The sequence below is a fragment of the Rhodococcus oryzae genome (assembly GCF_005049235.1).
Classification (GTDB): Bacteria; Actinomycetota; Actinomycetes; order Mycobacteriales; family Mycobacteriaceae; genus Rhodococcus_G; species Rhodococcus_G oryzae.
In genome coordinates this window covers 451,096-506,660 of sequence record NZ_SUMD01000003.1, presented here as the reverse complement: position 1 = coordinate 506,660, position 55,565 = coordinate 451,096, and the positions used below count along the sequence as shown (strand labels likewise).

Annotated in this window: 57 protein-coding genes (2 of these 57 only partly in view); 20 read left to right on the top strand and 37 right to left on the bottom strand. The window is 68.6% G+C overall.

Annotated elements, in window-relative coordinates; translation table 11 throughout:
- Together mftR and FCG67_RS08710 are read left to right on the top strand one after the other, a co-directional pair.
- Positions 1–156: the end of a mycofactocin system transcriptional regulator gene (gene mftR / locus FCG67_RS08715; protein WP_246044942.1), read on the top strand. Its footprint begins 465 nt before the window's first position; 156 of the gene's 621 nt are visible here — the last part of the coding sequence; its start codon lies off the left edge, out of view; the stop codon is at positions 154–156.
- 169 nt (positions 157–325) lie between these two features.
- Entirely contained in the window at positions 326–1,381 is a 1,056-nt protein-coding gene (locus FCG67_RS08710) for a ferredoxin--NADP reductase (RefSeq protein ID WP_136908918.1), read from the top strand.
- Between the two features lie 51 nt (positions 1,382–1,432).
- On the opposite strand, the gene FCG67_RS08705 is transcribed toward FCG67_RS08710, so the two are convergent.
- Positions 1,433–2,170, bottom strand: coding sequence for a DNA alkylation repair protein (locus tag FCG67_RS08705; protein ID WP_136908916.1), 738 nt, complete (start codon positions 2,168–2,170; stop codon positions 1,433–1,435).
- Positions 2,171–2,292: 122 nt separating this feature from the next.
- On the opposite strand from FCG67_RS08705, the gene FCG67_RS08700 reads away from it, so the two are divergent.
- Both FCG67_RS08700 and FCG67_RS08695 read left to right on the top strand, forming a co-directional pair.
- On the top strand, positions 2,293–2,664 hold the full coding sequence (locus tag FCG67_RS08700) for an SPW repeat protein (RefSeq protein ID WP_027500601.1): 372 nt from the start codon (positions 2,293–2,295) through the stop codon (positions 2,662–2,664).
- A 135-nt stretch (positions 2,665–2,799) separates the two neighbouring features.
- Positions 2,800–3,423 (top strand): TetR/AcrR family transcriptional regulator, encoded by a 624-nt coding sequence (locus FCG67_RS08695; RefSeq protein WP_136908914.1) that lies wholly within the window; start codon positions 2,800–2,802, stop codon positions 3,421–3,423.
- A 9-nt stretch (positions 3,424–3,432) separates the two neighbouring features.
- Here the strand turns inward: FCG67_RS08695 and FCG67_RS08690 are convergent, their stop codons facing one another.
- From FCG67_RS08690 to FCG67_RS08680, 3 genes are read right to left on the bottom strand one after another with little or no spacing between them, the layout of a single operon-like run.
- Positions 3,433–4,185, bottom strand: a complete 753-nt coding sequence (locus FCG67_RS08690) for a glutamate racemase (RefSeq protein WP_136908912.1) — start codon at positions 4,183–4,185, stop codon at positions 3,433–3,435.
- Positions 4,186–4,241: 56 nt separating this feature from the next.
- On the bottom strand, positions 4,242–5,072 hold the full coding sequence (locus FCG67_RS08685) for an SDR family NAD(P)-dependent oxidoreductase (protein ID WP_136908910.1): 831 nt from the start codon (positions 5,070–5,072) through the stop codon (positions 4,242–4,244).
- Between the two features lie 33 nt (positions 5,073–5,105).
- Positions 5,106–5,585 (bottom strand): MarR family winged helix-turn-helix transcriptional regulator, encoded by a 480-nt coding sequence (locus tag FCG67_RS08680; protein WP_136908908.1) that lies wholly within the window; start codon positions 5,583–5,585, stop codon positions 5,106–5,108.
- A gap of 99 nt (positions 5,586–5,684) precedes the next feature.
- Here FCG67_RS08680 and FCG67_RS08675 point away from each other — a divergent pair, with 99 nt between their 5' ends.
- Positions 5,685–6,542, top strand: coding sequence for an alpha/beta fold hydrolase (locus FCG67_RS08675; RefSeq protein ID WP_136908906.1), 858 nt, complete (start codon positions 5,685–5,687; stop codon positions 6,540–6,542).
- A gap of 14 nt (positions 6,543–6,556) precedes the next feature.
- Here FCG67_RS08675 and FCG67_RS08670 read toward each other — a convergent pair whose 3' ends face one another.
- The 6 genes from FCG67_RS08670 to FCG67_RS08645 form a co-directional block, all read right to left on the bottom strand.
- A complete protein-coding gene (locus FCG67_RS08670; protein ID WP_136908904.1) occupies positions 6,557–7,660 on the bottom strand; it encodes a thiolase C-terminal domain-containing protein in 1,104 nt (367 codons plus the stop codon).
- Positions 7,657–8,079: a Zn-ribbon domain-containing OB-fold protein gene (locus FCG67_RS08665; RefSeq protein ID WP_136908902.1), complete on the bottom strand. Its 423-nt coding sequence runs from the start codon at positions 8,077–8,079 to the stop codon at positions 7,657–7,659. The genes FCG67_RS08670 and FCG67_RS08665 overlap by 4 nt, the downstream gene beginning before the upstream one ends.
- A 9-nt stretch (positions 8,080–8,088) precedes the next feature.
- The gene (locus FCG67_RS08660) at positions 8,089–9,288 is read right to left on the bottom strand and encodes an NAD(P)/FAD-dependent oxidoreductase (protein WP_136908901.1); all 1,200 of its coding nucleotides are present in this window, start codon (positions 9,286–9,288) and stop codon (positions 8,089–8,091) included.
- A 156-nt stretch (positions 9,289–9,444) separates the two neighbouring features.
- Complete coding sequence (locus FCG67_RS08655; protein ID WP_136908899.1) at positions 9,445–10,146, bottom strand: SDR family NAD(P)-dependent oxidoreductase; 702 nt, start codon at positions 10,144–10,146, stop codon at positions 9,445–9,447.
- Between the two features lie 55 nt (positions 10,147–10,201).
- Positions 10,202–10,690 (bottom strand): twin-arginine translocation pathway signal, encoded by a 489-nt coding sequence (locus tag FCG67_RS08650; RefSeq protein WP_136908898.1) that lies wholly within the window; start codon positions 10,688–10,690, stop codon positions 10,202–10,204.
- On the bottom strand, positions 10,687–11,232 hold the full coding sequence (locus FCG67_RS08645) for a hypothetical protein (protein ID WP_136908896.1): 546 nt from the start codon (positions 11,230–11,232) through the stop codon (positions 10,687–10,689). Before FCG67_RS08645 ends, FCG67_RS08650 begins: the two co-directional genes overlap by 4 nt.
- 99 nt (positions 11,233–11,331) lie before the next feature.
- Between FCG67_RS08645 and FCG67_RS08640 the strand changes: the two genes are divergently transcribed.
- The 5 genes from FCG67_RS08640 to FCG67_RS08620 are packed head-to-tail and all read left to right on the top strand — an operon-like array spanning position 11,332 to position 13,816.
- Complete coding sequence (locus FCG67_RS08640) at positions 11,332–11,793, top strand: Asp23/Gls24 family envelope stress response protein (protein ID WP_027500612.1); 462 nt, start codon at positions 11,332–11,334, stop codon at positions 11,791–11,793.
- Positions 11,790–12,104, top strand: coding sequence for an Asp23/Gls24 family envelope stress response protein (locus FCG67_RS08635; protein WP_246044941.1), 315 nt, complete (start codon positions 11,790–11,792; stop codon positions 12,102–12,104). Before FCG67_RS08640 ends, FCG67_RS08635 begins: the two co-directional genes overlap by 4 nt.
- Entirely contained in the window at positions 12,101–12,280 is a 180-nt protein-coding gene (locus FCG67_RS08630; RefSeq protein WP_072750969.1) for a DUF2273 domain-containing protein, read from the top strand. The genes FCG67_RS08635 and FCG67_RS08630 overlap by 4 nt, the downstream gene beginning before the upstream one ends.
- Positions 12,273–13,256, top strand: a complete 984-nt coding sequence (locus FCG67_RS08625; RefSeq protein ID WP_136908894.1) for a DUF6286 domain-containing Asp23/Gls24 family envelope stress response protein — start codon at positions 12,273–12,275, stop codon at positions 13,254–13,256. The genes FCG67_RS08630 and FCG67_RS08625 overlap by 8 nt, the downstream gene beginning before the upstream one ends.
- Positions 13,253–13,816 (top strand): hypothetical protein, encoded by a 564-nt coding sequence (locus FCG67_RS08620; protein WP_136908892.1) that lies wholly within the window; start codon positions 13,253–13,255, stop codon positions 13,814–13,816. The genes FCG67_RS08625 and FCG67_RS08620 overlap by 4 nt, the downstream gene beginning before the upstream one ends.
- A gap of 304 nt (positions 13,817–14,120) precedes the next feature.
- On the opposite strand, the gene tuf is transcribed toward FCG67_RS08620, so the two are convergent.
- The 5 genes from tuf to FCG67_RS08595 all read right to left on the bottom strand — a co-directional run bounded on the left by tuf (position 14,121) and on the right by FCG67_RS08595 (position 19,430).
- Positions 14,121–15,314, bottom strand: coding sequence for an elongation factor Tu (gene tuf, locus FCG67_RS08615; protein WP_077040759.1), 1,194 nt, complete (start codon positions 15,312–15,314; stop codon positions 14,121–14,123).
- A 107-nt stretch (positions 15,315–15,421) separates the two neighbouring features.
- Positions 15,422–17,524 carry an elongation factor G gene (gene fusA / locus FCG67_RS08610; protein ID WP_136908890.1) on the bottom strand — a complete coding sequence of 701 codons (2,103 nt, stop codon included), beginning with the start codon at positions 17,522–17,524 and terminating at the stop codon, positions 15,422–15,424.
- A gap of 134 nt (positions 17,525–17,658) precedes the next feature.
- Positions 17,659–18,129: a 30S ribosomal protein S7 gene (gene rpsG / locus FCG67_RS08605; RefSeq protein WP_027500619.1), complete on the bottom strand. Its 471-nt coding sequence runs from the start codon at positions 18,127–18,129 to the stop codon at positions 17,659–17,661.
- Complete coding sequence (gene rpsL, locus FCG67_RS08600; protein ID WP_027500620.1) at positions 18,129–18,503, bottom strand: 30S ribosomal protein S12; 375 nt, start codon at positions 18,501–18,503, stop codon at positions 18,129–18,131. The genes rpsG and rpsL overlap by 1 nt, the downstream gene beginning before the upstream one ends.
- 300 nt (positions 18,504–18,803) lie before the next feature.
- Entirely contained in the window at positions 18,804–19,430 is a 627-nt protein-coding gene (locus FCG67_RS08595) for a TetR/AcrR family transcriptional regulator (RefSeq protein WP_136908888.1), read from the bottom strand.
- Between the two features lie 153 nt (positions 19,431–19,583).
- Between FCG67_RS08595 and FCG67_RS25555 the strand changes: the two genes are divergently transcribed.
- A complete protein-coding gene (locus tag FCG67_RS25555; protein WP_257017258.1) occupies positions 19,584–19,712 on the top strand; it encodes a hypothetical protein in 129 nt (42 codons plus the stop codon).
- A gap of 93 nt (positions 19,713–19,805) precedes the next feature.
- Here FCG67_RS25555 and FCG67_RS08590 read toward each other — a convergent pair whose 3' ends face one another.
- From FCG67_RS08590 to FCG67_RS08560, 7 genes are read right to left on the bottom strand one after another with little or no spacing between them, the layout of a single operon-like run.
- Complete coding sequence (locus FCG67_RS08590) at positions 19,806–20,606, bottom strand: enoyl-CoA hydratase family protein (RefSeq protein ID WP_136908886.1); 801 nt, start codon at positions 20,604–20,606, stop codon at positions 19,806–19,808.
- A 2-nt stretch (positions 20,607–20,608) separates the two neighbouring features.
- Entirely contained in the window at positions 20,609–21,769 is a 1,161-nt protein-coding gene (locus FCG67_RS08585; protein WP_136908883.1) for an acyl-CoA dehydrogenase family protein, read from the bottom strand.
- Complete coding sequence (locus FCG67_RS08580; protein ID WP_136908882.1) at positions 21,766–23,778, bottom strand: acetyl/propionyl/methylcrotonyl-CoA carboxylase subunit alpha; 2,013 nt, start codon at positions 23,776–23,778, stop codon at positions 21,766–21,768. The genes FCG67_RS08585 and FCG67_RS08580 overlap by 4 nt, the downstream gene beginning before the upstream one ends.
- Positions 23,779–23,789: 11 nt before the next feature.
- Entirely contained in the window at positions 23,790–25,388 is a 1,599-nt protein-coding gene (locus FCG67_RS08575) for an acyl-CoA carboxylase subunit beta (protein WP_097210982.1), read from the bottom strand.
- Positions 25,385–26,533, bottom strand: a complete 1,149-nt coding sequence (locus FCG67_RS08570; protein ID WP_136908880.1) for an acyl-CoA dehydrogenase family protein — start codon at positions 26,531–26,533, stop codon at positions 25,385–25,387. The genes FCG67_RS08575 and FCG67_RS08570 overlap by 4 nt, the downstream gene beginning before the upstream one ends.
- Positions 26,530–28,272 (bottom strand): acyclic terpene utilization AtuA family protein, encoded by a 1,743-nt coding sequence (locus tag FCG67_RS08565; RefSeq protein ID WP_136908878.1) that lies wholly within the window; start codon positions 28,270–28,272, stop codon positions 26,530–26,532. The genes FCG67_RS08570 and FCG67_RS08565 overlap by 4 nt, the downstream gene beginning before the upstream one ends.
- Entirely contained in the window at positions 28,269–29,063 is a 795-nt protein-coding gene (locus tag FCG67_RS08560) for a TIGR03084 family metal-binding protein (protein WP_136908876.1), read from the bottom strand. Before FCG67_RS08560 ends, FCG67_RS08565 begins: the two co-directional genes overlap by 4 nt.
- Positions 29,064–30,089: 1,026 nt before the next feature.
- Between FCG67_RS08560 and FCG67_RS25550 the strand changes: the two genes are divergently transcribed.
- Positions 30,090–30,212, top strand: coding sequence for a hypothetical protein (locus tag FCG67_RS25550; protein WP_281282325.1), 123 nt, complete (start codon positions 30,090–30,092; stop codon positions 30,210–30,212).
- Positions 30,213–30,272: 60 nt separating this feature from the next.
- Here the strand turns inward: FCG67_RS25550 and FCG67_RS08555 are convergent, their stop codons facing one another.
- Positions 30,273–30,755, bottom strand: coding sequence for a DUF309 domain-containing protein (locus FCG67_RS08555; RefSeq protein ID WP_136908874.1), 483 nt, complete (start codon positions 30,753–30,755; stop codon positions 30,273–30,275).
- Positions 30,756–30,871: 116 nt separating this feature from the next.
- Between FCG67_RS08555 and FCG67_RS08550 the strand changes: the two genes are divergently transcribed.
- A complete protein-coding gene (locus FCG67_RS08550) occupies positions 30,872–31,333 on the top strand; it encodes an SRPBCC family protein (protein WP_136908872.1) in 462 nt (153 codons plus the stop codon).
- 115 nt (positions 31,334–31,448) lie between these two features.
- A complete protein-coding gene (locus tag FCG67_RS08545) occupies positions 31,449–32,525 on the top strand; it encodes a class I SAM-dependent methyltransferase (protein WP_136908870.1) in 1,077 nt (358 codons plus the stop codon).
- A gap of 76 nt (positions 32,526–32,601) precedes the next feature.
- Here FCG67_RS08545 and FCG67_RS08540 read toward each other — a convergent pair whose 3' ends face one another.
- Positions 32,602–33,846, bottom strand: coding sequence for an acyl-CoA dehydrogenase family protein (locus tag FCG67_RS08540; RefSeq protein ID WP_136908868.1), 1,245 nt, complete (start codon positions 33,844–33,846; stop codon positions 32,602–32,604).
- Positions 33,847–34,111: 265 nt separating this feature from the next.
- Between FCG67_RS08540 and FCG67_RS08535 the strand changes: the two genes are divergently transcribed.
- Positions 34,112–34,735: a class I SAM-dependent methyltransferase gene (locus FCG67_RS08535; protein ID WP_246044940.1), complete on the top strand. Its 624-nt coding sequence runs from the start codon at positions 34,112–34,114 to the stop codon at positions 34,733–34,735.
- A gap of 23 nt (positions 34,736–34,758) precedes the next feature.
- Here the strand turns inward: FCG67_RS08535 and FCG67_RS08530 are convergent, their stop codons facing one another.
- Entirely contained in the window at positions 34,759–35,106 is a 348-nt protein-coding gene (locus FCG67_RS08530) for a hypothetical protein (RefSeq protein ID WP_246044939.1), read from the bottom strand.
- A 233-nt stretch (positions 35,107–35,339) separates the two neighbouring features.
- On the opposite strand from FCG67_RS08530, the gene FCG67_RS08525 reads away from it, so the two are divergent.
- Positions 35,340–35,777 carry a PaaI family thioesterase gene (locus FCG67_RS08525; RefSeq protein ID WP_136908866.1) on the top strand — a complete coding sequence of 146 codons (438 nt, stop codon included), beginning with the start codon at positions 35,340–35,342 and terminating at the stop codon, positions 35,775–35,777.
- Positions 35,774–36,712: an FAD-dependent oxidoreductase gene (locus FCG67_RS08520; RefSeq protein ID WP_136908864.1), complete on the top strand. Its 939-nt coding sequence runs from the start codon at positions 35,774–35,776 to the stop codon at positions 36,710–36,712. The genes FCG67_RS08525 and FCG67_RS08520 overlap by 4 nt, the downstream gene beginning before the upstream one ends.
- Here FCG67_RS08520 and FCG67_RS08515 read toward each other — a convergent pair whose 3' ends face one another.
- Together FCG67_RS08515 and FCG67_RS08510 are read right to left on the bottom strand one after the other, a co-directional pair.
- A complete protein-coding gene (locus FCG67_RS08515) occupies positions 36,713–37,186 on the bottom strand; it encodes a MarR family winged helix-turn-helix transcriptional regulator (protein WP_136908862.1) in 474 nt (157 codons plus the stop codon).
- Positions 37,173–38,291: an LLM class flavin-dependent oxidoreductase gene (locus tag FCG67_RS08510; RefSeq protein ID WP_136908860.1), complete on the bottom strand. Its 1,119-nt coding sequence runs from the start codon at positions 38,289–38,291 to the stop codon at positions 37,173–37,175. The genes FCG67_RS08515 and FCG67_RS08510 overlap by 14 nt, the downstream gene beginning before the upstream one ends.
- A gap of 279 nt (positions 38,292–38,570) precedes the next feature.
- Between FCG67_RS08510 and FCG67_RS25545 the strand changes: the two genes are divergently transcribed.
- On the top strand, positions 38,571–38,705 hold the full coding sequence (locus tag FCG67_RS25545; RefSeq protein WP_281282324.1) for a hypothetical protein: 135 nt from the start codon (positions 38,571–38,573) through the stop codon (positions 38,703–38,705).
- Between the two features lie 103 nt (positions 38,706–38,808).
- On the opposite strand, the gene FCG67_RS08505 is transcribed toward FCG67_RS25545, so the two are convergent.
- Positions 38,809–40,332 (bottom strand): DHA2 family efflux MFS transporter permease subunit, encoded by a 1,524-nt coding sequence (locus FCG67_RS08505; RefSeq protein WP_136908859.1) that lies wholly within the window; start codon positions 40,330–40,332, stop codon positions 38,809–38,811.
- A complete protein-coding gene (locus FCG67_RS08500; protein ID WP_136909097.1) occupies positions 40,329–40,745 on the bottom strand; it encodes a MarR family winged helix-turn-helix transcriptional regulator in 417 nt (138 codons plus the stop codon). The genes FCG67_RS08505 and FCG67_RS08500 overlap by 4 nt, the downstream gene beginning before the upstream one ends.
- A 211-nt stretch (positions 40,746–40,956) precedes the next feature.
- On the opposite strand from FCG67_RS08500, the gene FCG67_RS08495 reads away from it, so the two are divergent.
- Entirely contained in the window at positions 40,957–41,445 is a 489-nt protein-coding gene (locus FCG67_RS08495; protein ID WP_136908857.1) for a SixA phosphatase family protein, read from the top strand.
- A gap of 19 nt (positions 41,446–41,464) precedes the next feature.
- Here FCG67_RS08495 and FCG67_RS08490 read toward each other — a convergent pair whose 3' ends face one another.
- Positions 41,465–42,430, bottom strand: coding sequence for an NADPH:quinone oxidoreductase family protein (locus FCG67_RS08490; RefSeq protein ID WP_136908855.1), 966 nt, complete (start codon positions 42,428–42,430; stop codon positions 41,465–41,467).
- A gap of 134 nt (positions 42,431–42,564) precedes the next feature.
- On the opposite strand from FCG67_RS08490, the gene FCG67_RS08485 reads away from it, so the two are divergent.
- Complete coding sequence (locus FCG67_RS08485; protein ID WP_136908853.1) at positions 42,565–43,323, top strand: acyl-[acyl-carrier-protein] thioesterase; 759 nt, start codon at positions 42,565–42,567, stop codon at positions 43,321–43,323.
- Positions 43,324–43,342: 19 nt separating this feature from the next.
- Here the strand turns inward: FCG67_RS08485 and FCG67_RS08480 are convergent, their stop codons facing one another.
- The 7 genes from FCG67_RS08480 to FCG67_RS08450 form a co-directional block, all read right to left on the bottom strand.
- A complete protein-coding gene (locus FCG67_RS08480) occupies positions 43,343–45,013 on the bottom strand; it encodes a 4Fe-4S binding protein (RefSeq protein ID WP_136908851.1) in 1,671 nt (556 codons plus the stop codon).
- A 147-nt stretch (positions 45,014–45,160) separates the two neighbouring features.
- Complete coding sequence (locus FCG67_RS08475) at positions 45,161–45,364, bottom strand: DUF8064 family membrane protein (protein WP_136908849.1); 204 nt, start codon at positions 45,362–45,364, stop codon at positions 45,161–45,163.
- 120 nt (positions 45,365–45,484) lie between these two features.
- On the bottom strand, positions 45,485–49,444 hold the full coding sequence (locus tag FCG67_RS08470; protein WP_136908848.1) for a DNA-directed RNA polymerase subunit beta': 3,960 nt from the start codon (positions 49,442–49,444) through the stop codon (positions 45,485–45,487).
- Between the two features lie 119 nt (positions 49,445–49,563).
- Positions 49,564–53,070, bottom strand: coding sequence for a DNA-directed RNA polymerase subunit beta (rpoB, locus tag FCG67_RS08465; RefSeq protein WP_136909095.1), 3,507 nt, complete (start codon positions 53,068–53,070; stop codon positions 49,564–49,566).
- 418 nt (positions 53,071–53,488) lie between these two features.
- Positions 53,489–54,403 (bottom strand): hypothetical protein, encoded by a 915-nt coding sequence (locus FCG67_RS08460; RefSeq protein WP_246044938.1) that lies wholly within the window; start codon positions 54,401–54,403, stop codon positions 53,489–53,491.
- A gap of 58 nt (positions 54,404–54,461) precedes the next feature.
- On the bottom strand, positions 54,462–55,070 hold the full coding sequence (locus FCG67_RS08455) for a hypothetical protein (protein ID WP_211243154.1): 609 nt from the start codon (positions 55,068–55,070) through the stop codon (positions 54,462–54,464).
- A gap of 54 nt (positions 55,071–55,124) precedes the next feature.
- A protein-coding gene (locus tag FCG67_RS08450) for an MCE family protein (protein WP_136908846.1) crosses the window boundary here: on the bottom strand, positions 55,125–55,565 show its 3' end. Its footprint extends 807 nt past the window's final position; the window shows 441 of its 1,248 coding nt (coding positions 808–1,248); the start codon falls outside the window, past its right edge; it ends in the stop codon at positions 55,125–55,127.

Sequence of the window (55,565 nt, the reverse complement as noted above, 5' to 3'; positions counted from 1 at the left end):
CTGCCCCGCACGATCGGCTGGATGGTCCTCGGCATCGCCCTCTCGGCCTATGAGCAGTGGCTCACCGACGACTCCCTCGAGCTGCCCGATCTGCTCCGCGCGGGGAGCGAGGTCCTCTCACACGGGCTCGGCACCTCCGCTGCCGGACGCGGCTGACCAGCCCGATCGCCGCCGCCGGGTGGCGCGGCCGACCATCCCTGAGCTGCCGCATCCCGATTATCGGGATCGCCACTCTGCAATTTACGATCCACCTGGTTGCATGTTTTCCTGCTACATTTGAAAACTAGAACACGTTCCAGATTCACCCCCGAGAGGATCCGCCGCGATGACCACCGTTGACATGCCGCACAGCTCCAGGTCGGTTGTCCTCACCGTCTCCGGGGTCGTCGAGGAGACCTCCGACGCCAGGTCGCTGGTCTTCACCGTCCCGGACGAGCATCGCGGCAAGTTCGACTACAAGCCCGGCCAGTTCCTCACCCTGCGCATTCCCAGCGATCAGACCGGTTCCGTGGCCCGCTGCTACTCCCTCGCCAGCTCGCCCTTCAGCGACTCCGAGCCGAAGGTCACCGTGAAGCGGACCGTCGACGGATACGGCTCCAACTGGCTGTGCGACAACGTCAAGGCCGGCGACACCATCGAGGTGCTGCCCCCGTCCGGTGTGTTCACGCCCAAGTCGCTCGACCACGACTTCCTGCTCTGGGGCGCGGGCAGCGGGATCACCCCGGTGATCTCGATCCTCAAGTCCGCGCTCACCGAGGGCACCGGCAAGGTGGTGCTGATCTACGCCAACCGCGACGAGAAGTCGGTCATCTTCGCCGACGAGCTGCGCGGCCTCGCGGCCCAGTACCCGACCCGCCTGACCGTCGTGCACTGGCTCGAGTCCCTGCAGGGGCTGCCGACGCCCGACCAGTTCGCCACCCTCGCCAAGCCGTTCGGCGGCTTCGAGTCCTTCATGTGCGGCCCCGGCCCGTTCATGGACACGGTGCACAAGGCGCTCGCCGAAGCAGGCGTGCCGCGCACCTCCGTGCACGCCGAGGTGTTCAACTCGCTCGCGGGTGACCCGTTCCAGGACGTGGCGCGCGAAGAGGTCACCGAGGAGGAGGCCGCGGACGCCGCCACCGTCGAGGTGCAGCTCGACGGTGAGACCCACACGATGAGCTGGCCGCGCAAGCAGACCCTCGTCGACATCATGCTGTCGAAGGGTCTCGACGTGCCGTACTCCTGCCAGGAGGGCGAGTGCGGCTCCTGCGCCTGCACCGTGCTCGAGGGCAAGGTCGAGATGGAGAACAGCGAGATCCTCGACCCCGAGGACATCGCAGCCGGCTACATCCTCGGCTGCCAGGCCCGCCCGGTCACCGACCACCTCAAGATCGAGTTCTAGGCGGCTTCGCCGCCCGTGCGCGGTTACCGAGTCCCCACACTCGTCGAGCGCTCACGGGCGGCGTAGCCGCCTGTACCGCGCGCGGGTGTCCGTGTCCAGGTGCTCGGTGGCGTAGCTGAGCGCGGTCGCCCCCATCGCGGCGGCGTGTTCGTCGAGGAAACCCGTGAGCAGCTGCCTGTCCACCCGTTTGCCGACCTCGCGCAGCATCCAGCCGAGCGCCTTCTGGGTGAGGTCGCGCCGGTCCCCGAGTAGCGGTGGCGCCAACTCCAGCGTGGTGGTCGCGTCGCCTCGTCGGATGAACCCGAACGTGGTCAGCAGTGCCACCCGGCGCCGCCACAGGTCGGGATCGGCGCCGAGCTCGTGGACCAGGTCTCGCGGCCGGTCGAACAACCAACCGCCGAGCACCGTCACCGCCGAGGTGTCGACCAGGTCCCAGTTGTTCACCCGACCCCGGAGCACGGCTGCCAGATAGAAATCGGCGATCCGCTCGCGCTCGGCCTCGTCGCGTGTCCGCGCCCCTGAGGCCCGCGTGAACCGGCCGTTCAGGATCACCAGAGCGGCCAGGCGGTGCTCGTGCACCTCGCTGTCGAGCAGCACGTCGACCTCGGCCAACGGCAGGTCCGCGAACCGCTTCGCCACCGTTCGGGTGGCGGGCACCCGAACACCGATGAAGACGTCACCCTCGCCGTACTCGCCAGGGCCGGTCTTGAAGAACCGCTGCAGCTCGACGGCGTCGGCCGGGCTCGACACCTGCGCCAACGCCCTGGTCACTGCCTCCGCATCGTCCATGCCCCGACCTTGCCAGACTGCCGGGCCGGGCGAATCCGAACCGAGGCCGCGCAGCTATTGATCGGCCGGTCAATCAGGGTTATACCTGAGGTAGCGGGGTTCCCTCGTCGAGGAGGCAGGAAATGAAGGCAGCAATGGCTCGGTGGCAGGATTGGGCCGCCGTGGTGATCGGCGTGGTCGTGGCGCTGTCCCCGCTGTGGATGGACACGAACGACGCCGCGATGTGGTCGATGATCGTGCTGGGTGCACTGGTGGCGGTCGCCGGGTTGGCGCACATGATGTCGGCAGAGATGCCGGCGCTCCCGTGGGCTATGGGCGTTCTCGGCGTGCTGATGTTCCTCTCTCCGTGGGTGATGGGCTTCGCCGACATGGCAGGCGCCGCCTGGACCTCATGGATCGGTGGAGTGCTGACGGTGCTCACGGCGATGGCCGCGATGCCGGAGGGCTCGAGGCTGCACATCGGACACGGTGGCGGATTGGCGACGCATCACTGACGGAACGTCGATCCCTGACAGAATCAAACAACAGTCCCGGGCTGGAGCGAAGGCCGTCCGCCTCGCTCCAGCCGGTCGGATATCCGGGCTCGGTCAGACGGTCGCGCCTGACGAAACACGTGTGGAGGCAACCGAATGCCAGGTCCGCGCCAACGCCGGACCGCCAGCGTGGACGGTGACGCGAGGGAGTTGATCCTCGACGCCGCCGAGGAGCTGATCGCCGAGTCGGGCTTCGACGCGACCTCGACCGCAGCCATCGCGAAGCAGGCGGGCGTGCCGAAGGGCCTGGTCTTCTACTATTTCCCGACCAAGTCGGCGATCCTCACCACGCTCATCGCCGAGCGACTGCCCGCGGAACCGCTGGCGGACGTCGCCGGGCTGGTGGTCACCGGCGAACCGGAGTCCACCCTGGTCAACCTCGAGGCCGCGCTCAACCTCAGGGACCACCACTCCTCGGTGATGCGGGTGATCATCTGGCGCGAGGCGGAGACCCACCCCGCGGTCCGCGCGCACCTGCGGCGATTCCGCACCTACCTGCACGATGCGACCGTGGAGGTCCTGCGCGCGAGCTCACCGGTTGCGGTGTCCGCGCGGGTACTCGATTCCTGCGCGACCACCTGGGTGGCCGCGATGTTCTCCGTCGCCAGCGTCGACCGGCTCCGCGATCTCGACGGCACCCGTGAGCACCGCGAGGATCTGGGTGGTGTCGCTCGGGTGGTGGCCGCCGGCCTCGAACAACTCGGCACCGCCGGGGCGTAGCGACGCGAGCTAGCCGAGCAGGCGGCCGGCCTCGAACGCCGCGGCGCCTGCGGGCAGCTCCCCAGGCCTGCCACTGAGCAGGACCTTCACCGAGCCGCTTCCGCTCGCGTCCCGGCCGAGCGCGTCGATGCGCCGCAGCGTCTGGGCCGCGACGGCCTCCGCGCTGTCGAAGAGGGTGACCCCCGCGGGCAACTGGTCCGCGATCTCCTCGGCCATCAGCGGGTAGTGCGTGCAGCCGAGGACCACCCCGTCACAGTCGGCCGGGGTGCGTGTCACGGCGTCCGCGATCGCCTGCTTCGCCAGATCGGTGTCGCCCAGGTCGATCGCCTCGGCCAGCCCGTGACACGCCACCCCGACCACGGCAGTGCCGTTGGCGAACCGCTCGATCAGATCGGCCTGGTACCGGCTGGCGGTGGTGGCCGCGGTGGCCCAGATCGCGACCGAGCGACTGGCCGCGGCCGCCGGCTTGATCGCGGGCACGGTCCCGATCACGGGGATCGCGTCGCCAAGCCGGTCCCGGACGTGGTCGAGGGCGGTCACGCTGGCGGTGTTGCAGGGCAGCACGACGACCTCGGCGCCCAGGTCAACCGCACGCTCGGCCGCCCCGACCACACGGTCGATCACCCACTGCTCGGGCTTGGGCCCCCAGTGCGCGCCGTCCGGGTCGAGTGAGAGCAGCAGGTCCAGTTCTGGGCGGAGACGCCGCAGCCAGGCCGACGTCGGCAGCAGCCCCAGGCCGGAGTCGATGAGCGCAACAATCACCCGACAAATCTATCCCGACGCCGCGGCCGGGCCGTCCCCCGTCCCACCGACCCGCGCTACCCGGTCCTCCCACGCTCCTCGCTCAGGCGCCGGAACATCTCGTTGACGCCGACCTTTCCGGCGATCCGCTCCGCGAGACGGGGGGCCAGCGCGGCGAACGCCAGCAGCGGGCGGATCGGGGCGCCACTCTCGATGACCTCGGGCAGGTCACGTCGGATGGCCGTCACCACCTTGTCCGCCACCTTCGACGTGGTGGTCTCGCCGATCACCCGGTTGGACCGGAAACCGCGCTCGACCATCCGCTGGTACATGCCGTCGCCGCCGATGAATCCAGGGCACACCACGGAGAATCCGACCGGCGACCGCCCGTACTCGGCACGCAGTGACTGGGTGAGCCCGATCAGGGCCGCCTTGGTCGCGGCGTACGGCTCGGAGAAGGCCGGCCCGTACTTGCCCGCCGTCGAGCTGATGAACACGACGTGGCCGCGCCCGCGCGCCAGCATGCCCGGCAGCACGTGCCTGGTGAGCAACATCGGCGCCGAGAGGTTGACGTCGACCATCGCCGTCAGCTCCTCGGGAGTGAGCGCGGTGAACGCCGCGACATTCTCGACACCGGCATTGTTGACCAGGACGTCGATCGGGCCGAAGGATCGCTCGGCGCGTTCGAGCAGGGCCCCCGTCGCATCCAGGTCCGCGAGATCGGCAGGTACCGAGTCCGCCCGCGCCCCGGTCGCCCGCAGGGCCGCCGCCGTGGCGTCGAGGGCGTCCACCCGCCTGCCGGTGACCACCAGGTCCATGCCCTCACGTGCGAGCGCGCGGGCGATGACGGGGCCTAGCCCACCGGTCGCCCCGGTCACCAGCGCGACGCGGCCACGCAGTGATTCCATGGACTCGAGCCTTCTCCGGCCACGGACCGGATGTCAACGACCCCCGTCGGTGCCGCCCGCCGCGGATCCGACCGCCTCGTTCATCGCCCCGAGGAAGCGGGTCACCGCGGTCAGCTCGGCCTGGTCGAACTCCCCGATCGAGGCGATCATGCGCCCGATCAGCGGTCCGAAGAACGACCAGCCCAGGTACTTCGCCTGTTCCTGCACGCGCAGCAGCACCCGGCGGCGGTCGCCGGGGTCCGGTGTCCTGCCGATGTGGCCGGCCCGCTCCAACCGGTCGAGCAGGGCGGTGGTCGCCGCCGAGCCGAGGCCCAGCTGCCCGCCCAGCCAGCCCGGCGTCGCGGCGATCCCCGCCCGGTCGGCATCGAGCAGCGCGATGAGCGCGCGGAGGTCGGTCGCGTGCAGGCCGTTGCGGCTCGCGAACGCGGCACCGAACCGGTCCAGCTCGACGGTCAGCCTGCGGAGCTCGTGCACGAGTTGCAGTGCCGCGCCTGGGTCGTCGGTCGCACTCACTGCCCTGTTCCCACGATCACTCCTTGAATCACATCTCTCGATGAGCAATTATCTCTATCATCGAGATTATCTGATAACGAGAGAAACCGGGGGCGGTCCATGGACGACGACACGCAGATCCGCACGAAAGGCCGGTTCGACGCCGCCTACGACGCGGTTCTCGCCCGCTGGGACGGGGTGACGGTCCTGGAGACCACCTCCGAATTCGGCGTCACCCGCGTCCACGCCTGCGGACCGACAGGGGCGCCGCCGGTGGTCCTGCTCCACGGCGGGGGCGCCACCTCTACCGCCTGGTCCGCTGTCGCGACCGCGCTCGGCCGGACGCATCGGGTGTACGCCCCGGATCTGATCGGGGATGTCGGACGCAGCGTGCCCGGCGACCGGCGGCCCCGCACCCCCACGGACCTGATGACGTGGCTCGATGCCGTGCGCGCCGAACTCGGCCTGCCGCGGGCCACGCTGATCGGACACTCCTACGGCGCGTGGCTGGCCCTCGCGTACACGCTCGGCCACCCGGATCGGGTGGACCGGCTCGCCCTGCTCGACCCGTCGGACTGCTTCTCCGGATTTCGGGCCGGATATCTGCTACGAGCGCTCCCGATGTTGCTGCGCCCCAACGAGAGCCGGGTCCGCCGATTCATCGAGTGGGAGACAGCCGGACGGTCCGTCGACCCAGACTGGCTGACCGTGTACGCGCTCGGCGCCGCGGGGTCCCCGCGGCCACGGATCGTGCTACCGAAGCGGCCGTCCAGGACCGCGCTCGGCGAGCTGCAGGTCCCGACCCTCGTTGCGCTCGCCCAGGATTCGCGGGCGATCGATATCGATCGGGTGGCCGCGGCAGCGCGCGGAACCCTCCCGGGCGTCCGGATCGAGGTCCTGCCGGACAGCAGTCACCACAGCCTGCCCGGCCACGAGCCAGGCGAGCTGACCACAATCCTCGCGGATTTCCTTTCCTAGCAGCTCTTCTCGCGTCAGCGCACCAGCAGCATGCAGCCGGCGACGGTCGCGCCGCCGATGCCGACGACGGCCACCTCGGGCGGGCCGTCGAGCTGTGCAGTCGACTCGCCCCGCAGCTGGGACACCGCCTCCGCGACGAGCTCCAGCGCGGCCGATCGCCCCAGCCCCAGTTGGCCGCCGTGCGGGTTGAGCGGCAGCGTGCCCGCTCGCGAGATCCGCTGCCCCCCGGCGACGAACGCGCCCGCCGTCCCCGGCGCACAGAACCCGAGCGCCTCCAGCCACATCAGCGCCAGAAAGCTGAACTCGTCCTCGAACAGCGCGACATCCACGTTCTCGGGCACGAGTTCGGTACCCTCCCAGAGCCTTTCGCCCGCATCGTGGATCGCCATTCCCGTCAGGTCGGCGCGCTGTTCCCACAGCGGGCTCACGTTGCGCGCCGCCGCGACGGCCTCGACGGCGACCGCAGGGCCGGGCAGATCCTCCGCCAGGTCGCCGGGGCTGATCAGCACGGCCGTCGCCCCTCCCGCAGGGAGGGCGCGGTCGTACTCGCAGAGCGGGTCGGCCAGCATCGGAGCGTCCAGGTACTCCCGAAGACCGAGGCCCCGCCCGCCGTTTCGGGCCGCGGTCAGTGCGATCTGGGCCAACTCGACCCGGCTGAGCCCGAACGCCTCGATGTAACTGCGTGCCGCGAGGGCGGTCGTGACCAGTTCCGTCCCGGCCCCATATGGGGCGTGCCACTGTGCCCACCCGGACACCGACGGTCGCCCGGCGAAGCGCCGTGCGGCGACCCGCGGTGGCGACGGCGGGTCGCACGCCTCGATGCACAGCACGTGGGTGGCCAGGCCGGAGATCACCGCCGAAACCGCGGCCGAAACCGCGGCCAGCACGCCGAGCCGATCAGATTCCGCTGTGCGCCAGGCGAGTTCGAGACCGAGGGCGTCCGCGACATCGACCACGTCCGGCAGCCCGCAGGTGACGAGCCCGTCGACAGCGCCACCGGTCAGGCCCGCATCTGCCAGCGCGCCGCGGGCGGCCATGGCTGCGACTCGAACATCGGCGGATCCGGGTCCGCGCGGCACCCGGCCGATCCCGCTGACCACGGCCCCCCGGGTGATCACGACACGGCCTCCAGCCGGTCCTCCGGCAGCTCCAGCTCCTCGATCTCGGCGAACGGAAGCCAGAAGTCGCCGCCGAGGTGCTCGAAATACAACCGGATCGGCGTGTCCACGCGCAGGGCGCTCGGCTCGGTACCGGTCAGGCCGAGCAACAGCCGGATCCCCTCCTCGAGCTCGACCACGGCGACGAGGTAGCCGCTCGGGTCGTTTACCTCGGTCCAGGTGAGCAGCACGCCCTTTCCCGTGACCGGCTCGACGGTGAAGTCGGCCGACCAGCAGTGCCGACAGCATCGCGACGGCGGGAACGACCAACGCAGGCAGTGCACGCACCGCCGCACCGACAAGCGTCCGGACGCGCCCGACGTCCAGTGCGCGGCGGTCAGATCCGTCAGCTCAGGCAGCGCCCGCTGGTCATGGACCATATATTCACGTTAGACGCCCGCGGCCTCGATCACCTCGGTGATCGGCACGCCACTCGCGATCTTCGCCCTGGTCTTCATCACCGCTCCCGCGAGGCCGCCGCCGACCACGGCGACGAGAACGCCGTCGCGCTCGTAGTACGCGAGGAACTTGCGGCCGTCGTCGCGGACCAGGTGCACGGTGTCCGTGGCGGACGGCTCGCCGAGCGCCTGGATCTTGATGTCGTACTGGTCGCTCCAGAAGTACGGGACCTGCCCGGGTCCTGCGGGCGCGTCGGCGCCGACCAACGCAAGGGCCAGCGCCTTTGCCTGGTCGCCCGCGCTGGTCCAGTGTTCGACCCGCCGATGGCCCTCGGGATGGCGCCAGGCGGCGACGTCACCGACCGCCCACACGTTCGGGTCGCTGGTCCTGCCGCACTCGTCGGCGAGCACGCCACCACCCGCGCGCGGCTCGGCGACCTGCACGCCCGAGCCGTCCAGCAGCTCGGTGACCGGGACGGACCCGATGCCGATGACCACCAGGTCGGCCGCGACCTCGGTGCCGTCGGAGAGCACGGCGCCGGTGACCCTGCCCTCGCCGAGCAGAGCGGTGAGGCCGACCCCGGTGCGCAGGTCGACGCCCTCCTCGCGGTGCAGTCGGGCCACGAGGCCACCGATCCGCTCGCCGAGCACGGAGGCCAGCGGGGTGGGCTGGGGCTCGATCAGGATGACATTCATGCCGCGTGCGCGCATGCTCGCGGCGAGTTCGCACCCGATGAACCCGGCCCCGACGATGAGGGCGGTCCGGTCGGCGGCGAGCTCGGAGCGCAGCGCCATCGCATCCTCGAGCGAACGCAGTACGTGCACGCCACCCAGCTCGGCCAGCCCGGGGATCCGGCGCGGGACGAGCCCGGTGGCCACCACCAGGTGGTCGTAGTCGACGGTCGAACCGTCGGCGAGGGTCACCGTGCGGGCGCCGGTGTCGACGCCGGTCGCGGCCGCGCCGAGCCGCAGCTCGATGCGCTGCTCCTCGAAGAACTCGGCCGGCTTGAGGGTGACGTCGTCGCGCTCGCCGCGGACGACCTCCTTGGACAGCGGGGGCCGGTCGTAGGGCAGGTGCGGTTCCGCGCCGATCAGCGTCAGTTCGCCGTCGAAGCCCGCCCGCCGCAGTTCCTCGGCGGTCCGCAGACCGGCCAACCCGGCACCGACGACGACGACCCGTCCAACGCTCATCCCGCTCAACCTCTCACCCGATGGATCGTTGTGCGCCCACGTGGGCCACGCACACTTCATACCAAACTGACACGTGTTCTAGATAGCGTGCCCTAAGGAGCCGAGGAATGCCACACCCCGAGATCGCGCCGGGCGACAGGGAAAGCGCGAAGACGCTCAGCCGACCCCGGGAACCGGGACCTGGGCGCCGGTCATCGCGGCCGAGGACTCGCCGATCAGGAACGCGATCACCTCGGCGATCGCCTCGGGTGCGACCCAGCCCTTGCGGCTCGAACCCGGCTGGCTCGCCCTGTTGCCGGGGGTGTCGATCACCGAGGGCAGCACCGCGTTCGCCCGGATGCCCTCGTCGCGGTACTCCACGGCCAGGGCGCTGATGAACGCCCAGACCGCGGCCTTCGACGTGACGTAACCCGACGCACCCGAGAAGGGCGCGAAGGCCGCCTTGGTGGACATCGCCACCACCGACCCGCCCCCGGCGTCGATCATGAACGGCAGCGCCGCCTGGGTGCACAGATACAGCGGGCGCAGGTTCAGCCGCAGCATGGCCTCGAAGTCCTCGATCGGGCTCTCGTGGACCCGCGCGCCGCTGGCGAAGCCGCCGACCAGGTTCACCACCGCGCGCAGCGGCGCCTGCTCGTCGCCTCCGGCCAGGGCCGCCACGTCGGCGACACCCGCCGGGTCGAACAGGTCGGCGCGGGTGAGGACGAGCCCCGGATGCGGATCCAGCCGCTCGAGTTCCTTCTCCGCGATCCACGGAACCACCACGCGCCACCCGTCCGCGAGCAGCCTCCTGGTGACCGCGACCCCTAGCCCGCCGGTGCCGCCGGTCAGGAGCACGCTCCGTCCTGATTCGGTCATGATCCGCATCCTTCCAGAGTTGTTGTCGGGGTATGACTCTCGCGCGCGGGCCCGATCACCTCGCGTCGAACTCGGAGATCAGCCAGCGACCGTCCACCTTCCGCAGCGCCACCTCGGCACCGACGGTCCTGTCGACCGGAGCCTGCTCCGCCGCGGACGTCGTCGACTGCTCGAGGAACACCAGCACCTCGGCGCTGTCGTCGGCCAGGGAGGTCAGTCCGGTCCCGGTGACCGTGGCGGTCGCGGTGATCTTCTTGTCCGTCGCCGCGGGCACGATCACCCCCTGCGCGAGCCGGTCGTGGTAGTCCTTGAACTCCCCCGTCAGCAGCTCGCGCGCGGCCGCCATGTCCGCGAAGACGGTCTCCGGCGTGTAGGTCAGGAGCGCCCTTGCGCCGTCCGCCGCGGCCTGCTGGACCTCCGCCCTGGCCCGATCGTCCACCCGCTGATCCGGCCGGTACTGGGTGAAGTACAGGAACCCGGCCAGCGCCGCCAGCACCGCGGCCGCGGCGGCCAGTCCGACCATCAGCCTTCGCTGCGCACTCACGACAGGTACTCCACCCTCGAGATCTTCGACTGTTCCCGGTCGACGGTCACCCGGAGCCGCTGGACGCGCTGCTGCTCCTGTGCCCCCGCACCATTGGTGACCCGCGACGCGACCTGGACCAGAACCGTTGCGGAATCCGCCGCCTCCGTTTCGATGCCTGCGGCCGCGGACTCACCGACGGTGGTCACCTTGGCGTCCCGCACCACCGTGATGAAACCCTGCGATCGCCGATCGAAGTCGTCGTAGAACTCGCCGGTCGCGCCGTCGAGCACCCGCTGCACGTCGGCCTCGGCGTTGTTGTGGTCGATGGTGGTCAGGTTCAGCGCGCCCTCCCGGGCGACCCGCAGATAGGTTTCCCGTTCGGACTGCAGCTCCGACGCCGAACGGTGTTGCCAGAGCATGACTCCGCACGCGGTCGCCAGCAGCACGGCGAGCACGGCGAGCAGCGCCGTTCCCGCCACGAGCGCTCCCCGCGGCCGGGATCCGGTCGCGACGGCGGGCGACGCGGCCCCCGTGGGATCCGCATCCTGAACTCCTGCCATCGGGTCAATTCCTTCGTCGACGGTGCGGTGGACTGCTCCACGTTAGGTGAATCGGCGCACGGGCGTCGCAGCGCGCCCACACTCACTAGAGTTGGGTGCGTGACCACCGATCCGAACAGGGGCATCGCCCCAGTGCACTACGGCACCTCCACCACCGAGCTGGTGAGCTCGCAGGGGCGCACGATCATCGCCGACGCGGTCGTGGCGAAGATCGCCGGTATCGCCACCCGGGAGATCAGCGGCGTGTTCGACGTCGGCGGCGGCACCGCCCGCGTTGTCGGCGCGCTGCGCGACCGGATCCCGGGCGCCCGCGTCAACCACGGCCAGGGCGTCGCCGTCGAGGTCGGCGAGAAGCAGGCCGCCATCGACATCGGCATCGTCGCCGAGTACGGCGTCGCGCTGCACGAGCTGGCGGCGGGCATCCGGCGCAACGTGATCGCGGCCGTGGAACGGATGACCGGGCTGGAGGTCACCGAGGTCAACATCACCGTCTACGACGTCGTCCTGTTCGACGAGAACGAACAGCCGGGCGAGACCGACGGCAGACCGAGAGTCCAGTGACAGAGCGGTCGATTCTGCACGGCGACCCGGAGACGGAGCCCGCCGAGCTGATCGCGAACGCGGTACTCGCGGTACCGGGGGTCGCCGGGCTGCACGGCGGCATGTTCGGCGAGGTCGCGACGTACCTGCCGGGCCGGCGGGTGCTCGGTGTCGCGCTCGGCGACGACTCCTGCGCCATCCACATCAGCGTGCGCTATCCGGCGCACGTCATCGAGACCGCGGAGCGGGTCCGCGCGGCACTCGTCCCGATGCTCGACGTCCCGGTCGATGTCACGGTCGAAGACGTACTCACGGAGAGGACAGCGCCATGAACAGCACAGTCGTCGGTCTGATCGCCGGTCTGCTGCTGGCGATCGCCGTAATCCTCGGTGGTTTCAGCGGTTTCGTGTTCGCCGTACTGTTGGGCGGCTTCGGTATGGCCATCGGGGCCCACCGTGACGGGCACGTCGATCTGGGCGCGCTGTTGCGGAGCCGGGGCCGTGGCTGACGACACGAGCGAGGCGGGCGGAGCGACCCGGCAACTCACCGCGGACGCCGACCTGGACGAGGAGCGCAGCACCAGGGGCCAGCTGATCATCAAGGATCGAGCGGTTTCACGGATCGCGGTGGCGGCCGCCCTCCAGGTACCGGGCGTGGTCCGCCAGCGCGGCGGCCTGTCCCGGCTCACCGGCCGCGACCTGCCGCGAGCCGAGGTGTCGATGGGCACCGAGTCGGTGGCCGTCACGCTGTACATCGCGGTCGCATGGCCGTGCCCGATCGCCCTGCTCTCCCGCGAGGTACACCGCGAGGTGGGCGATCGAATCGCGGCCCTCAGCGGCCTGCCCATGGACCAGCTGCACGTCGTCGTCGCCGCGGCGGTGCCAACCGCGGCACCGGAGGGGGCCGAGGTCGACAGTCAGCAGTTCGCGGCGCCCGGCGCCGCCCTGGTCCCGTCGCGGGCACCGATCACCCGGCCCGCGGCAGCCCCGGTCGCGCTGCTCTTCGCCTGCGCCCTGCTGGTGCTCGCGGTGCTGACCGGACGCGAGTTCCTGATCGCGCACGAGGTCATCGCTCCCGCCGCGTGGCTGCGCAATTCGATCGAGTGGTCCGCACGCCAGCACTGGGAGCCGTGGATGGTGCCTGCAGCGGCCGCGGCCGTGTTCGCCGGCCTGGTGCTGATCTTCGTGGCGGTCAAGCCGCGGATCCGTACCCATCTGCCGCTCGGCGACGCGGGATCTGCGGTGGTGTGGGTGCGTCCAACCGATGTGGCGAGGATGTGCAGCGCGCAGGCACGCACCGTGGCGGGTGTCCGGTCGGTGCAGACCATCGTCGACGGCAAGCGGACAACCGTCCGTGTCTCCCCCGACGGTGAGGTGGCGGCCCCCGCGCTCGAATCGGCCGTGCGCGATGCGGTGGAGCCGGGGCTGGCCACGCTCGCCACGCCCCGACCGCTGCGCGTCCGGATCGGCAAGGTGCGCGGGTGAGGCGCCGCACGTCGGTCATCGACCGGTCGATCGCTCTCGGCGTAGGCCTCGCCCTGGTGACGGCGGGCGCACTGGCCCTGACCTGGAACATGGACCTCGATGTGTCCCAGGAGTTCTGGCGACGATTCGACAGGGCCGAGTACGCGGCGATCCCGACCAGGGACTGGTGGCCGACGCTGCTCGGCGTCGCCTGCGTCGCCAGCCTCGTGGCCGGGGTGGCGCTGCTGCTGATCAACCTCCGGCGCGGCCGGACCTCGACAGTGCAGATCGGGGACGTCCTCGGCGACTCCGACCTGTCGGTCGACCTCGGACCGATGGCGGTCGGGCTGGCCTCGGAGCTGTCCACGCTGGAGGGGGTCCGCTCCGTGCGGTCCGCCGCCGTGGATGATCGCGGTCTGCTTACCCTGCGGGTGACGGTGATCGCCGACCCCGCGGTCGATATCGCCGAGTTCACCCGCGACGCCGAATCCCTGGCCAGGTCCATGGCCGCGGCCCTGCCCGATGCCCCCGTCGCCACGCAGGTGCTGCTGCACCTCGACCGGGCCGATCTACCGGGCTGACCCGTTGCGGCGGGCACCAGGGTGGGACAACAGCGCTGGACGAGACGAAACGTGCCTAGGTCCTGCCGAGAACCGGATACTCGTTCAGGCACCGTGACACCGCACATCGATGGTGCATCAGTCCTCTGAGCTCTGCCATCCTGCCTGTCCCAGGGGGAGGTTCTCGGGTCGTCGTGCGCATCCGGGCAACGACAACCGCCCCCTCGGCCCGGCGATGTCCCCCAGAAACGCCGAATGGCGCCCACTCCCGAGGGAGTGAGCGCCATTCGGCTTTGGTACTGCTAGATCATCTGGTGATGCTAGATCACTTGTTGATCTTGGTGACGCGACCGGCGCCGACGGTGCGGCCACCCTCACGGATGGCGAACCGCAGGCCCTCGTCCATGGCGACCGGCTGGATCAGCTTGACGGACATCTCGGTGTTGTCACCGGGCATGACCATCTCGGTGCCCTCGGGCAGGGTCACGACGCCCGTAACGTCCGTGGTACGGAAGTAGAACTGCGGGCGGTAGTTGTTGAAGAACGGCGTGTGACGGCCGCCCTCGTCCTTGGACAGGATGTAGGCGTTGCCCTCGAACTCGGTGTGCGGGGTGGTGGTGCCCGGCTTCACGACGACCTGGCCACGCTCGACATCTTCACGCTTGATGCCACGAACCAGCAGACCGACGTTGTCGCCCGCCTGGCCGGAGTCGAGCAGCTTGCGGAACATCTCGATGCCGGTGACGGTGGTCTTGGTGACCGTCTCCTTGATGCCGACGATCTCGACCTCTTCGTTGACGTTGACCACGCCACGCTCGATACGACCGGTGACGACGGTGCCACGACCGGTGATCGTGAAGACGTCCTCGACGGGCATGAGGAACGGCTTGTCGGTCTCACGGACGGGGTCCGGGATCGAGTCGTCGACAGCCTGCATGAGCTCGAGAACGCTCTCGCCCCACTTGGCGTCGCCCTCGAGCGCCTTGAGCGCCGAGACCTTCACGACGGGCGCGTTGTCGCCGTCGAACTCCTGCGACGACAGCAGCTCGCGGACCTCCATCTCGACGAGCTCGAGGATTTCCTCGTCGTCGACCATGTCGGACTTGTTGAGCGCGACCAGGATGTAGGGAACACCAACCTGGCGGGCGAGCAGCACGTGCTCGCGGGTCTGCGGCATCGGGCCATCGGTGGCCGCAACCACGAGGATGGCGCCGTCCATCTGCGCCGCACCCGTGATCATGTTCTTGATGTAGTCCGCGTGGCCCGGGGCGTCGACGTGCGCGTAGTGGCGCTTCTCCGTCTGGTACTCGACGTGGGAGATGTTGATCGTGATACCACGAGCCTTCTCCTCCGGCGCCTTGTCGATCTGATCGAAGGCCGAGGCCTCGTTCAGGTCCGGGAACTTGTCGTGCAGGACCTTGGTGATCGCCGCCGTCAGCGTGGTCTTGCCGTGGTCAACGTGACCGATGGTCCCGATGTTGACGTGCGGCTTCGTCCGCTCGAACTTCGCCTTCGCCACTTGATGGCCTCCTGTATTCGTGCTTGCGCTATGCAGCAGTGCGGTTGGTTATTACTTGGTCGTGCTCAGCTGGTGAAACTCGCCAGCGGTCGTGCTCCCAGCTGGTGTTACTCGCCGGTCGCCTTGGCGATGATTTCCTTCGAGACGTTCGCGGGAACCTCTGCGTAGGAATCAAACACCATGGAGAAGTTCGCCCGACCCTGGGTCTTCGACCGAAGGTCTCCGATGTAGCCGAACATCTCCGAGAGCGGAACCAGCGCCTTCACGACACGGGCACCACTGCGTTCCTCCATGGCCTGGATCTGGCCACGGCGGGAGTTGAGGTCGCCGATCACGTCGCCCATGTACTCCTCGGGCGTGGTCACCTCGACAGCCATGAGCGGCTCGAGGATGACCGGACCGGCCTTGCGGGCGGCTTCCTTCAGTGCCTGCGAACCGGCAACCTTGAAGGCCATTTCGGACGAGTCGACGTCGTGGTATGCACCGTCGAGCAGCGTCAGCTTGAGGTTCACCAGCGGGTAGCCGGCGAGCACGCCGTACTGCATGGCGTCGCGCGCACCGTGGTCGACGGAGGGGATGTACTCACGCGGAACGCGGCCACCGGAGACCTTGTTCTCGAAGGTGTAGGGCTCGCCTTCTTCGCCGATGAACGGCTCGAGCGCGATGATCACCTTGGCGAACTGACCCGAACCACCGGTCTGCTTCTTGTGGGTGAACTCGTGCTTGTCGACCGTCTTGGTGATGGTCTCGCGGTACGCGACCTGCGGCTTGCCGACGTTGGCCTCGACCTTGAACTCGCGACGCATGCGGTCGACGAGGATGTCGAGGTGGAGCTCGCCCATGCCGCCGATGACGGTCTGGCCGGTCTCCTCGTCGAGCTCGACGGAGAAGGTCGGGTCCTCTTCGGCCAGCTTCTGGATCGCGGTGCCCAGCTTCTCCTGGTCGGACTTGGTCTTGGGCTCGATCGAGACCTGGATGACCGGGTCCGGGAAGCTCATGGACTCGAGCACGATCGGGTCGGCCTGATCGCAGAGGGTGTCACCGGTGGTGGTGTCCTTCAGACCGATCATCGCGTAGATGTGGCCTGCGACGGCCTCGTCGACCGGGTTCTCCTTGTTGGCGTGCATCTGGAAGAGCTTTCCGATGCGCTCCTTCTTGCCCTTGGTGGCGTTGAGCACCTGCTGGCCCGGATCGAGACGACCCGAGTAGACGCGCACGAAGGTCAGCTTGCCGAAGAACGGGTGCGACGCGATCTTGAAGGCCAGCGCCGAGAACGGCTCGTCCTTGCTCGGCTTACGCGTGATGATCTCGTCCTCTTTGTTGAGGACGTGACCCTCGACCTCGCCGATGTCCAGCGGGGTCGGCAGGTAGTCGATGACCGCGTCGAGCATGGGCTGAACACCCTTGTTCTTGAACGCGGAGCCACAGAGAACCGGGTAGATCTCGGAGTTGACCGTCAGCTTGCGGATGGCGCCCTTGATCTCCTCGACCGTGAGCTCCTCACCGCCGAAGTACTTCTCCATGAGCGCGTCGTCGGTCTCGGCGACCGTCTCGAGCAGCTTGGTGCGGTACTCGTTGGCCTTCTCGACGAGATCCGCGGGGATCTCCTCGATGGTCACAGGGGCACCGGTCGGCACAACGCCGCGCCAGGTGAGGGCCCGCATCTCGACCAGGTCGACGACGCCGTCGAAGTCGTCCTCGGCACCGATCGGCAGCTGGATGACCAGCGGCTTCGCGCCGAGACGGTCGATGATGGTCTGGACCGTGAAGTAGAAGTCCGCGCCCATCTTGTCCATCTTGTTGACGAAACAGATGCGCGGAACGTCGTACTTGGCGGCCTGACGCCAGACCTGCTCGGACTGGGGCTCGACGCCCTCCTTGCCGTCGAAGACGGCGACGGCGCCATCGAGCACGCGCAGCGAGCGCTCGACCTCGACCGTGAAGTCGACGTGGCCCGGGGTGTCGATGATGTTGATCTGGTTGTTGTTCCAGAAGCAGGTCACGGCGGCAGACGTGATCGTGATGCCGCGTTCCTTCTCCTGCTCCATCCAGTCCGTCGTCGACGCACCGTCGTGCGTCTCACCGATCTTGTAGTTGACACCGGTGTAGAACAGGATGCGCTCGGTGGTGGTGGTCTTGCCGGCATCGATGTGCGCCATGATGCCGATGTTGCGGACCTTGTTCAGGTCGGTCAGCACTTCCTGTGCCACAGGATTCTTCCCCGCTCGTAGCTCGTGTCGGTCCTTCGCGGACCACGTCTTTTTGTGTTGTCAGCCGGCCCGTGAGGAACCGACACATAGTGGCAACGCCGGTGCGGCACGTTAAGTGCCGCCCCGGCGCCAGATCACCAGCGGTAGTGCGCGAACGCCTTGTTGGCTTCAGCCATCTTGTGGGTGTCCTCGCGACGCTTCACGGCTGCACCGAGGCCATTGCTGGCATCCATGAGCTCGTTGGCGAGACGCTCGACCATGGTCTTCTCACGACGTGCACGGGAGAAGGTCACCAGCCAGCGAAGGGCCAGCGTGGTGGAGCGGCCGGGGCGAACCTCGACCGGCACCTGGTAGGTGGCGCCACCGACACGGCGGCTGCGCACCTCGAGGGCGGGCTTGACGTTGTCAAGCGCGCGCTTGAGGGTGACGACCGGATCGGTGCCGGTCTTCTCACGCGCCTGCTCGAGGGCTTCGTAGACGATGCGCTCGGCGGTGGACTTCTTGCCGTCCAGCAGGATCTTGTTCACGAGCTGCGTGACCAGCGGCGACCCGTAAACGGGGTCGTTGATCAGCGGGCGCTTGGGAGCGGGGCCCTTACGTGGCATTAGCTCTTCTCCTTCTTGGCGCCGTAGCGGCTGCGTGCCTGCTTGCGACCCTTGACACCCTGGGTGTCGAGGGAGCCGCGGATGATCTTGTAGCGAACACCCGGGAGGTCCTTCACACGACCGCCACGGACGAGCACCATCGAGTGCTCCTGCAGGTTGTGGCCCTCACCGGGGATGTACGCCGTGACCTCGACCGAGCTGGTCAGGCGGACACGCGCGACCTTACGGAGCGCGGAGTTCGGCTTCTTCGGGGTGGTGGTGTACACGCGGGTGCACACACCACGACGCTGCGGGCTTCCCTTCAGGGCAGCGGTCTTGAGCTTCGCGACCTTGTCGCGACGCCCCTTTCGGACCAGCTGGTTGATGGTTGGCATATACCGGCTTTCTTCTGTCGACCGACCTGCGCTGGGCAAGCCTGGTCGTTGTGTAATTAGGGATCTAGCAGTTGGAGCAAGAAAACGCTGCTCCTCACCCGTCCCTCGACCCCGAGGTCGGGCGTGTCGCATACCCCCACACAGGCAGCCGAATGCTCGTCTCTGAGGAGAGCGCGCGCGCGGCCTTACCTTGCTAGGCACACAAATCGACCCGGGCAGGCCGGGCACGACCCACAACGATACCCGGCGGCGCGCCTTCAGGTCAAAGCGAGTCGATCGGTGGTAACGGCCCGCCCCGGGTCACAACAGGGCCACCGGCTCCGGGTCCCCCGACCGCCTGCGGTGCAGGACCGAATCGAGATCCGCGGCCCACTGCTTGATCAGCTCGGCCCGCCGTTTGGAGTCGTCGGTGAGGACATCGGCCAGGCCAAGCCCGCGCGCCAGGTCGAGCGTGAGCTGCACCCACCGGTGCGCGATGAGGTCGCCGTCCTCCACCCCGAGCATGGCGACGGCCGTCCGGTGCGCGACCCGGCCGAACTTCTCCTCCAGCGGCAGCACCCGCTCCCGCAGTGCCGGATCCGAGGCGGCGGCGGTCCACACCTGCAGGGCCGCCTTGAACAGGGTGCCGGTGTAGTACTCCACGAGCCGGGTGACGATCGCCTCGGTGCGACCCGGCCCGGCGGGCAGGCCGGTGGCCTCCAGTCGGGCGGCCTCCATCCGGCTGTCGAACATGAACTCGAGCGCGGCCGTGATCAGGTCCTCGCGCGTCGGGAAATGGTGCTGGGCGGCGCCGCGGGAGACCCCCGCGCGCTTGGCGACCACACCGACCGTGGTCGCGGCCCAGCCCTGGTCGGCCAGGCAATCGATGGTCGCCTCGAGCAACCGCTGCCGCGTCAGCCGGCTTCGATCCTGCTGCGGTTCACGCATTCGGCACCTCCCGCCCCCAATGTAAATTCCCGTTATCTTTACGTTATCTTCGCCACAAAGGCCTTGCCTCAGCCGTTACCTGCCGGTACGAAGGTTCCCGGTGCACCTGATGCGCCCCTATGAGAATCACCGAACACAACCAAGGAGCACATCATGGGTTCTGCAGAATTCGCTTCCGCATTCGACGCCATCAGCACCTTCGCCGGCGCGATCGGCGACCTCACCGGTGGACTGGGCACCCTCGTCGGTTCCGTCGACGGGCTCGTCAACCCCAAGGCCTGATCGCCTTTTCGTAACACCCGACAGGACCCGCGCTCGACTCCTCGAGCGCGGGTCCTGTCGTATCCGGCCACCACTTACTCCTCGACGTCCCTGCTATTCGCTCGGTGCCCAGGCAGGCCGGCGGCGCTGGAAGAAGGCGGTCATGCCCTCGACGGCCTCCGGCGATCCGAACAGTCTCGCCGACTGGGCGGCGAGCTCCTCACCGTAACGGTCGAAGTCGGCGAGCATCCGCGCGGTGGTCAGCCGCTTCGACTCGGCCAGTCCCTGCGGGGACGCCAGCGCGAGCTCCGCGCAGATCTCCGCGACGGTCACCGAGGCGTCCTCCGCCGCGATGGTGATCAGGCCGAGGCGTTCGGCCTCGACCGGACCGAACTTCTCGCCGGTCAGGAAGTACCGGCCCGCCGCTCGGGAGGTCATCCTGGGCAGCACCGTGAGCGAGATGATCGACGCCGCCAGCCCGAGCCGCGCCTCGGTGAGCGCGAAGGTGCTCGACGGACCGGCGATCGCGATGTCGCACGCGCCGACCAGCCCCATGCCGCCGGCACGGACGTGGCCGTCGATGCGGGCGACGATCGGCTTCGGCAGTTCGAGGAACTCCCGCAGCAGCCCGGTCATCTGGGCCGTGCGCCCCGCCGCCAGCTCCGCCGGGTCGGCATCCGATGCTCCGCCCGCCTCCGACAGGTCCGCGCCCGCGCAGAAGGTGCCGCCGGTGTGGGTGAGCACCACCGCGCGGACCGAGTCGTCGGCCGCCGCGTCCGCCAGCGCCTGCCGGAGTTCGCCGACCAACCGCGAGGAGATCGCGTTGCGGTTGTGCGGCGAGTCCAGGGTGACGGTGGCGAACCCGCCCGCGACCTCGGAGCGGACGTAGGGCGCGCTCGTCTCGGGAACCGTCATGGTCAGTACGACCTCGGCAGCCCGAGCGAGTGCTGGGAGACGAAGTTGAGGATCATCTCCCGGCTCACCGGCGCCACCCGCGCGATCCGGGCGGCCCCGAGCATGGCGGCAAGTCCGTACTCCTTGCTCAGCCCGGCGCCACCGTGGGTCTGGATGGCCTGGTCGAGCGCCTTGATGCTGGCCTCTGCCGCCGCGTACTTCGCCATGTTCGCGGCCTCGGCCGCGCCGAAGTCGTCGCCGCTGTCGTAGAGGAACGCGGCCTTCTGCATCATCACCTTGGCAAGCTCGAGCTCGATCTTCGCCTGGGCGAGCGGATGTGCGACGCCCTGGTGCGCCCCGATCGGGGTCTTCCAGACGGTGCGCTCCTTCGCGTACTTCACCGCGGCTTCGATCGCGTACCGGCCGACGCCGATCGCCATCGACGCACCGAGGATCCGCTCCGGGTTCAGGCCGGCGAACAGCTGCATGAGTGCGGCGTCCTCCGATCCGACCAACGCCTCACCCGGCACCCGGACCTCGTCGAGGAACAGCGTGAACTGGTGGTCCGGCTCGATGATGTCCATTTCCATCGGCGTCTTGACGAAGTTCTCGGTATCGGTCGGCACGATGAACAGCGCGGGCTTGAGCTTGCCGGTCTTGTGGTCCTCGGTCCGCGCCACGATCAGCACCGCGTCCGCCTGGTCCACACCCGAGATGAAGATCTTGCTCCCGGTCAGGATCCAGTCGGCGCCGTCGCGGCGGGCGGTGGTCGAGATCTGGTGCGAGTTGGAACCCGCATCGGCCTCGGTGATCCCGAACGCCATGATCTTGCTGCCGTCGGCCAGGCCGGGAAGCCACTGCTGCTTCTGCTCATCGGTGCCGTACTTGCCGATGATGGTGCCGCAGATCGCGGGCGAGACCACGACGAGCAGCAGCCCCGCGCCGTGCGCGGCCAGCTCCTCCTGCACCAGGGCGAGCTCGTAGATGCCTGCTCCCCCGCCGCCGTACTCCTCCGGCAGGTTGACCCCGAGGAAGCCGAGCTTGCCCGCCTCGTTCCACAGCTCGGTCAGCGGCTCGCCCCTGCGCGACCGCGGCAGCACGTAGTCGACGTAGTTGAAGCGCTCGCCGAGCTTGGACACCGCCGCGCGCAGTGCCTTCTGCTCGTCGCTCTCGATAAAACTCATGCCGATTCCTCTTCCGTCTCTTCAGGTTCAACAATGGCAAGGACAGACCCGACGTCGACCTGCTGGCCGACCGAAACCGGGAGCTCCACGAGCACACCCGACGCGGGAGCGGTGATGGTGTGCTCCATCTTCATCGCCTCGAGCCAGACGATCGGCTGGCCGAGGGTGACCGAATCACCCTGCGCGGCACCGAGGCGGATGACCGCGCCCGGCATCGGAGCGAGCAGCGAACCCGCCGCGACGATCGTCGCCGGATCCACGAACCGCGGGGTCGCGGTCAGGGCGACGGGTCCGAGCGGCGAGTCGACGAACACCTCGTCGCCGTACCGGGCGACGTCGAAGGTCCGGCGCAAGCCTGCCACCTCCAGCACCACCACGTCCGGGTTCGACGACACAAGCGAGACGTGCTCGAAGCCCTCGGCGCGAAGGCCACCGCGCCCGAGCAGGTATCGGATGTCGTACTCCCCCGACGCGCTGGTGTACTGCTTGAGCTGCGGCTGCGACGTCAGGTTCCGCCACCCGCTCGGGATCCGGCCGTCGACGCGCGCCGCCGCCCGGTTCGCCGCGGCATCGGCCAACGCCGCCGCCAGCGCGGACACCGCCTCGGCATCCGGACCGGCCAGCGGCCGCGCCAGGGTGTCGAGCCCGTGGGTGTCGAAGAACGCGGTGTCGGTGTCCCCGGCCAGGAAGGCCGGGTGACGGAGGATGTTCACCAGCAGATCGCGGTTCGTCCGCAGGCCGTGCAGCGCGGTGCGGGCCAGCGTCGAGGCGAGCAGCTGCGCGGCCTGTCCGCGGGTCGGCGCAAAGGAGATGACCTTGGCGAGCATCGGGTCGTAGTGCACCCCGACGACCGAGCCGGCCACCACGCCGGAGTCCAGTCGCACGCCCTGCCGGTCCAGGACCGCGAATTCCTCCACCGTGCCGGGGAGTTCGATGCGGTGGACGGTCCCGCTCTGCGGCTGCCAGTTCTTCGCCGGGTCCTCGGCGTAGAGCCGGACCTCGATCGAGTGCCCGCGCAGCGCCGGGGGTTCGGCAGGCAGCGCGACGCCCGCGGCGACCTGCAGCTGCAGGTCCACCAGGTCGAGTCCGGTGGTGCACTCGGTGACCGGATGCTCGACCTGTAGCCGGGTGTTCATCTCGAGGAAGAAGAACTCGCCGCGCTCGTCCGCCAGGAACTCGACGGTGCCCGCGCCCTCGTAGCCGATGGCGTTCGCCGCCAGCCGCGATGCCTCGAAGAGCCGCTCACGCATGCCGGGGGTCCGCTCGACCAGCGGCGACGGGGCCTCCTCCACCACCTTCTGGTGCCTGCGCTGGATGGAGCACTCACGCTCGCCGACCGCCCACACCGTGCCGTGCTTGTCGGCCATCACCTGGACCTCGATGTGCCTGCCGGTCTCGAGGTAGCGCTCGCAGAACACCGTCGGATCACCGAAGGCGGATTGTGCCTCGCGCCGGGCCGCCTCCAGTTCGCCTGCCAACGAAGACAACTCGCGCACCACGCGCATGCCGCGTCCGCCGCCACCGGCCGACGCCTTGATCAGCACCGGCAGGTGCGCCTCGGTGACCTCGTCGGGCGCGAGCTCGGCCAGGACGGGAACGCCCGCGGCGTCCATCAGCTTCTTGGACTCGACCTTGGAGCCCATCGACTCGATGGCCTTCACCGGCGGGCCGACCCAGGTCAGTCCCGCGTCTTCGACCGCCTGCGCGAATCCCGCGTTCTCCGAGAGGAATCCGTAACCGGGGTGGATCGCGTCAGCGCCCGCGGCACGCGTCGCGTCGATGATGAGGTCGGCCCGAAGGTAGGTCTCGGCCGGGGTGTTGCCCGGGAGCCGGATCGCCGCGTCGGCCTCGGCCACGTGCGGGCTTGCCGCGTCTGCGTCGGAGAACACCGCGACGGTGCCGACGCCGGTCCGACGCGCGGTCGCGAACACCCGCCGCGCGATCTCGCCGCGGTTTGCCACCAAAACGGACCGGATCGCCGGTCTGAGCGAAGCGTTAGGGGAAGTCATCACGGTCTGCCTCACATGCGGAAGACGCCGAAGTTCTCGGTGCCTTGGATCGGGGCGGAGGCAATGGCCGACAGGCACATTCCCACCACCGTGCGGGTGTCACGCGGATCGATGACGCCGTCGTCGTACAGCCGACCGGACAGGAACATCGGCAGCGATTCGGCCTCGATCTGGTTCTCGATCATGGCGCGGATGCCGGCATCGGCTTCCTCGTCGAACGCCTGTCCACGGGCCTCCGCGGAGGCCCTGCTGACGATGGAGATGACGCCTGCCAACTGTGCGCCGCCCATGACCGCGGACTTCGAACTCGGCCAAGCGAACAGGAATCGGGGATCGAAGGCCCGGCCGCACATTCCGTAGTGGCCGGCCCCGTAGGAGGCGCCGAGCAGGATCGAGATGTGCGGCACCTTCGAGTTCGCGACGGCGTTGATCATCATCGAGCCGTGCTTGATCATCCCGCCCTCCTCGTACTCCTTGCCGACCATGTACCCGGTCGTGTTGTGCAGGAACAGCAGAGGGGTGTTGGAGCGGTTCGCCAACTGGATGAACTGGGTGGCCTTCTGGGACTCCTCACTGAAGAGCACGCCCCGGGCGTTCGCGAGGATGCCGACCGGATAGCCGTGCAGCTCCGCCCACCCGGTGACCAGCGAGGAGCCGTACATCGGCTTGAACTCGTCGAAATCGGATCCGTCGACGATGCGGGCGATCACCTCGCGCGGGTCGAACGGGATCTTCAGGTCCGCGGGGACGATGCCGAGGAGTTCCTCCGGGTCCGCCAGCGGCTCGATCACCTCGGCCCGGGGCGCCGGTCCCTCCTTCTTCCAGTTCAGCCGCTTGACGATGCTTCGGCCGATGCGGATCGCGTCCTGCTCGTCGACGGCGAAGTAGTCGGCCAGGCCCGACTTGCGCGCGTGCATCTCGGCGCCGCCGAGCGACTCGTCGTCCGACTCCTCGCCGGTGGCCATCTTCACCAGCGGTGGGCCGGCGAGGAACACCTTGGAGCGCTCCTTGATCATCACCACGTGATCGGACATGCCCGGAATGTAGGCACCACCCGCGGTGGAGTTACCGAACACCAGGGCGATCGTGGGGATCCCGGCCGCGGAGAGCTGGGTTAGGTCGCGGAACATCCGTCCGCCCGGGATGAACACCTCCTTCTGGGTCGGCAGGTCCGCGCCACCGGACTCGACGAGCGAGATCACCGGCAGGCGGTTCTGCATCGCGATGTCGTTGGCCCGGAAGCCCTTCCGCAGCGTCCATGGGTTGCTGGTGCCGCCGCGGACGGTCGGGTCGTTCGCGACGATCAGGCACTCGATCCCCTCCACGACGCCGATGCCAACCACGGTGCTCGCGCCGACCGGGAAGTCGCTTCCCCATGCCGCGAGCGGGCACAGCTCCAGGAACGGCGAATCCGCATCGATCAGCAGCTCGATCCGCTCACGGGCGAGCAGCTTGCCTCGCTTGTGGTGCCGCTCCACGTACTTCTCGCCGCCGCCTGCCAGCGCCTTGGCGTGCTCGGTCTCGAGCTCGGCGAGTTTGGCGTTCATCGTCTCCACCGCGGTCGCGTACACCTCCGACCCGGTGTCGAGGGTGGACCTGAGAACCGTCATGACTGATACCCCAATCGCTTTGCCGCCAACCCGGTCAGGATCTCGGTGGTGCCACCGCCGATCCCCAGGATTCGCATGTCCCGGTATTGCCTTTCGACTTCGCTTTCGCGCATGTAGCCGAGCCCGCCGAACAACTGCACCGCCTGATTCGCCACCCACTCGCCCGCCTCCACGGCGGTGTTCTTCGCGAAGCAGACCTCGGCGATGAAATCCTGATCCGATTCCAGCGAGCGCTCGACGAGCGCGCGGGTGTACACCCGCGCCACGTCGACCCGGCGAGCCATCTCGGTGACGGTGTTCTGCACCGACTGCCTGCTGATCAACGGCCTGCCGAACGTCTCCCGGTCCCGGCACCATCGCAGGGTCAGGTCCAGGCATCGCTGGGCGCTCGAGTAGGCCTGGGCGGCAAGCGCGATCCGTTCGGTGAGGAAGGCCTGCGCGATCTGCTGGAACCCGCTGTTCTCGGCGCCGACCAGGTTCTCCGCCGGAACCCGGGCGTCCACGAAGGACAGCTCGGCGGTGTCGGAGGCCAGCCAGCCCATCTTCTCGAGCTTGCGTGTCACCTCGAATCCGGGTGTGCCCTTCTCGATGACGAGGAGCGACACTCCGGCCGCCCCTTCCCCGCCGGTGCGGACGGCGGTGACCACGAAGTCGGCGCGGCAGCCGGAGGTGATGAACGTCTTGGCCCCGTTGACGACGAAGTGGTCGCCGTCCCGAATCGCCTTGGTCCGCAGGTGCCCCACATCAGAGCCGCCACCGGGCTCGGTGATCGCCAGCGAGCCGATCAGCTCGCCCGCGAGGGTCGGCCGCACCCAGCGGTCGATCTGCCGTTGGTCGTCTGCGGCGACGAGGTGCGGCAACGCGATGCCCGAGGTGAACAGGGAGGCGAACAGGCCACCCGACCCGCCCGCGTAGTGCATCTCCTCGCAGATGGTCACGGCGTCGACGAGGTCGCCGCCGGACCCGCCGACCGACTCGGGGAACCCGGCGCCGAGCAGCCCCAGCGCGCCCGCCTTCTTGTGCAGCTCCCGCGGCAGCTCGCCGTGTCGCTCCCACTCGTCGAGGTGCGGCAGCACGTCCTGCTCGGCGAAGCGGCGAACCGTCTCGCGCAACGCCTTTCGCTCGTCGGTGGTCCACACGCTCACAGTGTTCCTCCCAGGGGCTCGCTACCGAGCAGAAGTTCTCCCGGAATGTCGATGTGCCTGGCACGCAGCCACTCCCCGAGGCCCTTGGCCTGCGGATCGAATCGGGCCTGCGAGGCGACGCCCGCCCCGAGGATGCCCTCGATGACGAAGTTCACCGCGCGCAGCTTCGGGAACAGGTGGCGGGTCACCGGCAGCCCCGCCGCCTCAGGGAGCAGCCGCCCGAGCTCCTCGACCGTGAGCGTGTTGGCCAGCCAGCGCCACTGTTCGTCGGTGCGAACCCAGACTCCGACGTTCGCGTTGCCACCCTTGTCGCCACTGCGGGCGGCCGCGATCACACCGAGCGGGACTCGGATCGTCGGCGTCGTCGGCAACGCTTGCGGCAGTTCGGGATCGGCCACCGTGGCCAGTTCCAGAGTCGGCCCGCTCGGGGCGATCGGGATCCTGGTGCCGTCGGGCAGGACCGCGGTGTGCGGCACCTCGGCGGCGTCGACGTAGCCGGGGGTGAACACGGCGTACGGCTGTCCGTTCGACGGCGGCGCGGTCAGACTGAAGCCCGGGTAGCTGGCGAGCGCGAGCTCGACCGACACGGACGAGAAGGCTCGACCGACGACATTCGGATCAGGATCGCGGACGACGCAGCGCAGCAACGCGCTCGCCGTCTCCTCGGTGTCCGCGTCCGGGTGATCGGTGCGCGCGAGGGTCCACGTCATCTCGGCCGGCTTGGTGGTCATCCACGCCTCGAACTGCGTGCGGGCGAGCTCTGCCTTCGCCTCGATGTCCAGACCGGTGAGGATCATCGTGAACTCGTTGCGGAACCCGGCCAGCGCGTTGAGGGAGACCTTCAGCGTGGGCGGCGGCGCCTCACCCCGCACCCCGCTGATGCGGACCCGGTCGGGTCCGTCGGAGGAGAGTTCGAGGGAGTCCATCCGGGTGGTGACGTCCGGTCCTGCGTAGCGGCCGCCGGTGATCTCGTAGAGCAGCTGAGCGGTGACGGTGCCGACGCTGACCGCACCCCCGGTCCCCGCGTGCTTGGTGATGACCGAGGATCCGTCCGCGTGGATCTCCGCGATCGGGAATCCGGGTCGACCCAGGTCGGCGATCTCGGTGAAGAAGGAGTAGTTGCCCCCGGTCGCCTGCGTGCCGCACTCGATCACGTGCCCGGCCGCGACGGCTCCGGCCAGCTGGTCGAAATCCGTTCGCTCCCAGCCGAAGTGCGCCGCTGCTGGTCCGACGATCACCGACGCGTCGGTGACCCGGCCGGTGACCACGACGTCCGCCCCCGCGCCGAGGCATTCGACGATTCCCCATGCGCCGAGATAGGCGTTGGCGGTCAGCGGGGCCGGCGCGCCCGGCGCACCGGTGAGCCCCAGCTCCGCCGCCCTGGCGATCAGGTCATCACCCTCGACATGGGCGATGACCGCGCCGAGACCGAGCCGCTCGTTCACCTCACGCAGCGCCTGCGCCAGCCCGGCCGGATTCAGCCCGCCCGCGTTGGCGACGATCTTGACGCCCTTGTCCAGCGCCAACCCCAGGCAGTCCTCGGCCTGGCGGAGGAACGTCTTGGCATAGCCCCGGGAGGGATCCTTCATCCGGTCGCGACCGAGGATCAGCATCGTCAGCTCGGCGAGGTAGTCGCCGGTGAGGTAGTCGAGTTCGCCGCCCTCGAGCATCTCGCGCATCGCCGAGATGCGGTCTCCGTAGAAGCCGGAACAGTTTCCGATCCGGACCGGGTTTGTCATGCGTCCACCTTCGGGTCACGGCCCGCGCCGGGAGGACCGGCGAAGACCTGGGCGATTGCGATCCACGCGGTGGCATCGGGTCCCACCGCGGTCAGGTCCAGGTCCGCCGGGTTCGCTCGCTGGGTGACCAACAGGCAGAAGTCCGCGGCGGGGCCGGTGACGCGCTGCGCCGCGTCTTCGGGGCCCCAGGTCCAGACCTCGTCGCCCTCAGGGGCCGTCAACTCGAACCGAAACTCCTCCGCAGGCGGGGTCAGTTCGTTCACTGCGTACGCGAAGTCACGGGTACGCACACCGAGATGCGCGATGCTGCGCAGGCGGTTGGTCGGCGGGAAGTCGACGCCGAGCGCCGCCGCGACGTCCTGCCCATGCGCCCAGGTCTCCATCAGCCGGGCGGTGGCCATCGACATCGCACTCATCGGCGGGCCGTACCAGGGCAGCTTGGTACCGCTCGGCACCGCGGCGAGCGCTTCGGCCAGTGCGGACCGACCGGTGCGCCAGTCCGTCAACAGTTCGGCGGGCGGCCTGGCGGCCTCGATCTCGGCGGCCTCGTCGACGAAACCGAGGGGGTTCTTCCATGCCTCGGCCAGCGACTCGGCGAAGCCCTCGGGATCGGTGACCGCCATCAGTGAGGCGCGGTCGGTCCAGGCCAGGTGCCCTATCTGGTGGGCGATCGACCAGCCCTTGGCGGGCGTCGGGCCCGCCCATTGTTCGTCGGTCAGGCTCGCGACCAGCGCGTCGAGCTGATCACCCTCCACCCGCAGGTCCCCGATGGTGGTACCCAGATCGGCCATGAATGCTCCCTTGAGAAGTGCTGCGACCAGCATCACACCGCGAGCCATAAAAATCAAGCACGCTTGCTTGTTATTGCCATAACAGGCCGGGCATCGGATCCCAGAAGAAATTTCCTCGCGGTTTTCACACCCCACAGGCCCCGATGAGGTTTGATGCTCGGAAATGCGGGCGGGCGTCCAGTCCGCTTCCGATGGTCCCCGCCGTGGCCGAAAACGCACGATGGCCGGACCACCCAGCCCGACGTCGCCGACCGCCAAGCCCACCATTCATTAGATCACTGAACTACCTTGTGCAACAGCACATTTCGACGTACATCCGGTTCGGCGATTCCGCCCCGAAGTGGCATCGCGTGCGGTACAACTGGTGCGCGCCCGCCCAGGGACGCACACCACTCCACCCACACAAGGAGACCCCAACATGCCCCCGATCGACTTAGGCGCCCTGTTCAATCTCGCCCTGGCGAACAACATCTTCATCGGCACCGTGATCGGCCTGCCGTTCGGCCTTCAGCTCGCCATCGGCAGCTGATACCTCAACCCCAGGGGGGCGGTCGTCGAATCGGGCGGATTGAGATGTAGATCACGAGGATGTCATTTTGTGACCAGATCGATACCTCATCCGGTAGAAATACTGCACGCGCGCAACCCTCGGCGCATTGCCACCGATGAGAACACACAGGAGAACAAATGCCTTCTTCGTCTGAACTGTCCACCCTGTTCGGCGCGCTCAGCACCGTGTTCGGCATTCTCGGATCCTCCGAGGGCACGGGCGCCACGGGCGGCTCGAGCGAGTAGTCACGCAAACGCACTGTGGGGGCTGTCGAACACCGACAGCCCCCACAGTGCCGTCCGGCCCCACGAAGACCGGAACATACTTCACCGCAACGCGTTTCGCCCGAGTTCAATGAGGACGAAGGTTCATCTCCGAATCGAACCCGCGTCCAATACGGGTGCGGTAGAACTGGACGGGCGCCCGGTCTGAGGGCGCGTCCCCAGCACATCAGAAATCACCAGGAGTCGAAGCCAATGAACCTGAGCGCGTTGATCGCCACCCTGCTGGGCCTCGTCGGCCCCGCTGAGACTGTCACGGACGGAGAGTTCGTCGGCAGCAGCACCGGCGACCACTTCGTCGGCAGTACCTTCCCCTGATCGACACGCGCGGGTCTGCGCGCTGAGCGCGCGGACCCGCGCACCAGCCGGGCGACCCGGTCAGCACCCCCGGCGCAGCAGCCGCGGTGTGCTCGGCACCGGCATCTCCGAACCCGCGCCCGCCAGCCCGTCCAGCACGCCCTGCGACCAGGCCACCAGGCCGGTGACGTCGAGACCGTGCGGAGCGCCCGTCTCGAACCCGCGGATCCGGTCCTGGCCGCGACGCAGCAGCGACTGGGCGCCAACGATATTGCCTCGCAACAGATGCGTCAGACCCACCGCGAGCTGCGCAAGCCCCTGCCAGAGCTCGCGTTCGGAATCCGGCGCCGCTTTCCACGAACCCTCGAGCACCTCGTGTGCATGGAACGGCATGCCCTCGTCCAGCAGGCGCTGGGCCTCGGCAATCGCATCCGCAGGCGTCAGCAGGACCTCCTCCGGCACCCGCGCGACACCCTCGGCGCCGCGCGGCAACGGCCTCCCCAACCCGTCGCGGGGGCGCGCGTTGAGCGGCCTGCCCCGGCCGTCCCGTTCACGCTGCTGCATGCCTCCAACTGTAATGAAGCCGATGGAACTCGCAGCCGAACCCTTGTCCAAGTAACTGTGAAAGCTAGTACCGTCTACGTATGGCCATCAGGGCCGACGTCAGTACTAGGAGAGACATGGGCACCATTCACATCACCGCGATCGCAAAGGCTCCGGTGCGCGCCGGCTTCGCCTATGTGGACGACTACAAGAATGTGCCCGCGTGGATGTTCGGGGTGACCCGGTTCGAGCCGGTCGGCGAGCAGACCCAGGGACTCGGGGCGACCTTCGATGCCACCATGCAGCTCGGCCCCAAGGCCCTGAACTCCAGGGTCACGATCACCGAGTGGGAACAGGACCGGTTGATCACCCTGGCATCGGTCGACGGGATCTCGAACTCGTCGACGTGGCGATTCGCCCCGGCGAGCGACGACAGCACCGAGATGACGGTGGACTTCGAGTACTCGCTGCCGGGCGGGCTCGCGGGCAAGGTGCTCGCGAAGATCGTCGAGCCGATCGTCGGAACGGCCATCAAACACACCGAGTCCACCCTGCGTCGCCGGGTCGAGGAGCTCGCGCGCACCGACGCCACGGGCTGATCGCGCCTCCGCCTCGTGTTTCACCCGGCGAACGAACCGTGACAGCCCGCCACGCTCGGACGACGATGGTCCGGAAGGGACGCATCCGTCGTCTCCGAGAAGCGGGAGAGGGCTCATGTCCACAACGCAACCGGTTGCCGAGGCCGACGCTCTCGCCCAACGCCTCGTCGAGGCCGCACTCGGCACCGTCGATCTGCTGTCGATCCACCTCGGCGACCGCCTCGGCTGGTACCGGAGTCTGCGGGTCGACGGCCCGGCGACGCCGGAAGAACTCGCCGCCCGCACCGACACCCACCCTCGGTACGCGCGGGAATGGCTGGAGCAACAGGCCGTCACCGGTCTGATCGAGGTGGATTCCGTCGGACCCCGACGATTCACGTTGCCGCCTGCGGCGGCGGAGGTGCTCACCGACGGGTCCAGCCTCGCCCATCTCGCGCCGCTGGCCCGGATGCTCTGCGCCGCGGCCGAACAGATGCCCGCGCTGCTCGAGGCGTATCGCTCCGGCGGCGGGGTCGGCTGGGCGCAGTACGGGGCCGACGCCCGCGAGTCGCAGGCCGAGATGAACCGACCCTGGTACGAGCGGGCCCTGCCGGACGCCCTGCGATCGGTTCCCGACCTGGACGCGCTTCTTCGCGAGCCGGGCACCCGGATCGCCGACCTGGGCTGTGGCGGCGGCTGGTCGACGATCGCACTCGCCCGGGCGTACCCGGCGGCCACCGTGGACGGGTTCGACATCGACGCGGCCTCGGCACGGCTGGCCTCGAGCAACGGCGACGCGAACCCGGATGTCGCTTCCCGCGTCGCCTTCCACTGCGGCGATGCGGCCCGGCTACCCGCGTCCGCCTTCCACTGTGTGTTCGCCTTCGAGTGCGTGCACGACATGCCCGACCCCGTCGGGGTGCTCACCGCGGCCAGGCGGTCGCTGGTCCCCGGGGGCCGCGTCGTCATCATGGACGAGGCGGTCGCCGACTCGTTCGACCCTCCTGGCGACGAGACCGAGCGACTGATGTACGGCTTCAGCCTGCTCATCTGTCTGCCGGACGGGATGAGCCACCGGCCCACCGCCGCCACCGGAACTGTCATGCGCCCGGACACGCTGCGCGGCTATGCATTCGAGGCGGGATTCACCGGATTCGAGATACTCCCGATCGACGGCTTCGGGTTCTGGCGCTTCTACCAACTGACGGCCTGACGGCCTCGTCGCCGCCACCGAGATGGGTGACGGCGGCGAGGAAGAATCGGCGAGTGCTCGCCGTCGCTGCGCTGGGTCAGGCGCTGAGCAGGCCCTTCGCGATGTGCGTCACCTGGATCTCGTTGCTACCCGCGTAGATCATCAGCGACTTCGCGTCGCGCGCGAGCTGTTCCACCTTGTACTCGGCCATGTAGCCGTTGCCGCCGAACAGCTGGACGGCCTCCATGGCGACCTCGGTGGCAGCACGCGAGGAGTACAGCTTCATCGCCGATGCCTCGGCGAGGGTCACCTTGTTGCCTGCGGCGGTGCGCTCGATCGCGTTGAACACCATGTTCTGCACATTGATCCGGGCGACCTCCATCTCGGCCAGCTTGAGCTGGATGAGCTGGAACTGAGCGATCTCCTTGCCCCACAGCTTGCGGGTCTTGGCGTAGTCGATGCACAGCCGGTGGCACTCGTTGATGATGCCCAGCGCGAGGGAGGCGATGCCGATGCGCTCGGCCGCGAAGGACTCCTTGGCGCTCTCCTTGCCGTCGCCCTTGGCGGGGTTCTCGGTCTCGCCGAGCAGCCGGTCCTTGCTGATCCGCACGTTGTCGAAGAACAGCTCGCCGGTGGGCGAGGAGTTCATGCCCATCTTCTTGAACGCCGGGCTCTGGGTGAAGCCCTCCATGCCCTTGTCGAGCACGAAGCCCAGCACCTTGCGGTCGCGGCGGTCCACAGAGGAGTCGCCCTCGTCGAGCTTGGCGTAGACGATGGTCACGTCGGCGTACGGGCCGTTGGTGATGAAGGTCTTCTGGCCGTTGAGGATGTAGTCCTCGCCGTCGCGGCGGACGTAGGACTTCATGCCGCCGAACGCGTCCGAGCCGGAGTCGGGCTCGGTGATCGCCCACGCGCCGACCTTCTCCATCGTGACGAGCTCGGGCAGCCAGCGCTTCTTCTGCGCCAGCGTGCCGCGGCTGCGCAGCGTGCCGACCGTCAGGCCGAGGCTCACGCCCATCGACGCGACCAGGCCGAGGCTCACGCCCGCGAGTTCGCTGTTGAGGATGACGCCCATGCTGCCTGCGCCGCTGAAGCCGCCGCCCTTCTCGCCGGACTCGGGGACGGTCTCGCCGCGCTCGCGCGCCTCCTCCTTCGCGAAGGCCTTCTCGAGCGCCTCGCTCGCCATCTCGTCCATGCCGAAGGTCGAGTACATCTTCCGGATGATCTCGAACGGGGGCAGCTCGCCGCTCTCGAGCTTGTCGACGTGCGGCTTGATCTCCTTCTCGATGAAGCCACGCAGGGCGTCGCGGAACATCAGGTCGGTGTCAGACCACTCGTACATGTCGGGAACTCCCATTGATCGGCGGATCGTGCGCAACGTGCGGCACGCGAAGACGGCGCCGCGACTATGCGGACACTCACCCCAAATATAGAACACGTTCTTGTTTTCTGACAGCATCCTGCTGCACGCACCAGGACCCGATGGCGACCGCGGGCGCGACCGTCGACCCTGGACAGACCGATTTTCCGGGGAGCACACTGGCACCGGCGAGAGGATCCGCGATGGCCGAACCCAGAATCGAACCCGCCGTGCCGATCGTCGACGCGTGGGGACATCCGAGAGGGCGGGCGTGATCACCTGGTACCGGCTGGCCTACCGGCTCGGCCTCACGCCGTGGGAGTGGGCGGGCCAGTCGATCGGCGCGCAGCTGACCGCGTTGCTCGACGGCCAGGACGCGCCGCCGGCCCCGCCGGGGAAGGCCCTCGACGCGGGGTGCGGTACCGGCTCCCACACCATCGAAATGGCCCGCCGCGGCTGGCGGGTGACCGGGATCGACGCCGTGCCGCTGGCGGTGACCCGCGCCCGGGCGCGGGCCGAGAAGGCCGGGGTCGAGGCAACGTTCGTGCTCGGCGATGTCACCGAACTCGAGAAGTCGGTCGGCCGCGGATATCGATTCGTGCTCGACATCGGGTGCTTTCACGGTCTCACCGCAGGCGAGCGGGCCCACTACGCCGACGAGCTCACCCGGATCACCGAGCCAGGGGCGAGCCTGCTCATGTTCGCTTTCGGCCCCGGCCGACGGGGACCACTCCCCCGCGGCACGGACCGCGCCGAGGTGGAGCGCACGTTCGCCGGCTGGCGGCTGATCTCCGATGTCGCGGACGCCGGGCTGCTGCCGCGACCGGTCCGGCGGGGGAACCCCCGCTGGTTCCACCTCGCCCGCTCCTGAGGTGACGGGCGTCGACCGCGCCCTCAGGCCACCGCGGGTCGGTCTCGCCTGCTGGTCTTCCGATGGTGCTTTCGCCCGGTCAGCGCCCAGCGCCGATCGGCCACCCGCGTCGTGCGGTGGTGGCGTTCGATGGTGAACTCCGTGATCGGTAGCCGCTCCAGCAGGCGGATGTCCGCACACGGGTCGCCGTTCACACCCTGCTCGAGCAGCGAGAACGCCGTGTGGTTGACGGCGTGGATCGCGAGCCTGAGCGCGTCGAGCGCGGTCGGCCGCGGTCCGAACCTGGCGAGGGTGTGCCTACCCTGAACGGTGGTTCCGACCACCGCATAGAAGTGCCATTCCCCGGCGTGCTCCGAGTCACCCGAATCCACGGGCTCGCCTGGCTGGTGTGTGGGACCGGATACAGTGCCCATCTTGCGCCTTCTTCCGTCTTCCGGTGTGGCGTCCCTACGACGGTAACGCGGGTCACCGACACCGTCCGTGTGCCTCGCCGGTGCGCGGGATGCGGGTTTTCCCCGACCTTTCCCGGCGAACCGGGGAGCCGTCGACGTGGCACCATCGCATTCACGCACCACATGTGATTCGTCACCGACACCGGGAGTGATTGCTCGTGACCCTTTCTCTCGACGAGGCCGCGGAAACCCTGGCCGCGCAGCCGTTCAGCACGCTGGTCGGCGCCCGGTTGACCGCCTTCACCGACGGCGCCGCCACCCTCACGATCCCGATCCGGCCGGAACTGCTGCAGCAGCACGGGTTCGTGCACGGCGGTGTGCTGTCCTACGCGGCGGACAACGCGCTCACCTTCGCGGCGGGCAGCGTGCTCGGCCCGAGCATCGTGACCTCCGGGTTCAGCATCACCTACCTCCGTCCCGCGATGGGTACCGCATTGCGCGCGGAGGCGACGGCGGTGAGCTCGGGCCGCAGGCAGGCACTGTGCCGCTGCGAGATCTATGCGGACACCGAGAACGGGCCGGTGCTCTGCGCCGCCGCCCAGGGCACCGCCTCGGTCATCGATCTCGGCCGGACCGCCACCTCCGCATGAGCACCGAGGCCACCGTGATCGGCGGCGGTGTGATCGGGCTGACCTGCGCGCTCGAACTCGCACGGTCCGGCCAGGACGTCACCGTGCTGACGGCCGATCCGATAGCGGAGACGACCTCCGCGGTCGCCGCGGCGATCTGGTTCCCCTACGAGGCCGCACCCGCCGACGCCGTGCTGCGCTGGTCGACCGAGTCCGCGGCGGTGTTCGCCTGCCTCGCATCGGACCCCTCGGCAGGCGTTGCCCTGCGAGCCGGCACGGTGCTCGAGCGGTCCGCTGCGCCGGACCGCTGGTGGACCCCGGCCGTGCCGGGGCATCGGGTGATTCCGGGCGAGGAATTGTCGTCCGGCGTGACGAGCGGGGTGCGCTGCACGGTCCCGGTGATCGACATGGGCCGCTACCTGCCGTGGCTGTCCCGCCGGTGCGAAGCCGCGGGCGTGCGGGTGATCAGGAGGCGGGTCGACGACCTCGCGGAGGTCACCGGCGAGCTGATCGTGGTCGCGGCCGGCCTGCGGTCGGCCGCACTGACCGGGGACGCCCCGCTGGTCCCGCTGCGCGGCCAGGTGGTGCGCGTGGCCAACCCCGGGCTGACCGACTGGCTGATCGACGACGACAACCCGGCCGGGATGGCCTACGTGGTGCCCCGGTTCGAGGACGTGGTGTGCGGCGGCACCGCCGAGCCAGGGGTCTTCGACACGGCCGCCGATCCCGAGACCGAACGCGCCATCCTCGAGCGGTGCTACGACCTGGTGCCCGAGCTGCGGGGCGCGCCGATCCTCTCCCGCGGCGTCGGACTTCGTCCGACCCGGCCCTCGGTACGCCTGGAGGCGCTGCCCGGCGCGCGCCGGATCATCTGCTGTTACGGGCACGGCGGCGCCGGGGTGACCCTCTCCTGGGGCTGCGCGCGGGAGGTGGCCGCCCTGGCGGGCCGAGCCTGACTACTGTTGCGCCAGTCGCAGTTTCGTCGTCAACCGCTCGAGCTCCGCGAGCTCCTCTCGGTCGAGTGCGGTGCCGACGTGGCGCCGGATCTGCGCGGCGTGCCGCCTGCCGATGCTGCGCTGCATGGCTCGCCCCTGCTCCGTGAGCGCCACGATCGTGCCCCGTCGGTCGTGCGGATCCGGCAGCCGGTCGAGCAGCCCGGCCTGCTCGAGTCGCTCGACCATGCGGCTGAGCGACGGCTGGGTCAACAGGATCTCCCGGTTCAGCTCGTGCAGCCGGGCCCGGGTGTCCGGGCGACGGCTGAGCGTGAACAGCACGTCGTACTCGCGGCGGCCAAGCGGATCCCACGCGTCGGCCGACTCGAACCGCCGCATCAGTGCCACCTGGGCACGGAACAACGCCTCCCACGCGTCGGCGGCCAGCTCGGTTGTGCTGCGCGGCCGCCCGCCGCCGGACGGTTCAGTGGGCGGCATCGGTCGTCGCCTCGAGGGTGCCGACGCGACCGTTCCGCTGCGCCAGCAGGCTCGCATGCGTCGGCGGGTTCTCCGGCACGTGGTCCGGGCGCCTGGCCGCGAACTCGCGGCGCAGCACCGGCGCGACCTCGGAGCCGAGGAGGTCGAGTTGCTCGAGCACCGTCTTCAGCGGCAGGCCCGCGTGGTCTACCAGAAACAGCTGGCGTTGGTAGTCGCCGAAATAGTCCGCGAAGGCCAGCGTCTTCTCGATCACCTGCTCGGGCGTGCCGACGGTCAGCGGGGTCTGCTCGGTGAACTCCTCCAGCGAGGGTCCGTGACCGTAGACCGGCGCGTTGTCGAAGTACGGTCGGAACTCCGCGACCGCGTCCTGCGAGTTCTTGCGCATGAACACCTGCCCACCGAGGCCGACGATGGCCTGGTCGGCGCTGCCGTGCCCGTAGTGCTCGAACCGCTCGCGGTACAGGTTGATCAGCGCGATGTAGTGCTCCTTGGGCCAGAAGATGTTGTTCGCGAAGAAGCCGTCGCCGTGGAATGCGGCGATCTCGGCGATCTCGGGGCTGCGGATCGAGCCGTGCCAGACGAAGGGTGCGATCCCGTCGAGCGGACGCGGGGTGGAGGTGAAACCCTCCAGCGGGGTGCGGAACCGGCCCTGCCAGTTCACCACGTCCTCGTCCCACAGCCGACGCAGCAGCTGGTAGTTCTCCAGCGCGAGCGGGATCCCCTCGCGAATGTCCTTGCCGAACCAGGGGTACACGGGCGCGGTGTTGCCGCGGCCCATCATCAGGTCGACGCGGCCGTCGGCGAGATGCTGCAGCATCGCGTAGTCCTCGGCGATCTTCACCGGGTCGTTGGTGGTGATCAGGGTCGTCGAGGTGGACAGGATCAGATTCTCGGTCTTGGCGGCGAGGAATCCGAGCATGGTCGTCGGGGAGGACGGCACGAAAGGCGGGTTGTGGTGCTCGCCTGTCGCGAAGACGTCGAGGCCCACATCCTCCGCATGCTTGGCGATGGTCGTCATCGCCTTGATGCGCTCGTGCTCGGTCGGCGCCCGCCCCGTGGTGGGGTCCGGCGTGACGTCGCCGACGCTGAAGATTCCGATCTGCATGGTGACTCCTCGAGCTGGATTGAACACGTCCGCTATTTCAATGCGTTTGCATGAACTTCCAACCGCGCGGAACCCCGGGGTATTCCGCCCCAGCAACACCACCCCCCGGCCCGATGGATAGGGGATGCCACGCAGACCGGGGCAGCCGCAGGCCGGCCCCGATCGGGATCCCCTATTCACCCCCTAATCCGCCGGCACTCGCACCGATCGGCTGGGCGTCCGGCGTACCAATGGGACTCGACGCCGACCGGCGTCGCTCACCACGCGACAGGAGTACTCATGTCCTTCTCTACCCTCTTCTCGTCCCTGTTCTCCTCGATGTTCGGTGGCCAGTTCGACAGCGGCTCGCTCGGCGCCACCTTCGGCGGCGGCGCGGACGGCGGCGCGAACGGTGGCGGCGGATTCGAGTCCTGATCCGCACCCCGGCCTGAATCGGGGCCGAGGCACACACGACGATGGCCCGCACTCCCCCTCGGGAGTGCGGGCCATCGTCGTGAGAGTCGAGTTGTCCTCTGACTCAGTGAGCCATCACCTGGGTCGCGTCGACCGGGGCCGCGGGCTTGCTCCTCGGCAGGAAGAACGCCGGGATCAGGGTCAGCAGTAGCAGCACCAGCGCCACCGTGAAGGTGTTGCCGAACGCGTCCGCAGCGGCGCTCAGGCCCTGCTCCACCGCTCCTGGCGGCATCTGCTCCGCGATCGACGGATCCTGCCCGGCCGCGATGGCCGGTCCGGCCAGCGGGCGCGACAGCATCTGGTTGGTGAGCACCACCGACATGGTCGCGGTGCCGACCGAACCTGCGACCTGCTGGACGATGTTCATCAGCGTCGAACCGCGGGCAACCGTCTCGTTGGTCAGCGTCTGCATCGCCGCCGTCATGATCGGCATCATGGTGCCGCCCATGCCGAGGCCCATCACGAACAGGGCACCGAGGAGCACGACGTACGAGGTCTCGGCGCCGACCTGGGTGAACACCGCCATGCCGACGGCGATCAGGGAGAGGCCGCACAACACGATCTTTCCGGGCCCGATCTTGTCGACGAGCGTGCCCGCCAACGGCATGGTGAGCATCGCGCCGATGCCCTGCGGGGCCAGCAGCAGACCGGCCGCCAGCGTGGTCTCACCGCGAACCTGCAGGAAGTAGCTCGGGAACAGCAGCCCGGCACCCATGAACGCGATCACGAACATCGTCGACGTGATGACCGCGATGGTGAGCTTGCGGTTCTGGAACAGGCGCAGGTCGATCAGCGGGTGGTTGGCCCGGAGCGCGTGGAACACGAAGCCGATCACCAGGGCCAGGCCGATCACAGCGGGGACCAGCACCCGGGTGGCGGCAACGGTTCCGGTCTCCGGGATCGAGGAGACGCCGAACAGGAACAGCGCGAGGCCGGGCGAGAGCAGCAGCATGCCGAGGAAGTCGAAGGACTCGGACGGGCTCGGGTCGTCCTTGGGCAGCAGCACGAACGCGGCGGTCAGGGCGACGATGCCGATCGGCAGGTTGATCAGGAAGATCCAGTGCCAGCTGGCGCTCTCGATCAGCCAGCCACCCAGGATCGGTCCGCAGATGGGGCCGAGCATCATCGGGATGCCGAGCACGGCCATGACGCGGCCGACGCGGTGCGGACCCGCGGCCTTGGTCATGATCGTCATACCCAGCGGCATCAGCATGCCGCCGCCGAGGCCCTGCAGGACCCGGAAGCCGATCAGCGACTCGATGTTCCATGCCATCGAGCACAGCACCGAGGCGCCGACGAACAGCACCAGCGCCGTCATGTAGAGGCGCTTGGTGCCGAACCGGTCAGCCGCCCACCCCGTCACGGGGATGACGGTCGCCAGGGCCAGGGTGTAGGCGGTCATGGTCCAGGCGACGGTTGCGTAGGTCGCGTTGAACTCGGACATGAACGTCGGCAGCGCCACGCTCACGACCGTCACGTCGAGGATCGACATGATGGCACCGATCACCACCACGCTGGCGATCTTCAGAACTGCGCCGTCGATCTTGTCCGAGGCCGCGGGGGCTCCCGGAGGTGTCGGCGTCGTCATGGGTTCTCCTGACAATTGGCTCGCAGAACATCTCCCGCGAGAATGGGTTTGAGCGACTCGTACAGCCCGTCACGGTCCGAGTCCGACAGGCGGGCCGCAAACGCTCGCAACTCGCCCTTCTTGCTGTCGATGTGGCCGGAGGCGATGGCACGACCGGCCTCCGACAACGAGATCCGCTTGATGCGGCGGTCTTTCTGGTCCTCGCGGCGCTCCACGAGACCCTGGTTGACCAGCTGGTCGATGTTGCGACCCGCGGCCGCGACGGACAGGCGCAGCCGCTCGGCCACCTCGTTGATCGCAACCGGATTGCCGTGCTGCGCCAGCATGAACAGAGTTCGCACCTGCGAGAACGACAGGTCCACGGCGATCAGCTTGTCCATGGACTCCGACTCCCCCACCCCCAGCAGCCGCATGATGAACTCGTCGAGCGCCTGATACAGGTCTTCGGGGGAAGCGGCCACTCGTGCAATAGTAGCGATCACGCAACTATTGCCCAAACGAAATTAATGTGAAGGGCGTCACGTCCGCCGCCGAGCCGTGAGCCCCGCCGAGAGATCCGATCACGACCGCAGGTCGCCGGGCAATCGAATTTCCGCCCGCCACCCGGGTCGCTACTGTCGGGACATGCGCTCGAAGGTCCTGATCCTGCTCCGGCACGGCAAGTCCGCCTACCCCGACGGCGTGGCCGACCACGCGCGGCCGCTCGCGCCGCGCGGGCAACGGGAGGCCGGGCTGGCTGGCGACTGGATCCGCCTGACCCAGCCCCCGGTCGATGCCGTGCTCTGCTCCACCGCCACCAGGACCAGGCTCACCCTCGCGGCCAGCGGCATCGACGCTCCCGCCCGCTACGCCGACACGCTCTACGGGGCGAGCGCCGCCGAGGTGCTGCGCGAGATCGCGAGCACCGACGCGGCCGTGCGGACCCTGCTCGTCGTGGGTCACGAACCCGGCATCCCGGACACGGCGCTCGCGCTCGATCCGGGCGGCCCGCTCGCCGAGCGGATCGCGGACCGCTTCCCGACCTCCGCCATGGCCACGCTGGCGGTGACGGGGTCCTGGGCCGACCTCCTCGACTCACGCGCGCGTCTGACCGACTTCCACATCCCGCGCTGAACAGCGCTGCACGAGCGCGCTACTCGCGGACGAGCACCGCCTTGCCGAGCACCTGACCGGCCTCGAGGTCCGCAAGCGCGCGGGCCGCGTCGGCGAGCGGATACCGGGCCTTGACCAGCGGCCGCAGGCCCTTCCCGACCAGTTCGGTGAGGTCCGCGTGGGTGCGCGCCAGGGCCGAGGGGTCGGTGCGCAGGAACTCGCCCCAGGCCGCGCCCACGATGCTGATGTTGCGGAAGAGCACCCGGTTCACCTTCACGGACGGGATACCGCCGCCCGCGAACCCGATCACCAGCAGCCTGCCCTCGGGCGCCAACACCCGAACGGCATCATCGAAGGCATCGCCGCCGACCGGATCGACCACCACGTTCGCGCCGCGGTTCTCGGTCAGCTCGCCAACCCGGGCTGCCCAGCCCTCGTCGAGCGCCACGACCTCGTCCGCACCGAGTTCGCGCAGAAATTCGTCGGCCCCCGCCCGTCGGACCACCGCGATCACCCTCGCGCCGTGCGCCTTCGCCAACTGGATCGCCGCGGTGCCGACACCGCCCGCGGCGCCGAGCACCACCACCGTCTCGCCCGCCACCAGGCTCGCTCGCCGGGACAACGCGAACTCCATCGTCTGATAGTTGATGATGAGCGAGGCGGCCTCCTCGAAGCTCAGATCGGCCGGTATCGGCATCACCCGGGAGGCAGCGATCGCGACGCGCTCCGCATAGCCACCGAGATCGGACATCGCCAGCACCCGGTCCCCGACCGCGAAGCCGCTGTCGTCCGGAGCGGACACCACCACCCCGGCCACCTCGGCGCCGGGGATGAAGGGCGGCTCCGGCCGCAGCTGGTACTTGCCGTAGCTGATGAGCAGGTCCGGGAAGCACACCCCTGTCGCGCGCACGTCGATCAGCACCTTGCCCGTCGCGTCCGGCTCGGGCACCTCCTGCAGGGCCATCCCGGCGGGCCCGGTCAACTCCGAGACCACAACTGCTTTCACCACAGACCTCCGTGTTCGCGCCATCGCATCTGTTCTGCGATCCGAAGCCCTGACGCTAGTCCTTGTCTCGCCGCGCCTGCGCGGGAAAGATACTGTTCGCGTCACGCCGGTGATCACCGCAGAGGAGCGCAGTCTTGGACTTCGATCAGCCGCTCGCCGTTCCCCCCGCCGACGGGCTGGGGTTCGCCACCTCGTGGCCGGTCCGGACGGGCGACGTCGATCCCGACAACCGGCTCCGGTTCGACGGCATCACCCGGTACCTGCAGGACATCGGGTCCGACAACCTGGACGCCTCCGAACTCGCCGATCTCGACCCGCTGTGGATCGTGCGGCGAACCGTGATCGACGTCGTCCGCCCCGCGCTGTGGCCGGACCGGATCCATCTGCGCCGCTGGTGTTCCGGCCTGTCGACCCGCTGGTCGGCGATGCGAGTGCAGCTCACCAGCGAGAAGGGCGCGCTGATCGAGACCGAGGGCTTCTGGATCAACATCAGCCCCGACACCGGGATGCCGACCCGGATCAGTGACAAGGGCATCGCCCTGCTGTCGCGGACCACCGACGAGCACCGACTCAAATGGCGCCCGTGGCTCGGTGGGCCGCCGCCGGAGGACGCCGGCACCGACGCCCGATTCCACCTGCGCTCGACCGACCTCGACCCGATGGGCCACGTGAACAACGCGGCGTACTGGCACGCCGTCGAGGACCATCTCGTTGCCCGGCCCGACCTGCTCGCAGGACCGCACCGCGCCGTTCTCGAATACAACGCGCCCATCACCGGAGGCGAGGACGTCCACGTCCGCAGCGAGCAGGACGCCGAGTCGATGAGCCTGTGGTTCCTGGTCGGCGGCGACGTGAGGGCCGTTGCCCGGGTCTCGGGCATCGACCACTACTGAGCCGCCGACCGGCGAACCCCTACTTCTTGGCGATCGCCACCATCTCGGCGAGGTCGAGCAGCTTGACCCGCGGCCGACCGGACGCCTTGCCGAGCTCGCGCTCGCGGGCGTCGATCGCCTTCCATCCCGCCCAGTCCAGCGCCTCGGGCTGACGGTCCGCCAGCAGCGCCTCGAGCGCCTCGCGGTCGCCCTTCGGCGCGGGCAGCCGGTCCGCGGCGAGGTCCTCGATGACCAGCGCGATGGTGTCGTGCGCGCACTGCCGGTTGGTACCGATCACGCCGGAGGGCCCGCGCTTGATCCAGCCGGCGGTGTAGGTGCCCGGCATCGGCTCGCCGGACTCCGGGTAGGTGACCCGGCCTGCGACGTTCGCGATCGTGCCGCGCGCGTCGTCGAACGGCAGGTCCGCGACGGGCACGCCCCGGTAGCCGACCGAGCGCAGCACCATGCGGGTCTCGAGCAATTCGGTCTGATCGGTGCTGCTCGCCCGCAGCGTGCCGTCCGGACCCTCGACCATCTCGTTACGCGCCACCACGACCCCGCTGACGTGGTCGTCGCCCTGGATCTCGACCGGCGAGGCCAGGAACCGCAGCACGATCCGCTTCTCGTGGCCTGCCAGGGGGCGCTCCGCGTACTCGCGCAGGATCTCCATCTTCAGCCGCTTGGCCGGGCTCTCCGCGACCTCGGCCGCGCTGTGGCTGTCGAGCTCGAGCTCGGCCGGGTCGACGATCACGTCCACGTCGGGCATCTGCCCGAGCGCCAACAGCTCCGGGCTGGTGAACGCCGCCTGGACGGGTCCGCGCCTGCCCAGCACCACGACCTCGCGGACGGCGCTGCCGCGCAGCGCCTCCACCGCGTGCTCGGCCATGTCGGTGCGGGCCAGCTTGTCCGGGTCGGTGACCAGCAGACGGGCCACGTCGAGCGCGACGTTGCCGTTGCCGACGATGACCGCGCGCGTGCCGGACAGGTCGAAGGTGTGGTCCGCGTACTCGGGGTGTCCGTTGTACCAGGCGACGAACTCGGTGGCGGCGAGGCTGCCGGGGAGGTCCTCACCAGGGATGCCGAGGTGCCGATCGCTGGGCGCACCGACCGTGTAGAGCACCGCATGGTGGTGCTCCATCAGGTCCTCGTGCGTGAGGTGCTTGCCGACCTCCACGTTCAGGTGCAGCCGGAAGCCGGGACGCCGCGAGACCTCCGCGAACACATCGGTGACCGCCTTGGTCTCCGGGTGGTCGGGCGCCACGCCAGCGCGCACCAGGCCCCACGGCGTCGGCAGGCGGTCGAACATGTCGACCTCGATGCCCGAGCGCTTGAAGGAGAGCAGCTCGCGGGCGGCGTAGAAGCCGGACGGCCCGGCGCCGACGATCGCGACGCGGAAGGGTTCCTGGTCCGTCTTCGGGAACTTCAGCGAGGGGGCGGGATCCGCGTACTCGATCTCGGTGCCCGCGAAGTAGTCGGCGTTGATCTTCGAGTACCGCGCCATCGCCTCGGGCAGGTCGTCGTCGCGGAAGATCGCGTCCACCGGGCACGCATCGACGCAGAGCCCGCAGTCGATGCAGGTCTCCGGATCGATGTAGAGCATCTCGGTCGACTTGAATCCGCGCTCGTCCGGCGTCGGATGGATGCAGTCCACCGGGCACACCTCGGTGCAGCTAGCGTCGTTGCAACAAGGCTGGGTGATCACGAACGCCACTGTCGGCCTCCTCCAAAACTAGAACCTGTTCCTGCGACAATACCCGGCTGGTGCGAGCAAAGTCACAGAGGATCAGAGGATAGCCGTACTGCCCCGCTCCCGACCGGATTCGGGCAGGTCGCGGGGCCGTAGGGACCGGTCAGCGTGTCAGCCGAGGAACTTCTTGCCCGCCACAACGGCCACGCCGACCAGGATCGCCAGGATCAGCGCGCCGCCGAAGCCGAGCAGCCACCAGGCCACCCCGAAGATCACGATCGCGGGCGCAGCGGCCACCAACGAGATCGCCGGATTCTCGCGGACCACCTCGAGCGCCGACTGGGCCTTCGAGCGGTCGATACCCTTGCCTGCCATCGAATCCTCCGTGATGGTCGCCCGAACCGGTGCCGGGGAATGTCCCTCCAACAGTAGACGCGAAACGGCCCCCGCACCCATTGCTGGGGGCGGGGGCCGTTTCACAGGCGCAGGAAGCGCTTACCGGTAATCGGTGCTGAAGCCGTAGTCGTCGAGCGGAACAGCAGCTCCGGTCCCGGTGCCGAAGCCTTCGGGGCTGTAGTACTGATCGTCGTACGACGGCACGGCGTAGGCCGCGGCGCGCGCCTCTTCGGTCGGCTGAACCTGGATGTTCCGGTAACGGTTGATGCCGGTACCGGCAGGGATCAGCTTGCCGATGATGACGTTCTCCTTGAGACCGATCAGCTTGTCCGAGCGGCAGTTGATGGCCGCATCGGTCAGCACGCGAGTGGTCTCCTGGAAGGACGCCGCCGACAGCCACGAATCGGTCGCCAGCGAGGCCTTGGTGATACCCATGAGCACCGGACGACCGGCTGCGGGCTCACCACCCTCGGCGACGACGCGACGGTTGGCCGCCTCGAACTCGGAACGCTCGGTGAGCGAACCGGGCAGGAACTCGGTGGCGCCGGAGTCGATGATCGTCACGCGACGCAGCATCTGACGAACGATCGTCTCGATGTGCTTGTCGTGGATCGACACACCCTGGCTCCGGTACACCTCCTGAACCTCGTTGACCAGGTGGATCTGCACCTGACGCGGGCCCATGACGCGCAGCACCTCGTGCGGATCGGCAGCGCCCTCCATGAGCTGCTGGCCGACCTCGACGTGGTCACCGTCCGCCAGCAGGCGCTCGGAACCGTCGTCGTGCTTGAAGACGCGCAGACGCTGACGCTTGGACAGCTTGTCGTAGACGACCTCTTCGCCGCCATCGTCCGGGACGATGGTGATCTTGTAGAAGCGGTCGCCGTCCTCGAGCTGCACCCGTCCGGTGACGTCGGCGATCGGGGCCTTGCCCTTGGGGACGCGGGCCTCGAACAGCTCCTGGACACGCGGCAGACCACCGGTGATGTCCTCGCCTGCGACACCACCCTGGTGGAAGGTACGCATGGTCAGCTGGGTACCCGGCTCACCGATGGACTGGGCGGCGACGATGCCGACAGCCTCACCGATGTCCACCAGCTTGCCGGTCGCCATCGAGCGGCCGTAGCAAGTGGCGCAGACGCCGGTGCCGGTGGTGCAGGTGAGCACGGAGCGCACCTTCACGTCGGTGATGCCGGCCTCGAGCAGCGCGTCGATGGCCGGGTCACCCAGGTCGGCGCCGCGCTCGACGATGACCGTGCCGTTGGCGTCGACCGCATCCGCGGCCAGCGTGCGGGCGTAGGTGCTGGTCTCCACGTGTGCATCCCGGATCAGCGTGCCATCGGCCTGCTTCTCCGCGATCGTGGTGACGATGCCGCGCTCGGTGCCACAGTCCGTCTCGCGAACGATGACGTCCTGCGAGACGTCCACCAGACGACGGGTCAGGTAACCCGAGTCGGCGGTACGCAGCGCGGTATCTGCCAGACCCTTACGGGCGCCGTGCGTGTTGATGAAGTACTCGAGAACGGTCAGGCCTTCCTTGAAGGAAGACTTGATCGGACGCGGGATGAACTCACCCTTCGGGTTCGTCACCAGGCCCTTCATACCGGCGAGCGACCGAACCTGCGTCATGTTGCCGGCGGCGCCGGACTTCACGATCATCGGGATCGGGTTGTCGTCGGGGAAGTAGGCCTCCATGGCCTTACCGACCTCGTCGGTGGCCTCGGACCAGATCTTCACCAGGGCGCTGTTGCGCTCGGTGTGGTTGAGGGCACCGCGCTGGTACTTCTTCTCGATCTGCTCGGCCTGGCCCTCGAACTTGTCCATGATCTCGGACTTGCTCGGCGGCACAAGGACGTCGGAGATCGAGACCGTGACGCCCGAACGGGTCGCCCAGTAGAAACCGGCGTCCTTGAGCTTGTCCACGGTCTGCGCGACCACGATCATCGGGTAGCGCTCGGCGAGATCGTTGATGATCGTCGCCTGACGCTTCTTCGGCATCTGCTCGTTCACGAACGGGTAGTCCGCGGGGAGCAGCTCGTTGAAGAGCACGCGACCAAGGGTGGTCTCGGCGATCCAGCCGTCGCCGTAGTTCCAGCCGCCGTCGGGGAACAGCTCGTCCTCGAGCTCGCGCGGCGGACGCTGGGTGGTCAGGCGGACCTTGATCAGGGCCTGGACCTTCAGCGCGCCACGATCGACGGCCATGATCGCCTCGGCGGGCGACGAGTAGGCGCCGACCTCGGGACGATCCTTGCCTGCCGCGACGAGCTCGCCGACGACACCCTCGTCCAGACGGGTCAGGTGGTACAGACCGGTCACCATGTCCAGACGCGGCATGGCGAGCGGGCGACCCGACGCGGGCGACAGGATGTTGTTCGAGGACAGCATCAGGATGCGGGCCTCGGCCTGCGCCTCCGCGGACAGCGGGAGGTGCACGGCCATCTGGTCACCGTCGAAGTCGGCGTTGAAGGCCTCACACACCAACGGGTGCAGCTGGATGGCCTTGCCCTCGACGAGCTGCGGCTCGAAGGCCTGGATGCCGAGGCGGTGCAGCGTGGGTGCACGGTTCAGCAGCACCGGGTGCTCGGCGATGACCTCTTCGAGGACGTCCCACACCTGGGCGCGCTGACGCTCGACCATGCGCTTGGCCGACTTGATGTTCTGCGCGTGGTTCAGGTCGACCAGGCGCTTCATCACGAACGGCTTGAACAGCTCGAGAGCCATCAGCTTCGGCAGACCGCACTGGTGCAGCTTGAGCTGCGGGCCGACGACGATGACCGAACGGCCCGAGTAGTCGACGCGCTTGCCGAGCAGGTTCTGGCGGAAACGACCCTGCTTGCCCTTGAGCAGGTCGCTCAGGGACTTCAGCGGGCGGTTGCCCGGACCGGTGACCGGACGTCCACGACGGCCGTTGTCGAACAGCGCGTCGACGGACTCCTGCAGCATCCGCTTCTCGTTGTTGACGATGATCTCGGGCGCGCCGAGATCGATCAGTCGCTTGAGGCGGTTGTTGCGGTTGATCACGCGGCGGTACAGGTCGTTCAGGTCGGAGGTGGCGAACCGGCCACCGTCGAGCTGAACCATCGGACGCAGCTCCGGCGGGATCACCGGCACGGCGTTGAGGACCATGCCCATCGGCGAGTTGCCGGTGGACTGGAAGGCCGCGACGACCTTGAGGCGCTTGAGCGCACGCAGCTTCTTCTGACCCTTGCCGCTGCGGATGGTCTCCCGGAGGATCTCCGCCTCGGCGTCGATGTCGAAGTTCTCCATCAGCTTCTGGATGGACTCCGCGCCCATCGCGCCGGTGAAGTACTCGCCGTAGCGGTCCACCATCTCGCGGTAGAGGCCCTCGTCGACGATGAGCTGCTTCGGGGCGAGCTTGGTGAAGGTCGTCCAGATCTCATCGAGCCGGTCCAGCTCACGCTGGGCGCGGTCGCGGAGCTGACGCATCTCGCGCTCGCCGCCGTCCTTGACCTTGCGGCGCACGTCGGACTTGGCGCCCTCGGCCTCGAGCTCGGCGACGTCCGCCTCGAGCTTCTGGGCGCGGGCCTCGAGGTCGGCGTCGCGCTGGTCGGCGACGGACTTCTTCTCGACCTCCATCTCGGCCTGCAGGGTGGAGAGCTCGTTGTGGCGGAGCTCGTCGTCGACCGCGACGATCACGTAGGCGGCGAAGTAGATGATCTTCTCGAGATCCTTCGGCGCCAGGTCCAGCAGGTAACCGAGACGGCTCGGCACGCCCTTGAAGTACCAGATGTGGGTCACCGGAGCGGCGAGCTCGATGTGGCCCATGCGCTCACGGCGCACCTTCGCGCGGGTCACCTCGACGCCGCAGCGCTCACAGATGATGCCCTTGAAGCGGACGCGCTTGTACTTACCGCAGTAGCACTCCCAGTCCCGGGTGGGGCCGAAGATCTTCTCGCAGAAGAGGCCGTCCTTCTCGGGCTTGAGCGTGCGGTAGTTGATGGTCTCCGGCTTCTTGACCTCGCCGAACGACCACTGACGGATGTCCTCAGCGGTGGCAAGGCCGATGCGGAGTTCATCGAAGAAGTTGACGTCGAGCACGTAACTTCCTTTCCCCAGAGGGATTATGGTGTGCGCTTCTCAGCGCCTACCTGTCTGCCAAATTCAAATGTGGGCTACGCCCCCGGGCCGCGGAATCCCACGGCCCGGGGACCAAACACCTAGTTCGCGAGATCGTCCACGGTCGCCGCCTCGTTCCTGGACAGGTTGATGCCCAGGTTCGCTGCCGCACGCTCGAGATCCTCGTCGTCGCCGTCGCGCATCTCGATGGCCGCGCCGTCCGAGGACAGCACCTCCACGTTGAGGCAGAGCGACTGGAGCTCCTTGAGGAGCACCTTGAACGACTCGGGGATACCCGGCTCGGGGATGTTCTCGCCCTTGACGATGGCCTCGTACACCTTCACGCGGCCGACCACGTCATCCGACTTGATGGTGAGCAGCTCCTGCAGCGTGTACGCCGCACCGTAGGCCTGCATCGCCCAGCACTCCATCTCACCGAAGCGCTGGCCACCGAACTGGGCCTTACCGCCGAGCGGCTGCTGGGTGATCATCGAGTACGGACCGGTCGAACGAGCGTGGATCTTGTCGTCGACGAGGTGGTGCAGCTTGATGATGTACATGTAGCCGACCGAGACCGGGTACGGGAACGGCTCGCCGGAGCGGCCGTCGAACAGGGTGGCCTTTCCGTCCGGGCCCACCATCTGCTCGCCGTCGCGGTTCGGCAGGGTCGCGCCCAGCAGACCGGTCAGCTCGTCTTCCTTGGCACCGTCGAACACCGGGGTGGCGATGTTGCTGTCGGCCGGGGCCGAGAGCATCTCCTCGGGCAGGGTCGAAGCCCAGTCCGGACGGGTGCCATCGCTGGCGATCTGCACGTTCCAGCCGGTCTTGCCGATCCACCCGAGATGGGTTTCCAGGATCTGACCGATGTTCATACGACGCGGCACGCCGTGGGTGTTCAGGATGATGTCGACGGGGGTGCCGTCGGACAGGAACGGCATGTCCTCCTGCGGGAGGATCTTGCCGATGACACCCTTGTTGCCGTGCCGGCCTGCGAGCTTGTCGCCGTCCTGGATCTTGCGCTTCTGGGCCACGTAGACGCGGACCAGCTCGTTGACACCGGGGGGCAGATCGTCGTCGTCATCGCGCGAGAACACGCGGATGCCGATGACCTTGCCGTTCTCACCGTGCGGGACCTTGAGGGACGTGTCGCGGACCTCGCGGGCCTTCTCACCGAAGATGGCGCGCAGCAGGCGCTCCTCCGGGGTCAGCTCGGTCTCGCCCTTCGGCGTGACCTTTCCGACCAGCACGTCGCCGTCACGGACCTCGGCACCGATGCGGATGATGCCGCGCTCGTCGAGGTCGGCGAGGACCTCGTCCGAGACGTTCGGGATGTCGCGAGTGATCTCCTCGGCACCGAGCTTGGTGTCGCGGGCATCGATCTCGTGCTCCTCGATGTGGATCGAGGTCAGGACGTCCTCTTCCACGAGGCGCTGCGACAGGATGATCGCGTCCTCGTAGTTGTGGCCCTCCCACGGCATGATCGCGACGAGCAGGTTCTTGCCGAGCGCCATCTCACCGGCTTCGGTGCAGGGACCGTCGGCGATGACCTGGCCGGCCTCGACCCGGTCGCCCTCGTCCACGATCGGACGCTGGTTGGCGCAGGTGCCCTGGTTCGAGCGGGCGAACTTGCGCATCCGGTAGGTCTTGCGGCTGCCGTCGTCCGCCATCACGGTGACGTAGTCGGCCGAGACCTCCTCGATGACGCCGGTCTTCTCGCTGACGACGACGTCGCCCGCGTCGACCGCGGCGCGCAGCTCCATGCCGGTGCCGACGAGCGGCGCCTCGGAACGGACCAGCGGCACTGCCTGACGCTGCATGTTCGCACCCATCAGGGCGCGGTTGGCGTCGTCGTGCTCGAGGAACGGGATCATCGCGGTCGCGACGGAGACCATCTGGCGCGGCGAGACGTCCATGTAGTCGACGTCGTCGGCCGGGATCAGCTCGACCTCGCCGCCCTTGGTGCGGACGAGGACGCGGTCCTCGGTCAGGCGACCGTCCTTGTCGACCGCGGCGTTGGCCTGGGCCTTGACGTGGCGGTCCTCCTCGTCGGCGGTCAGGTAGTCCACCTGGTCGGTGACCTGTCCGTCGACGACCTTGCGGTACGGGGTCTCGATGAAGCCGAACGGGTTGACCCGCGCGTACACCGACAGCGAACCGATCAGGCCGATGTTCGGGCCCTCAGGGGTCTCGATCGGGCACATGCGGCCGTAGTGCGACGGGTGCACGTCTCGCACCTCGAGGCCGGCGCGCTCACGGGACAGACCACCGGGGCCGAGCGCCGACAGGCGACGCTTGTGGGTCAGGCCCGACAGCGGGTTGTTCTGGTCCATGAACTGCGAGAGCTGGGAGGTTCCGAAGAACTCCTTGATCGCGGCCACGACGGGACGGATGTTGATCAGGGTCTGCGGCGTGATCGCCTCGACGTCCTGGGTCGTCATCCGCTCGCGCACCACGCGCTCCATGCGGGACAGGCCCACCCGGATCTGGTTCTGGATCAGCTCGCCAACGGTGCGGAGACGACGGTTGCCGAAGTGGTCGATGTCGTCGACCTCGACCGGGACCTCGACGCCGTCGGGCGCCGTCATCGCGGTGTCGCCACCGTGCAGGCGCACCAGGTACTCGATCGTCGCGACGATGTCTTCCTCGGTGAGGGTCGACGCGGTGATCGGCTGGCCGTGGTTCAGGCCCAGCTTCTTGTTGATCTTGTAGCGACCCACGCGGGCGAGGTCGTAGCGCTTCTCCTTGAAGAACAGGTTCTCCAGCAGGGTCTGCGCGCTCTCCTTCGTGGGCGGCTCGCCCGGGCGCAGCTTGCGGTAGATGTCGAGCAGCGCCTCGTCGGTGCCTGCCGTGTTGTCCTTCTCCAGGGTGGCCATGAGGATCTCGGAGAAGCCGAAGCGCTCCGTGATCTGCTCGGTGGTCCAGCCGAGGGCCTTGAGCAGCACGGTGACGGGCTGACGCCGCTTGCGGTCGATGCGGACACCCACGGTGTCGCGCTTGTCGACGTCGAACTCCAGCCACGCACCGCGGCCGGGGATCACCTTGACGCTGTGCAGGTCCTTCTCGGTGGCCTTGTCGACGGAGTGGTCGAAGTAGACGCCCGGGGAGCGAACCAGCTGCGAGACGACGACGCGCTCGGTGCCGTTGATGATGAAGGTGCCCTTGGGGGTCATCATGGGGAAATCACCCATGAAGACCGTCTGGCTCTTGATCTCGCCGGTGTTGTTGTTGATGAACTCCGCGGTGACGAACAAGGGCGCCGCGTAGGTCATGTCCTTGTCTTTGCACTCATCGGTCGAGGCCTTGACCTCGTCGAAGCGCGGGTCCGAGAAGGACAGCGACATCGATCCCGAGAAGTCCTCGATCGGGGACAGCTCGGTGAGGATGTCCTCCAGACCGCCGGTGACACTGCCGTCGCCGCGGGCGGCTGCCCGCTCACGCCATGCAGGCGATCCGATCAACCATTCAAAAGAATCCGTCTGTAGATCAAGTAGCCCTGGAACTTCGAGAGGTTCGCGAATCTTCGCGAACGAGACCCTCTTCGGGGCTCCGGGGATTCCGGCATTTGCCTTGGTCTGGCTAGAGACTGCCAAGATGCGTCCTTCCAGCACCTCACGCGGGCCGCTCGTGCTGCGCGACCGCCGCTGTATCTGCTTCTTCATGTGGGGCGAATTCGCTGGTCACAACCCGAACGAAACTCGCCAACAGACGCAGGAAGCGAACGCTTCACAGGCGGTGAGGTGGAGAGGTGGACAGGAGGCAGCCAGCGCAACGTCCAAAGGTACCCGAAGTCGACGCAGAATACAACTGGACAGGGCAGCCCAAACGGTGCCCAAGCCTGGCGTCCGTGCAATCCCTCGCGCCCGGTGCCTCCATTTGCGCCGGCGCGATCTTGCGCGGACCCGCTCCTGCAGAAGGAGCGATCTCGCATGTCTCGCCATTAGAGTGACGCCTCAACCCCGCCGCGTCAAGACACGTCCCGGCGATTTGCCCCGCGGACACCGTCGGGACACCCGATCCGAGCCCCGATCAGCGGTCCCGGATGTCCGTGATCACCCAGTGGTCGCCGGACTTCGCCATGGTCACCGACAGCGGTCCCTGGGCGCTCCCCTGCGCCGCACCGTCGTTGGTCGCACTCACGTTCATGCTGGCCACGAGCTCGGCGCGGTCGTCCGAGAGCAGCTTCAGGCCGATATCGGTGACCTCGGCGTTGGTGGCCGTCTTCGTCTGGACGACGGCGTCCTTGGTGACCGCGGCGGTCTTGTCGAACTGCTCGCGCATGGCGTCGTCGAGAACCGCCCGCGCGTTCTCGAAGTCCTGCTCGACCGTGTCGAACTTGTACGTGTAGAGCGTCTGGATCGCATTTTTCGCGTCGGCCGTGACCTTCGAGGTCTCCGAGGTGTCGACCCAGGCCTGGTTCGGGACGTCGGCACCGGGCCGGAACGCGGCGACGAGCGCGAAGACACCGAGCCCCAGCGCCACCAGGCCGATCGTCGTGACCCGCTTCCAGCCCGCCCTGAGCATTTCTTGGTCGAGCACGGGCTCGTCGACCGATTCTCGGTCGACCGCGGCCTCGGGAGCGGCAGACGGGTCGGCGGCCGCCGCCCCGGTCGCCCGCGGGCGCAGCGAACTGGTCCGGTTGATCGTCTTCGGTGCCTGCTCCGGCTCGGTCGCGGTGCTCTCGCCGCTCGTGTCGGCCGCTACCTCTGCGGTGGCCTCCGTGTCGCCCGTGGCCTCCGCGGCGGCGACAGGCGCCCCTGCGGGCGGGCTGACGACATCGGCGCCGGCTGCCGCGACCTCGGTCTCGGTCGCGGCCGAACTCGCGGGCGCGGTGGCCTCGGGTTCGCCCACGGGTCCGCGGGGCGCGCCGGACCCGGTACCGGCCACCCGGGGGCGACGCCCCTTGGGCTGGGGCGTGCTGGTGGTGCGACGACGTGGGGGCACTGTTCGATACTCCTTAGCTGTTCCGCTGCCGGATTGCCGCTGGCGTAGGGCCGAGGCCCTACTGCCCGCCGGACTCAGGAGCGGGGGCAGGGGCCCCTTCGGGCGCCGGGGCCGGGGCGGGTAGGGGTGCCGGAGTGCCGGGGTCCATGGCGAGAGGCTGGCCGACGTTCTCGACCTTCGAGGCCTTCCAGACACCGTCGACATCGGTCAGGCCGATTCGCATCGTCACCTTGACCTTGCTGGTCGGCTTGTTCGGCCAGGTCGTGGTCGTGGTGAGCACGACGAGCGAGTTCGCGGTGCCCTCGTCTCGACTCATCGCGGTGAGCGCGGCGTCGAGCACGTGCGCCTCACTCTTGGCGCCCGTCTGCTTGACCTGTTCGGCCATCTGATCCTTGGTCTCGGCCAGCGCACCCAGCATCTCGTCGCCGGTGATCGACGACTCCATGTTCGCGAACGTCTGGTCCAGATTCCCCGAGTCGACGGTGTTCAGGTTGATCGCCGCCTGACGCGCGCCGGTCAGCGCATCGTCGCGGGCGGCGGCCGCCGGCTTGTCCGAGAACAGGGCGTGACCCCAACCGAACCCGAACCAGACGGCGGCAACGAGGGCCCCGATGGCGAGCACACTCACCGCAGCGAGAGCAGGCTTCAGCAGTTTCGTGCTACGCATCACGTTTTCTACCCTACTACTTGGTAACTTGTGCTCGGCTCCGCCGGAAATGCATCACTTCGGGGTGATGCCGAGCAGCGGCGCCAGCTGCGTCGCGATCGGGTTGAGGTTGAGCTTGTCCGGATCGACCTTCGGCTTGTTGTCCCACGGCTGCGGCGTGGCCGGGTCCGCGTACACGATCCGGTTGGCGCTACGCACGCCGGTGACGCTGCCCAGCGGCGTGGTGCAGTTGGCGTTCATGTTCAGCGGGAACTCGTCGCGGGTCGGGTCGAAGTCGGGGTTCTCCCGCTTCATCTGCGCGAGGATCTCGTGCGTCCCCTCGTAGCCCTGGGTACACGGCGGCGGGTTGTTGGTCTCCAACAAAAGGCCCTGGTGCAGGGTGCCGTCGCCGGGTGCCGCGGTGCTCGCTCCCGCCGCCAGTCCCGGAAGGAACATCAGCAGGGCGTTGAGTGCCAGGGTCCGCGGACCGAGGGCCGCCGTCACCAGCGCCAGGTT

What these genes read in the sequence shown, in the direction of transcription:
- FCG67_RS25555 (WP_257017258.1), top strand. Translation starts at nt 19,584, where the DNA reads ATGGGTTCTGCAGAATTCGCTTCCGCATTCGACGCCATCAGCACCTTC.
- FCG67_RS08510 (WP_136908860.1), bottom strand. Translation starts at nt 38,291, where the DNA reads ATGCAGATCGGAATCTTCAGCGTCGGCGACGTCACGCCGGACCCCACC.
- FCG67_RS08700 (WP_027500601.1), top strand. Translation starts at nt 2,293, where the DNA reads ATGAAGGCAGCAATGGCTCGGTGGCAGGATTGGGCCGCCGTGGTGATC.
- FCG67_RS08555 (WP_136908874.1), bottom strand. Translation starts at nt 30,755, where the DNA reads ATGCAGCAGCGTGAACGGGACGGCCGGGGCAGGCCGCTCAACGCGCGC.
- FCG67_RS08500 (WP_136909097.1), bottom strand. Translation starts at nt 40,745, where the DNA reads ATGCGGCTGCTGGGGGTGGGGGAGTCGGAGTCCATGGACAAGCTGATC.
- FCG67_RS08550 (WP_136908872.1), top strand. Translation starts at nt 30,872, where the DNA reads ATGGGCACCATTCACATCACCGCGATCGCAAAGGCTCCGGTGCGCGCC.
- FCG67_RS08475 (WP_136908849.1), bottom strand. Translation starts at nt 45,364, where the DNA reads ATGGCAGGCAAGGGTATCGACCGCTCGAAGGCCCAGTCGGCGCTCGAG.
- FCG67_RS08495 (WP_136908857.1), top strand. Translation starts at nt 40,957, where the DNA reads ATGCGCTCGAAGGTCCTGATCCTGCTCCGGCACGGCAAGTCCGCCTAC.
- FCG67_RS08655 (WP_136908899.1), bottom strand. Translation starts at nt 10,146, where the DNA reads ATGACCGAATCAGGACGGAGCGTGCTCCTGACCGGCGGCACCGGCGGG.
- FCG67_RS25550 (WP_281282325.1), top strand. Translation starts at nt 30,090, where the DNA reads ATGAACCTGAGCGCGTTGATCGCCACCCTGCTGGGCCTCGTCGGCCCC.
- FCG67_RS08560 (WP_136908876.1), bottom strand. Translation starts at nt 29,063, where the DNA reads ATGGCCGATCTGGGTACCACCATCGGGGACCTGCGGGTGGAGGGTGAT.
- FCG67_RS08710 (WP_136908918.1), top strand. Translation starts at nt 326, where the DNA reads ATGACCACCGTTGACATGCCGCACAGCTCCAGGTCGGTTGTCCTCACC.
- FCG67_RS08705 (WP_136908916.1), bottom strand. Translation starts at nt 2,170, where the DNA reads ATGGACGATGCGGAGGCAGTGACCAGGGCGTTGGCGCAGGTGTCGAGC.
- FCG67_RS08545 (WP_136908870.1), top strand. Translation starts at nt 31,449, where the DNA reads ATGTCCACAACGCAACCGGTTGCCGAGGCCGACGCTCTCGCCCAACGC.
- FCG67_RS08665 (WP_136908902.1), bottom strand. Translation starts at nt 8,079, where the DNA reads ATGGTCCATGACCAGCGGGCGCTGCCTGAGCTGACGGATCTGACCGCC.
- FCG67_RS08660 (WP_136908901.1), bottom strand. Translation starts at nt 9,288, where the DNA reads ATGAGCGTTGGACGGGTCGTCGTCGTCGGTGCCGGGTTGGCCGGTCTG.
- FCG67_RS08585 (WP_136908883.1), bottom strand. Translation starts at nt 21,769, where the DNA reads ATGAGTTTTATCGAGAGCGACGAGCAGAAGGCACTGCGCGCGGCGGTG.
- FCG67_RS08540 (WP_136908868.1), bottom strand. Translation starts at nt 33,846, where the DNA reads ATGTACGAGTGGTCTGACACCGACCTGATGTTCCGCGACGCCCTGCGT.
- FCG67_RS08695 (WP_136908914.1), top strand. Translation starts at nt 2,800, where the DNA reads ATGCCAGGTCCGCGCCAACGCCGGACCGCCAGCGTGGACGGTGACGCG.
- FCG67_RS08630 (WP_072750969.1), top strand. Translation starts at nt 12,101, where the DNA reads ATGAACAGCACAGTCGTCGGTCTGATCGCCGGTCTGCTGCTGGCGATC.
- FCG67_RS08575 (WP_097210982.1), bottom strand. Translation starts at nt 25,388, where the DNA reads ATGACGGTTCTCAGGTCCACCCTCGACACCGGGTCGGAGGTGTACGCG.
- FCG67_RS08505 (WP_136908859.1), bottom strand. Translation starts at nt 40,332, where the DNA reads ATGACGACGCCGACACCTCCGGGAGCCCCCGCGGCCTCGGACAAGATC.
- FCG67_RS08595 (WP_136908888.1), bottom strand. Translation starts at nt 19,430, where the DNA reads ATGCGTGAACCGCAGCAGGATCGAAGCCGGCTGACGCGGCAGCGGTTG.
- FCG67_RS08590 (WP_136908886.1), bottom strand. Translation starts at nt 20,606, where the DNA reads ATGACGGTTCCCGAGACGAGCGCGCCCTACGTCCGCTCCGAGGTCGCG.
- rpsL (WP_027500620.1), bottom strand. Translation starts at nt 18,503, where the DNA reads ATGCCAACCATCAACCAGCTGGTCCGAAAGGGGCGTCGCGACAAGGTC.
- FCG67_RS08580 (WP_136908882.1), bottom strand. Translation starts at nt 23,778, where the DNA reads ATGACTTCCCCTAACGCTTCGCTCAGACCGGCGATCCGGTCCGTTTTG.
- FCG67_RS08515 (WP_136908862.1), bottom strand. Translation starts at nt 37,186, where the DNA reads ATGCCGCCCACTGAACCGTCCGGCGGCGGGCGGCCGCGCAGCACAACC.
- FCG67_RS08645 (WP_136908896.1), bottom strand. Translation starts at nt 11,232, where the DNA reads ATGGCAGGAGTTCAGGATGCGGATCCCACGGGGGCCGCGTCGCCCGCC.
- FCG67_RS08520 (WP_136908864.1), top strand. Translation starts at nt 35,774, where the DNA reads ATGAGCACCGAGGCCACCGTGATCGGCGGCGGTGTGATCGGGCTGACC.
- FCG67_RS08685 (WP_136908910.1), bottom strand. Translation starts at nt 5,072, where the DNA reads ATGGAATCACTGCGTGGCCGCGTCGCGCTGGTGACCGGGGCGACCGGT.
- FCG67_RS08455 (WP_211243154.1), bottom strand. Translation starts at nt 55,070, where the DNA reads ATGCGTAGCACGAAACTGCTGAAGCCTGCTCTCGCTGCGGTGAGTGTG.
- rpsG (WP_027500619.1), bottom strand. Translation starts at nt 18,129, where the DNA reads ATGCCACGTAAGGGCCCCGCTCCCAAGCGCCCGCTGATCAACGACCCC.
- FCG67_RS08565 (WP_136908878.1), bottom strand. Translation starts at nt 28,272, where the DNA reads ATGACAAACCCGGTCCGGATCGGAAACTGTTCCGGCTTCTACGGAGAC.
- FCG67_RS25545 (WP_281282324.1), top strand. Translation starts at nt 38,571, where the DNA reads ATGTCCTTCTCTACCCTCTTCTCGTCCCTGTTCTCCTCGATGTTCGGT.
- FCG67_RS08675 (WP_136908906.1), top strand. Translation starts at nt 5,685, where the DNA reads ATGGACGACGACACGCAGATCCGCACGAAAGGCCGGTTCGACGCCGCC.